Genomic DNA, 57671 nt, shown 5'->3' with positions numbered 1-57671 from the left:
CCTCGAAGACGATGCGGCCGCCGTCGTGGCCGGCCCCCGGACCGAGGTCGATGATCCAGTCCGCGTGCGCCATGACCGCCTGGTGGTGCTCGATGACGATGACCGACTTGCCGGAGTCCACGAGCCGGTCGAGCAGGCCCAGCAGCTGCTCGACGTCGGCGAGATGCAGGCCGGTGGTCGGCTCGTCGAGGACGTAGACGCCGCCCTTCTCACCCATGTGCGTGGCCAGCTTCAGCCGCTGCCGCTCGCCACCGGACAGCGTGGTGAGCGGCTGGCCGAGGGTGAGATAGCCGAGACCGACGTCGGCGAGCCGGTCGAGGATCCTGTGCGCGGCCGGCGTACGCGCCTCGCCCGCGCCGAAGAACTCCTCGGCCTCGGTCACCGACATCGCCAGCACCTCGCTGATGTCACGGCCGCCGAGGTGGTGGTCGAGGACCGACGCCTGGAACCGCTTCCCCTCGCAGGCCTCGCAGGTGGTGGCGACGCCGGCCATCATCGCCAGGTCGGTGTAGACGACACCGGCACCGTTGCAGGCCGGGCAGGCACCCTCGGAGTTGGCGCTGAACAACGCCGGCTTGACGCCGTTGGCCTTGGCGAACGCCTTGCGGATCGGGTCGAGCAGTCCGGTGTACGTCGCCGGGTTGCTCCGTCTGGAGCCACGGATCGCGGTCTGGTCGACCGAGACCACTCCGTCCCGCCCGGACACCGAGCCGTGGATCAGCGAACTCTTGCCGGAGCCCGCGACCCCGGTGACGACGACCAGCGTGCCGAGCGGGATGTCGACGGCGACGTCCCGCAGGTTGTTCGTGGCGGCGCCGCGCACCTCGAGCACGCCCGACGGCTTGCGCACCGAGGGCTTCAGCACGGCCCGGTCGTCCAGATGCCGCCCGGTGAGCGTGCCACTGCCCCGCAGCCCCTCGACCGTGCCCTCGAACACCACCTCGCCCCCCTCCGCGCCGGCGCGCGGGCCGAGGTCGACGACGTGGTCGGCGATCGTGATCGCCTCCGGCTTGTGCTCCACGACCAGCACGGTGTTGCCCTTGTCGCGCAACTGGAGCAACAGACGGTTCATCCGCTGGATGTCATGGGGGTGCAGCCCGATCGTCGGCTCGTCGAAGACGTAGGTGACATCGGTGAGGGAGGAGCCGAGGTGGCGGATCATCTTGGTGCGCTGCGCCTCGCCGCCCGAGAGGGTGCCCGAGGGACGGTCGAGGCTGAGGTAGCCGAGGCCGATCTCGACGAACGAGTCGAGCGTGTGCGCCAGCGCGGTCAGCAGCGGCGCCACGGACGGATCGTCGAGCCCGCGGACCCAGTCGGCCAGGTCACTGATCTGCATCGCGCAGACGTCGGCGATGTTCTTCCCGTCGATCTTCGACGCCCGCGCCTCGGCGCTGAGCCGGGTGCCGTCGCACTCGGGACAGGTCGAGAACGTCACCGCCCGCTCCACGAAGGCGCGGATGTGCGGCTGCAGCGCGTCGACGTCCTTGGACAGGAACGACTTCTGGACCTTCGGGATCAGCCCCTCGTACGTCAGGTTGATCCCCTCGACCTTGATCTTGGTCGGTTCCTTGTGGAGCAGGTCGTGCAGCTCCTTCTTGGTGAACCGGCGGATCGGCTTGTCCGGGTCGAAGAATCCGCAGCCCCGGTAGATCCGCCCGTACCAGCCCTCCATGCTGTAGCCGGGGATCGTGAGCGCGCCCTCGTTGAGCGACAGGCTGTCGTCGTACAGCGCCGACAGGTCGAAGTCGGTGACCGCGCCCATGCCCTCACAGCGCGGACACATCCCGCCCAGCCGATTGAACGTGGCCTTCTCGGCCTTCGTCCTGCCACCGCGCTCGACGGTGATCGCACCGCTCGCCTTCACCGAGGGAACGTTGAACGAATACGCGTTGGGCGGCCCGATGTGGGGCTTCCCCATCCGACTGAACAGGATGCGCAGCATCGCGTTGGTATCCGTCACGGTTCCGACGGTCGAGCGGGCGTTGGCGCCCATCCGCTCCTGGTCCACGATGATCGCGGTCGTCAGCCCGTCCAGCACGTCGACCTCGGGCCGCGCCAACGTCGGCATGAACCCCTGCACGAACGCGCTGTACGTCTCATTGATCAGCCGCTGCGACTCCGCGGCGACCGTGTCGAAGACCAGCGAACTCTTGCCCGACCCGGACACACCGGTGAACACCGTCAGCCGACGCTTGGGAATCTCGACACTGACGTCCTTGAGATTGTTCACCCGCGCCCCGTGCACGCGAATCACATCATGGCTGTCGGCAGCATGCGGCACGTTCGACTCCCTCTCGGTCCTCATGGACCTCACCGTAGACGCGGCGCGGGGTCCGGCGCTTCTCGATTCCTGACCGCACGACAAGAGCCCCCTCCGCAGGCGAAGGGGGCTCCATGACCGGCCCGGGTCTCAGTGAGTGTGTCCACCGGCCGCAGGTCCCGCGTCCTTGACCGTCAGGGGCAGCAGCTTCTTGCCCGTCGGGCCGATCTGGATCGAGGTGTCCATCTGCGGGCACACTCCGCAGTCGAAGCAGGGCGTCCAGCGGCAGTCCTCGACCTCCGTCTCGTCGAGGGCGTCCTGCCAGTCCTCCCAGAGCCAGTCCTTGTCGAGGCCGGAGTCGAGGTGGTCCCAGGGGAGGACCTCCTCGTAGGAGCGCTCGCGGGTGGTGTACCAGTCGACGTCGACGCCGAAGGGAACCAGGGCCTTGTCGGCGCAACTCATCCAGCGGTCGTAGGAGAAGTGCTCGCGCCAGCCGTCGAAGCGGCCGCCGTCGTCGTAGACCGCGCGGATGACCGCGCCGATGCGGCGGTCGCCCCGGGAGAGCAGGCCCTCGACGATGCCGGGCTTGCCGTCGTGGTAACGGAAGCCGATCGAGCGGCCGTACTTCTTGTCGCCGCGGATCTTGTCGCGGAGCTTCTCCAGGCGGGCGTCCGTCTCCTCGGCCGACAGCTGCGGCGCCCACTGGAAGGGGGTGTGGGGCTTGGGGACGAAACCGCCGATCGAGACCGTGCAGCGGATGTCGTTCGAGCGGGAGACCTCGCGGCCCTTGGCGATCACCTTCGTCGCCATGTCGGCGATCTGGAGCACGTCCTCGTCGGTCTCCGTCGGCAGGCCGCACATGAAGTACAGCTTCACCTGGCGCCAGCCGTTGCCGTAGGCCGTGGAGACGGTCCTGATCAGGTCGTCCTCCGAGACCATCTTGTTGATGACCTTGCGGATGCGCTCCGAACCGCCCTCGGGGGCGAAGGTGAGGCCCGAACGGCGGCCGTTGCGGGTGAGCTCGTTCGCCAGGTCGATGTTGAAGGCGTCGACGCGGGTGGAGGGGAGGGACAGGCCGATCTTGTCCTCCTCGTAGCGGTCGGCCAGGCCCTTGGCGATGTCGCCGATCTCCGAGTGGTCCGCGGAGGACAGGGAGAGCAGGCCCACCTCCTCGAAGCCCGTCGCCTTCAGGCCCTTGTCGACCATGTCGCCGATGCCCGTGATCGAGCGTTCCCGGACCGGGCGGGTGATCATGCCGGCCTGGCAGAAGCGGCAGCCGCGGGTGCAGCCGCGGAAGATCTCCACCGACATCCGCTCGTGGACCGTCTCGGCCAGCGGCACCAGGGGCTGCTTCGGGTACGGCCACTCGTCCAGGTCCATCACCGTGTGCTTCGACACGCGCCACGGGACACCCGAGCGGTTGGGGACCACACGGGCGATACGGCCGTCCTGGAGGTACTCCACGTCGTAGAACGCCGGGATGTACACCCCGCCCGTCTTCGCCAGGCGGAAGAGGACCTCCTCGCGGCCGCCCGGCCGGCCCTCCGCCTTCCACTCCCGGATGATCCGGGTCATGTCGAGGACGGCCTGCTCGCCGTCGCCGATGACCGCCGCGTCGATGAAGTCGGCGATCGGCTCCGGGTTGAAGGCCGCGTGGCCGCCGGCCAGGACGATCGGGTCGTCCAGGCCGCGGTCCTTCGACTCCAGCGGGATGCCCGCCAGGTCCAGCGCCGTCAGCATGTTCGTGTAGCCCAGCTCCGTGGAGAAGGACAGACCGAACACGTCGAAGGCCTTCAGCGGCCGGTGGCTGTCCACCGTGAACTGCGGGACGCCGTGCTCCCGCATCAACGCCTCCAGGTCCGGCCACACGCTGTACGTGCGCTCGGCGAGGACGCCCTCCTGCTCGTTCAGCACCTCGTAGAGGATCATGACGCCCTGGTTGGGCAGACCGACCTCGTAGGCGTCCGGATACATGAGCGCCCAGCGGACGTCACAGGACTCCCACGGCTTGACCGTGGAGTTGAGCTCTCCGCCGACGTACTGGATCGGCTTCTGCACATGCGGGAGCAGAGCTTCGAGCTGCGGGAACACAGACTCAGCGGCCTCCGCGGATTCGGCAGGCATCTCGCGAACCTTCGTGAGCTGACAGGGGTGACCATCTAGCCTAACGCGGCTGAAGCCCTCCCCCGTACGCACGGAGGCGCTCAGAGATCCAGACTGCCGCGCATCGACGCCCACACCCCGGGCAGCTCCCCCTCCGTACTCGCCGCCCGGCGCTCCTCACGCCCGTACAGCACCCCGTACGTGAAGGAGCTCTCTCCCGCCGCGTGCGCCACCGCGGACAGCTCGCGCAGGGTCGTGCGGGTCATCACGCTGTCCTGGTGCTCGCCGAGCAGGGTCTGGAGCGCCTTCATGGACTTGCCCAGGTCCTTCGCCGGGGCGCCGAGCGCGGGGACGGCCGCCTCCGCCGCGTAGCGGGTCCGCTTGGCCTTCTTGCGGGCCTCGTGCAGGCCGAGGTCACGGTCCTGGCCGGGCGGCTGCTCCATGGCTTCCTCCACCAGTACGGCGACCTTTCCGAAGTCCTTGCGTACGGCCTTGGCGAGCACCTTGCGCGGTTTGCGGCCGGACGCCTTGCGCAGGGGCGGGTCGGCGACCAGGGCGTCCAGAGTGTCGAGCAGGGTCAGATAGCGCGGGGAGTCCAGTACGCCCAGCACGCGGCGGCGCGAGCCGCCGCGCCCGGCACCGGCCCAGGCGCCCAGCCGCTCCCGCACCGGACCCGACAGCAGGGTGGGGGGCAGATCGTCGAGGGACGCGGTCAGGCGCTCGGCGAGGACCTCCTGGTCGCGGCCCAGGCCCAGCTCTCCGGCCAGCCACTTCAGCTCCCCGCCGACGTCGTCGGTGACGGTCCGGTCGAGGACCTTGCCGAACGAGCGGAAGGTGCTGCGCAGCCGGCGGGTGGCGACCCGCATGTCGTGCACGGAGTCCTCGACGTCCCGGCGCACGGCCGGGTCGAGCTCGACGATGGCGTCCCGCTGGGCCCGGACGTACGCCATGACGTGGTCGCCCGCGGTGACGGGCTCACCGGGCCGTGTCGCGCCCTTGCGGCGCTTGCGGCGCGGAGCCGTCTCCGCGAGCGCGCGGGCCAGCTTGGACGGGGACGCCGACGGCCGTACGCCCGCCTTGCGCAATCGCTTCTCCACCTTGTCCAGGAAGGCCGGGTCACCGCCGTCGGCGAGCTCCACCTCGATCTCGGTCCACTGGGCGGTGCCCTCGCCGCCGAAGAGCCGATCCGCCCGTACGGCGTCCACGCTCACCTCGGCGAGGAGGCGCCCGGCGTTGTCGAGGAGTTCGCGTACGTCCCGGTCGGAGCGCAGCCGGATCACGGCCACCAGTTGGCCCCCGCGGACGTGTGAGCGGACCAGCGCCGCCAGTTCCTCGGGGACGGTGTCGGAGAGGGGGGCCCGGACCTCGTCCCGGACGCCGGGGCCGACCGGCAGCTTCAGATGCCAGCCGGCGTCGGAGCCGCCGGTGCGGCGGCGCAGGGTGATCGACGCCGCGGCGAGGCGCAGGTCCGACGTGTCGTAGTAGGTGGCGTCCAGTTCCGCCACGCCCTTGTCGAGGACGTCCGCGACTCCGGCGACGCCGGTCAGGTCGGGAAGCCCGCTCTCGTCGGATTCGTACTTGCGCTCGATCTCGCGTTTCGTCTCCGCCATGGAATGAATCTAGTGGCTGACCGGCCGGGACGGCAGTGGTGGGCGCCCTCGATCAGGTCGTCAGCAGCGCCCGCATCCGCTCCCCGTCCGGGAACGGCGCGTCCTTCGCCGTCCGGGAGACGAGGTACACATGGGCGTCCTCGAACTGGTGGTACGACAGCGGCTCCGGGCCCTGTCCGACGATCAGCGCGTTGTGCTCCAGGCGCCAGCTGACGTACCGGGTGTCGTACCTGGGCTGCCGGATGTCGTGGTTCGGCAGGCCGAGCCGGTCGGTGAAGCGCTGGACGACGGCGGCGAAGTGGGCGTCGAACTCCGGCCGCCAGGCGCCCTCCTCACTGGTCCAACCGGGCAGCGTGCCCCAGCAGTCCTCGTCGAGCAGACCGCCGTCGACCGAGTAGAGGTAGGCGAACGGCAGGTGCAGCGAGCCGTCACCGTCGCAGGTGACGAAGTGGCCCTGCGGGGTGACGTGGGTGGCGTCGGGGACATCGGGCGTCTCCTCGTACGCCGGCCCGCGCACCGCCTGCGACCAGTCGGGCCAGCCGGCCTCGCGCATCCGCGCCTCGATGGCGTCGTCGTCGGTCAGGTCCAGCTCCGCCAGCGCGAGAAGCTGGCTCACCAGCTCCTCGGTCACCGGACACAGGGCCACGAACTCCTCGGCCATTCCGCTCCCCCCTTCAGGTGCCGCTAGGCCGACATCGGCCGCTGCACCCGGATCGACTGCAACAGCCCCACCGCCACCCACACCGCGAACATCGAGGAACCGCCGTAGGACACGAACGGCAGGGGCAGGCCGGTCACCGGCATGATGCCGAGGGTCATTCCGATGTTCTCGAAGGCCTGGAAGGCGAACCAGGCGACGATCCCCGCGGCGACGATCGTGCCGTACAGCTCGGTCGTCTCGCGGGCGATGCGGCAGGCCCGCCACAGGACGACGCCGAGCAGCACGATGATGAGTCCCGCGCCGACGAAGCCCAGCTCCTCACCGGCGACGGTGAAGACGAAGTCGGTCTGCTGCTCGGGCACGAACTGGCCGGTGGTCTGGGAGCCGTGGAAGAGTCCCGCCCCGGTCAGTCCGCCCGAACCGATCGCGATGCGGGCCTGGTTGGTGTTGTAGCCGACGCCCGCCGGGTCGAGCTCGGGGTTGGCGAAGGCCGCGAAACGGGCGATCTGGTACTCGTCAAGGATGTGCAGCTGCCAGACAGAGATCGCGCCGGCCGCGCCCGCGCCGATCAGGCCGAACACCCAACGGTTGGAGGCGCCGGAGGCGAGCAGCACGCCCAGCACGATGATCACCATGACCATGACCGAGCCGAGGTCGGGCATGAGCATCACGATCAGCATCGGCACGGCGGCCAGGCCCAGGGCCTGCAGGACGGTCCGGTGATCGGGGTACTCCCGGTCGCCCGCGTCGACACGAGTGGCCAGCAGCATCGCCATGCCCAGGATGATCGTGATCTTCACGAACTCCGAGGGCTGCAGCGAGAAGCCGCCGCCGAGCACGATCCAGGAGTGCGCGCCGTTGACCGTGGAGCCGAGCGGGGTGAGCACAAGGAGGAGCAGGAAGACCGAGAGGCCGTAGAGGATCGGCACCACGTTGCGCAGGGTGCGGTGGCCGAGCCAGACCGTGCCGATCATCAGGGCGAACCCGATGCCGGTGTTCATGAGGTGCCGGACCAGGAAGTAGTACGGGTCGCCCTGGTTGATCTCGGTGCGGTTGCGGGTCGCCGAGTAGACCAGGAGCGAGCCGATCAGTGACAGGGCGAGGCCCGACAGCAGTATCGGCCAGTCGAGTCGGCGGGCCAGCGAATCACGGGCGAAGATCCGTGTCCAGCCGGCCCGTTCGGGCCCGTACCCGGAGACCTGGAAGCTGTTGGCCCCGGTCATGTGAGCATCCTCCGGCATCCCCTCTTACGGCTCCTGCGGCCGCGCCTGCGGGTGTCGCGGTTGGTGGCCGCCGGTGAGGCGACGGTGCCCGCCGGCTGGCCCTCGTCCGGGGCCTTCTCGCCCTCCTGGCTGACCCGCTGGTCCTTGGCCGGGTCCTTGGCGACCTTCGGCGCGGTGATCGAACCGTCCGTCTTGATCTTCGGCAGGCTCTTCTGCGGGGTGGGCAGCAGGGCGTTCTTCTTCTCGATCTTGCCGTCGGCGGAGACGCCGTACAGGGCGTTGTAGATGTGGCGCACCGCTTCACCGGAGGCACCGGAGCCCGTACCGGCCTGGGCGATCGTCATGACGACCGTGTAGTCCTTGCTGTACGTGGCGAGCCAGGACGTCGTCTGCTTGCCGTAGACCTCGGCGGTACCGGTCTTGGCGTGCAGCGGGATCTTGTCCTGCGGCCAGCCGCCGAACTTCCACGCGGCGGTACCGCGGGTGACCACGCCTTCAAGGGCTGAGTCCATGCCCTTGAGGGTCGCCTGGTCTATCGGCAGCCTGCCCTTGGCCTTCGGCTTGATCTCCTGGACTGTCCTGCCGTCGGCGCTGACGATCGCCTTGCCGATGGTCGGCTGGTACATGGTGCCGCCGTTGGCGAGGGCTCCGTAGATCGCGGCCTCCTGGATCGGCGTGACGAGGGTGTCGCCCTGGCCGATGGAGTAGTTGATCGAGTCGCCCTCGCGCATCTTGTTGCCTTCGAGGCAGTTCTCGTAGGCGATCTTCTCGACGTAACTGCCGTTCTTCTTGCCGGACTTGCACCAGGCGTCCTTGTTGGCCTTCCAGTACGCCTCCTTCCACGCCCGGTCGGGGACGCGGCCGGTGACCTCGTTGGGCAGGTCGATGCCGGTCTCCTTGCCGAGGCCGAACTGGTGGGCGGCCTTGTAGAAGTAGTCCTTGGGCTCGCCCTTCTTGGGGTTGATCCCGCCGTCCCTCTTCCACTCCCGGTCGGCGAGGCCGTAGAAGACGGTGTCGCAGGAGACCTCGAGCGCCCGGCCGAGGGAGATGGGGCCGAAGTTCTCGCCCTCGAAGTTCTTGAAGACCTGGCCACCGACCGAGTAGGAGCTGGTGCAGGGGTAGCCGCCGTCCCACTCGTAGCCGGCTTCGACCGCGGCGGCCGTGGAGACCACCTTGAACGTCGAACCGGGCGCGGACTGACCCTGGATGGCCCTGTTGAGCAGCGGGTAGTCGGAGTTCTTGCCGGTGAGCTTCTTGTAGTCCTTGGCGGAGATGCCGCCGACCCAGACGTTCGGGTCGTAGGTCGGGGCGGACGACATGGCGACGATCCGGCCGGTCTTGGCCTCCATCACGACGACGGCGCCCGAGTCGGCCTTGTAGTTCTCACCGGTGATCTTGTCGAACTGGGTCCTGGCGATCTTCATCGCGTTGTCCAGCTCGTACTCCGCGACCCGTTGGACGCGGGCGTCGACGCTGGTGACGAGGGTGGAGCCGGACTCGGCGGGGGTGGCCTCCGCCTTGCCGATGACGCGGCCGAGGTTGTCGACCTCGTAGCGGGTCACACCGGCCTTGCCGCGCAGCTGCTTGTCGTACTGGCGCTCGAGGCCGGAGCGGCCGACCTGGTCGGAGCGCAGATACGGCGAGTCGGTGTCCTGGGCCTTGGTGATCTCCTCGTCGGTGACCGGCGAGAGGTAGCCGAGGACCTGGGCGGTGTTGGCCTTGCCGGGGGCGGCGTAGCGGCGGACGGCCTCGGGCTCGGCGGTGATCCCGGGGAAGTCCTCGGCGCGTTCACGGATCTGCAGGGCCTGCTTCGCCGTGGCCTCGTCGGTGATGGGGATGGGCTGGTACGGCGAGCCGTTCCAGCAGGGCTGGGGCGTCTTGGCGTCGCACAGCCGGACCTTCATCATGACGTCGGCCGGGGTCATGCCGAGGACGCCCGCGAGCTTGCTGAGGACGGCCTTGCCGTCGTCCTTCATCTTCAGCAGGTCGGTGCGGGAGGCGGAGACGACCAGCCGGGTCTCGTTGTCGGCGAGGGGAACTCCGCGTGCGTCCAGGATCGAGCCGCGCACCGCGGGCTCGACGACCTGCTGGACGTGGTTGCCGGAGGCCTCCTTGGCGTAGGCGGCGCCCTCGCGGATCTGGAGGTACCACAGGCGCCCGCCGAGGGTGCCGAGGAGGGAGAGGACGAGGATCTGGATCACGACGAGCCGGATCTGGACGCGTGGGGTCCGCCCGGTCTCGGGAATGTTGGTCACTGCGGCTGCCTCCCCCTCTCAGTACGCGAACGTGTGTGCACGCACGGACGCGTGTGCCCGTACGCATGATGAACGACCGGCCTGTGAGGCTCCGTTCCGCCGGAGCTTCCCCGTTCGGGTGAACTCATCCACTGGCGCGCTCCACGCGCGAGCACCCGCGCTCACAGCCGCTTGACCCCCTTGATGCGGCCCGCGCGGGCGACCCTCGACCGGGCGGCCTTCACCCGCAGTCCGGTGCGCTGCCCGCCGATCTTCAGGCCGGTGCCGCCGGAGAGCCAGCCCGAGGAGATGTCGGTGGCCTTGGCGGCGGAGCCGGTCTCGGCGAGCGGGTCGTTGTCGGCGCGCCGGGCCAGCGCCATGATGCCGGGGACGACGAAGGGGGCGAGCAGCAGGTCGTAGACGGCGGCCGTGAACAGCAGGCTGCCCAGGCCCACATGGCGGGCGGCGGTGTCGCCGACGAGGGCGCCGACCCCGGCGTAGAGCAGGGTGGAGCCGATGGCGGCGCCGACCACCACGACCATCGGGCCGGTGGCCGACTTGATCTGGCCGGTCTCGGGCTTGATGAGACCGGCGAGGTAGCCGATGACGCACAGCACCAGGGCGTAGCGGCCTGCGGCGTGGTCGGCGGGCGGGGCGAGGTCGGCGAGGAGACCCGCGCCGAAGCCGATGAGGGCGCCGCCGACATGGCCGTAGACCATGGCCAGGCCCAGGACGGTGAGCAGCAGTATGTCGGGGACGGCGCCGGGTAGATGGAGGCGGGCGAGGACGCACACCTGGAGCACCAGGGCCACGACGACCAGCGAGGTGGACAGCAGGATCCGGTTGACGCGCACGGGAAATCAGCTCCTACTGCTCTTGCTCGAACTGGCCGTCGGCGGGCGCGCTCGCGGACGGGGTGACCGTGACGGTGACCGTCGGCGTGGGGGTCGGCTTGGGCTTGGCCGGCAGCACGGTGTCGCGCGGATCCTTCTTCGGGGCCTGGACGACGACCCCGACGATGTCGAGTTTGGTGAAGGCGGCGTACGGGGTGACGTAGAGGGTGCGGGTCAGGCCGCCGCCGGAGGGGTCGACGCGGGAGACGACGCCGACGGGGACGCCCGGCACGAACGGCTTGTCGGCCTGCGAGCCGAAGGTGACGAGCCGGTCGCCCTTCTTGACGTCCGCCTTGCCGTTGAGGAGTTCGACGCGCAGCGGCTGGTCGCCCTGTCCGGAGGCGAAGCCGAGTTCGTCGGTGGATTCCATGCGGGTGCCGACGGTGAAGTCCGGGTCGCTGGCGAGGAGGACGGTGGCGGTGTTCGGTCCCACGGTGGTCACGCGGCCCACCAGTCCGTCTCCGTTGAGGACGGTCATGTCGCGCTTGATGCCGTCGTTCGCGCCGACGTCGATGGTGATGGTCCAGGAGAAGCCCTGCGCCGCTCCTATCGCGATGACCTCGGCGCCCTTGATGCCGTACTGGCCGGCGCCGGCGGTCTTCAGCAACTTGTCGAGCTGCGTGAGCCGGCTGCGGTTGCGGTCGTCGCTGCCGAGTCTCGCCTTGAGGGCCGCGTTTTCCTTCTCCAGGACGGCGAGCCGGTCGTGGCGCTCACCCGAGTCGCGTACGGCGGAGACCGCGTTGCCGACGGGATCGACCGCCGACGACACCCCGTTCTCGATCGGACCGAAGACCGCGGCCGCGGCCTGGCGGGCACCGTCGACCGGGGAGTCTTCCCCGCCGCGGATGTCCACCGTGATCAGTGCGAACGCGATGGCGATCAGCAGCACCAGGAGCAGCCGGCTCTCTCGTGTGTCCCTCACGTGCGGCGGCCGTGCCCTTCCCTCTAGGAATGTGCGGGGTGTTTGGAACGTACAGGCGTTTGTGGGTGAGCTTATGCCTCGATATCAACGATCCGCCGCACGAGAGGAGATCATCTCGTACGGCGGAATCGAGGAGTCGCGTCATCGGCGCGGCGCGGCGTCCAGGACCTGCTGGAGCGCCTCGAATTCCTCGACACACTTGCCCGAACCGAGCGCCACGCTGTCCAGCGGGTCCTCGGCGATGTGGATGGGCATGCCGGTCTCGCGGCGCAGCCGTTCGTCGAGCCCGCGCAGCAGGGCCCCACCGCCCGTCAGAACGATTCCGCGGTCCATGATGTCGCCGGACAGCTCCGGCGGGCACTTGTCGAGGGTCGTCTTGACCGCGTCCACGATGGCGTTGACGGGTTCCTCGATCGCCTTGCGTACTTCGGCGGCCGAGATGACAACGGTCTTGGGCAGCCCGGAGACGAGGTCCCGGCCGCGGATTTCGGTGTGCTCGTCGGAGTCGAGGTCGTACGCCGAACCAATGGTGATCTTGATCTGCTCGGCCGTCCGCTCGCCCAGAAGAAGGCTGTACTCCTTCTTGATGTGCTGGATGATCGAGCTGTCCAACTCGTCGCCCGCCACGCGGATGGACTGGGCGGTGACGATGCCGCCGAGGGAGATGACCGCGACCTCCGTGGTGCCGCCGCCGATGTCCACCACCATGTTGCCCGTGGCCTCGTGGACCGGCAGGCCGGAGCCGATGGCCGCGGCCATGGGCTCCTCGATGATGTGCACCTGGCGGGCGCCGGCCTGGGTCGACGCCTCGATGACGGCACGGCGCTCGACGCCGGTGATGCCGGACGGCACACAGACGACGACCCGGGGCCGGGCGAGGTACCTCCGCTTGTGGATCTTCAGGATGAAGTAGCGGAGCATCCGCTCGGTGATTTCGAAGTCGGCGATGACACCGTCCTTGAGCGGACGCACGGCGACGATGTTGCCAGGGGTCCGCCCGATCATCTTCTTGGCTTCGGCGCCGACCGCGAGGATGCCACCGGTGTTGGTGTTGATCGCGACGACGGACGGCTCGTTGAGTACGATCCCGCGACCCCTGACGTACACCAGCGTGTTGGCGGTCCCGAGGTCGACAGCCATGTCACGGCCGATGAACGACATTGAGTTCCCCATCAGGATTCGTCTGGCCTTCCCACGAGCTTTTGAGGGCTTTTCAGGTCGGCGAAGGTGGGTGCTGTGACGTGAAGGCTTCCATCGTAAACGCGCCTGCACGAACACTGCGCGAGGGTCTTCGCCATTGTCAGCAGATGCGGAGCCGCCTCGCTTGTGGAGACAGTCCATAGGGGGCACACGTTCCCCCGATCGCCACGGCATATGCCGAGGGACGGCCGAAAACGTACGGCCGTCCCAGGTCGGTGAGTGGGGCGAGCTGACGGTCTATCAGAAAAATCCTCGGAATTTTCGCCGCGGGCCGCTGCCGCGGGGTGGCTTGGCCAGGAGGTGGGCCGGAGGCAAGTCGTGGGCCGGGGCAAGGGACGGACCGGGGACCGCGCGACACGCGGACGGACCCGAACGGACCACCGCCGGGCGCGCCGTCTCACGCGAGGCTCACTCGTCACGCCGACCGACGCGCCCCGAACGACACTGCCTGAGCCGGGCCGACCGCCGGACCACGTCCACCCGGCCGGGCCGGCCCGACTGCACCCACCCGATTCCGTCGGACCCCCGGAGGGGCTACGCGTGGCCGGGGAAGAAGAGCTTGACCTCGCGGTCGGCGGACTCCTCCGAGTCGGAGGCGTGGATGAGGTTCTCGCGGACGATGACGCCGAAGTCGCCGCGGATGGAGCCGGGCGCGGCGGCGATCGGGTCGGTCGGGCCGGCCAGGGCGCGGACGCCCTCGATGACCCGCTCGCCCTCGACGATCAGGGCGACGACGGGGCCGGACGACATGAACTCGACCAGCGGCTCGTAGAACGGCTTGCCCTGGTGCTCGCCGTAGTGCTGCTCCAGGGTCTCCTGGTCCAGCGTGCGCAGCTCCAACGCGGTGATCTGCCAGCCGGCCTTGCGCTCGATACGGCTGATGATCTCGCCGGTCAGGCCGCGACGGACGGCGTCGGGCTTGAGCAGGACGAGGGTGCGCTGGGTCACGAGGGCTCCTTCGGAGTCAAAGCTGGTGCGGGTGATGAGATTACCCGGTTGTTACGCAGCGTCAGCCCCGGAGGATCCCGCCTGGGCCGCGAATCTCGCCTTCGCCTCGTCGACCTTGCGCCCGAAGTGCACCGACGCCCACCACAGCGCCGCGAACACCACCCCGAGGAAGAACATCGCCGGCACCACGAACCCGGACGCGATCAGCGCGATCTGAAGGGCCCAACCGAGGACGACACCGCCCGGCCGGGTCACCAGACCGCACAGCACCAGGCTCAGGAACATCGCGATCCCGCACACCGTCCACACCGTGGAGGTGGACAGGTCGGGGTCCTTCATCGCGACCAGCCCGGCGAACCCGATGACGAAGAACTCACCGATGAGGGTCGAGGAACAGAGCGTACGCATGGTGAGGACTCAGCCCTTCCCGAGCAGCAGTCGGGCCTCGCCGACGGTGATGACGGACCCGGTGACCAGAACGCCGCCGCCGGCGAACTCGCCCTCCTCCTCGGCCAGCGTGATCGCCGCCTCCAGGGCGTCCGGCAGCCGCGGCTCCACCTGCACGCGCTCCTCGCCGAACACCTCCACGGCGATCGCGGCCAGCTCGTCCGCGTTCATCGCGCGGTGACTGGAGTTCTGGGTGACGACGACCTCCGCGAAGATCGGCTCGAAGGCCTCGAGGAGCCCCCGTACGTTCTTGTCACCGCTCGCGCCGACGACCCCGATCAGCCGGCTGAAGTCGAACGCCTCGCCGACCGCCTCCGCCGTCGCGGCCGCGCCCGCCGGATTGTGGGCCGCGTCCAGGACCACGGTCGGGGACCGGCGTACGACTTCCATCCGCCCCGGCGACGACACCGCCGCGAAGGCCTTGCGGACCGTGTCGATGTCGAGCGGCTCGGGCCGCTGGGAGCCCACGCCGAAGAACGCCTCCACCGCGGCGAGCGCCACGGCCGCGTTGTGCGCCTGGTACGCGCCGTGCAGCGGCAGGTACACCTCGGTGTACTCGCCGCCCAGACCGCGCAGGGTCAGCAGCTGCCCGCCCACGGCGACCTGCCGCGCGACGACCCCGAACTCCAGACCCTCGCGGGCCACGGTGGCGTCGACCTCCACGGCCTTCTTCAGCATCACCTGAGCCGCGTCCACCGGCTGCTGCGCCAGGATCACGGTCGCGTCCTGCTTGACGATGCCGGCCTTCTCAAGGGCGATCTCGGCGTGCGTCTCACCGAGCCGGTCCGTGTGGTCGAGGTCGATCGGCGTCACCACGGCGACGTCCCCGTCGATCACGTTGGTGGCGTCCCAGCTGCCGCCCATGCCGACCTCGACGACGGCCACGTCGACCGGCGCGTCGGCGAAGGCGGCGTAGGCCATACCGGTCAGCACCTCGAAGAAGGACAGCCGGTACTCCTGCTGCCCGTCCACCATCTCCACGTACGGCTTGATGTCCTCGTACGTCTCGACGAAGCGCTCGGCGGAGATCGGCGCCCCGTCGAGGCTGATCCGCTCGGTGATGGACTGCACGTGCGGGGAGGTGTACCGCCCGGTGCGCAGCTCGAAGGCGCCGAGCAGGGCCTCGATCATGCGGGCGGTGGAGGTCTTGCCGTTGGTGCCGGTGATGTGGATCGAGGGGTACGACCGCTGCGGCTCGCCCAGGACGTCCATCAACGCGGCGATGCGGCTGACGGACGGTTCCAGCTTGGTCTCGCCCCAGCGCGTGGCCAGGTCCGCCTCGACCTCGCGCAGGGCCTTGTCGACCTCGGGGTCGGCCGGACGCGCCGGCACGTCGGCCTGCGGCGGGCCGCCCTGGGTGCGCAGGGTGCGGCTGCCGGCCTCGATCACCGCGAGATCGGGGTCGCGGTCGGTTTCGGCCGCGATGATCTCTTCGAAGGAGTCGAGGGCGTCGGGCTGGTCGTCGGGGTTGCCGTTCGGGGGGAGCTCGCTCACGGGGCCAGTCTACGGAGCCCCCGCCATCGGCGTGGCTGCGGGCACACCCCCCCTCAGCGCGCAAAGGCCCCGGAACCTCACACAGCTCCGGGACCTTCACCGATGTACGGACGCTTACGCCTCAGGCAACCGCTCCAGCTGTGCCAGGATCCGGGTGATGTCCTCGTCCGCCTTGGCGAGCCGTCCGCGGATCTTGTCCACCACGTTCTCCGGAGCCTTCGCCAGGAACGCCTCGTTGCCCAGCTTCGCCGTGGCCTGCGCCTTCTCCTTCTCCGCGGCCGCGAGGTCCTTCGCCAGCCGCTTGCGCTCCGCGGCGACGTCGATCGTGCCGGAGAGGTCCAGCGCGACCGTGGCCCCGGCGACCGGCAGGGTCGCCGTCGCGGAGAAGCCCTCGCCCTCGGGCTGGAGGCGCAGCAGCTGCCGGATGGCCGCCTCGTGCGGGGCGAGCGCCGTGCCGTCCAGCTCCAGACGGGCCGGAACCCGCTGGCCGGGCTGGAGGCCCTGATCGGCGCGGAAGCGGCGGACCTCGGTGATGACGGACTGGAGCGTCTCGATCTCCCGCTCGGCGGCAGCGTCCCGGAAGCCACTGTCGGCGGGCCACTCGGCGATGACGACCGACTCGCCGCCGGTCAGCGTCGTCCACAGCGTCTCCGTGACGAACGGGACCACCGGGTGCAGCAGCTTCAGCGTGACGTCGAGGACCTCGCCCAGGACCCGCTTGGAGACCTCGGCCGCCTCGCCGCCCGCCTGGAACGTGGTCTTGGACAGCTCGACGTACCAGTCGAAGACCTCGTCCCACGCGAAGTGGAACAGCGCGTCGGACAGCTTGGCGAACTGGTAGTCCTCGTAGAACGCGTCGACTTCGGCCACGACGGAGTTGAGGCGGGAGAGGATCCAGCGGTCCGTGGCGGACATCGCCGACGCGTCCGGCAGCGGGCCCTCGATCGTCGCGCCGTTCATCAGCGCGAAGCGGGTCGCGTTCCAGATCTTGTTGGCGAAGTTGCGGGAGCCCTGGACCCAGTCCTCGCCGATCGGGACGTCGACGCCGGGGTTGGCGCCGCGCGCGAGGGTGAAGCGCAGCGCGTCGGAGCCGTACTTGTCCATCCAGTCCAGCGGGTTGACCGCGTTGCCGAAGGACTTCGACATCTTCTTGCCGAACTGGTCGCGGACCATGCCGTGCAGGGCGATGGTGTGGAACGGCGGGGTGCCGTCCATCGCGTACAGGCCGAACATCATCATCCGGGCGACCCAGAAGAAGAGGATGTCGTAGCCGGTGACCAGGACGGAGTTCGGGTAGAACTTCGCGAGCGACGCGGTCTGTTCGGGCCAGCCGAGCGTGGAGAAGGGCCACAGGCCGGAGGAGAACCAGGTGTCGAGGACGTCGGTGTCCTGACGCCAGCCCTCGCCGGTGGGCGGCTCCTCGTCGGGTCCGACGCAGACGACCTCACCGTTCGGGCCGTACCAGACGGGGATGCGGTGGCCCCACCACAACTGCCGCGAGATGCACCAGTCGTGGAGGTTGTCGACCCAGTCGAAGTACCGCTTCTCCATCTCCTGCGGGTGGATCTTGACGCGTCCGTCGCGGACGGCATCACCGGCCGCCTTCGCCAGTGGGCCGACCTTGACCCACCACTGCATGGACAGGCGCGGCTCGATGGTGGTCTTGCAGCGCGAGCAGTGGCCGACGCTGTGGACGTACGGCCGCTTCTCGGCCACGATCCGGCCCTCGGCGCGCAGCGCCGCGACGATGGCGGAACGGGCTTCGAGCCGGTCCAGGCCCTGGAAGGGGCCGTGGGCGGTGATGACCGCGTGCTCGTCCATGACGGTGAGGGACGGCAGGTCGTGGCGCTGGCCGATCTCGAAGTCGTTCGGGTCGTGGGCCGGGGTGACCTTGACGGCGCCGGTGCCGAACTCGGGGTCGACGTGCTCGTCGGCGACGACCGGGATGGAACGGTCGGTCAGCGGCAGCTTGATGAGCTTGCCGACCAGGTGCCTGTACCGCTCGTCCTCGGGATGAACGGCGACGGCCGTGTCACCGAGCATGGTCTCGGCGCGGGTGGTGGCGACGACGAGCGTCTCGTCGCCCTCGCCGTACTTGATGGAGACGAGCTCGCCGTCGTCGTCCTGGTACTCCACCTCGATGTCCGAGATGGCGGTCAGGCAGCGCGGACACCAGTTGATGATGCGCTCGGCGCGGTAGATCAGCTCGTCGTCGTAGAGCCGCTTGAAGATGGTCTGGACGGCCTGGGAGAGGCCCTCGTCCATGGTGAAGCGCTCGCGCGACCAGGCGACGCCGTCGCCGAGGCGGCGCATCTGGCCGGAGATCTGCCCGCCGGACTCGCCCTTCCACTGCCAGACCCGCTCGACGAACGTCTCACGGCCCAGGTCGTGGCGGGACTTGCCCTCCTTGCCGAGCTCGCGCTCGACGACGTTCTGGGTGGCGATGCCGGCGTGGTCCATGCCGGGCTGCCACAGCGTCTCGTAGCCCTGCATCCGCTTGCGGCGGGTCAGGGCGTCGATGAGTGTGTGCTCGAAGGCGTGGCCGAGGTGCAGGCTGCCGGTGACGTTCGGCGGCGGGATGACGATGGTGTAGGGCGGCTTGTCGCTCTTCTCGTCCGCCTCGAAGTAACCCCGCTCCACCCAGCGCTCGTACAGCGGCCCCTCTACGTCGGCCGGCGCGTACTGGGTCGGCAGTTCGGTGTCGGGCGCTGGTGGCTGCTGCTGAGCGTTCTCGGTCACGGGCTCAGTTTAGAGGTGTCACGGCACAGTCCCGAAACGCGTTTGTTCTGTAACGGGCCGACCCCCGATGGCATGCGCACGATGGCTCTGCGCCAGGATGTCTGAAACACATAAACATCTGGAGGGGAACCCAGAAATGAGCGACAACCAGCCGGGCCCGTACGGCGGGCAGCCCCAGCAGCCCGGACCGTACGGCCAGCCGGGCCCCTACGGCCAGCCGCCGCAGGCCCCCCAGCCCGGCTACGGCTACCCCCAGCAGGTCCCGCCCGCCCAGCCGGGCTACGGCTACCCGCAGGGCGCCCCTCCGCAGCAGCCGAACCCCTACGGCCAGCAGCAGCCGTACGGTCAGCAGCCCCCGTACGGCCAGCAGCCCACCCCGCCGTACGGCCAGGCCCCGTACGGCGTGCCCCAGCCGCCGGCGGCCGGGGGCGGGAAGAAGAAGACCGGCCTCATCATCGGCGCGGTCGCCGTCGTGGCCGCGATCGGTGTGGGCGCCTACTTCGTGATCGGCGGAGGCGGCGGCGCGGGCGGCCTGTCGGACGACGGCGCGCACAAGCTGGAGACTCCGGCGACGGTGCTCGACTACAAGCGGGTCGGCAAGGGCGGCGAGAGCACGGACGCGGACACCGTGAAGTACCTGGAGACGAGCGGCGTCAAGAACGGCAAGGCCGTCATCGGGCAGTACTCCACGGCCGACTTCGGCAACTACGACCCGCAGAACCCCGACCCCAAGGACCTGCCCGGCAAGAGCGAGCTGCTCGTGGCCAGGGGCGTGACCATGGTGGGCGGTTACGGCGAGATCGCCGACCCCAAGGCGGCCCTCGACAAGTACTTCGCCGCCATCCAGAAGCAGATCGAGGCCAGCAACTCCAGCTCGTCGAGCTCTTCTTCCGGCAGCGGGTCCCAGACCAAGCTGGTCGGCCAGCCCGAAGAGGCCGACATCGACGGCGCGGTCATGAAGTGCCAGGCGGCCGAGGGCACCAACAACCTCACCCAGAAGCCGTCGACCGACTGGTTCTGCGTGTGGTCCGACTACAGCACGATCGCCATGGTCTCCCCCGGTGACAACACCAAGAGCGTCACCAAGGAGTCCGCGATCGACATCACCACGAAGATGCGCGACGAAGTCCGTGTGAAGGCCTGACGCCTCCACCGCACGACGAAGGGGCTCCGGTCGGTCGACCGGAGCCCCTTCGTCGCTGTGTGTGCGGCGGTTACGCCGTCTTCTGCTCGCCCGGACCCCGGCCGTTGCGGGCGTCGCGGGGGATCAGGGTCGGGTTGACGTTGGAGTGGACCACGTCCGCGGTGATGACGACGCGGGCCACGTCCTTGCGGGAGGGGACCTCGTACATCACGGACATGAGGACTTCCTCCATGATGGCGCGCAGACCGCGGGCGCCGGTCTGGCGGAGGATGGCCTGGTCGGCGATGGCCTCGAGGGCCTCACGCTCGAAGTCCAGCTCCACGCCGTCGAGTTCGAAGAGGCGCTGGTACTGCTTCACGAGCGCGTTACGGGGCTCGACGAGGATCTGCAGGAGCGCCTCGCGGTCCAGGTTGTGCACCGAGGTGATGACGGGCAGGCGGCCGATGAACTCGGGGATCATGCCGAACTTGACCAGATCCTCGGGCATGACGTCCTCGAACTGGTCCTTGGCCTCCAGCTCGCGCTTGGAGCGGATCGTCGCGCCGAAGCCGATGCCCTTGGCACCGGCCCTGGACTCGATGATCTTCTCCAGACCCGAGAAGGCACCGCCCACGATGAACAGGACGTTCGTCGTGTCGATCTGGATGAACTCCTGGTGCGGGTGCTTGCGGCCGCCCTGGGGCGGGACCGAGGCGGTGGTGCCCTCCAGGATCTTCAGCAGGGCCTGCTGTACGCCCTCGCCGCTGACGTCACGCGTGATCGACGGGTTTTCACTCTTCCGAGCGACCTTGTCGATCTCGTCGATGTAGATGATCCCGGTCTCGGCCTTCTTGACGTCGTAGTCGGCCGCCTGGATCAGCTTGAGCAGGATGTTCTCGACGTCCTCGCCGACGTATCCCGCCTCCGTGAGCGCCGTCGCGTCGGCGATGGCGAACGGGACGTTCAGCATGCGCGCGAGCGTCTGTGCGAGAAGCGTCTTGCCGGAGCCCGTCGGGCCCAGCAGGAGGATGTTGGACTTCGCCAACTCGATGGCGTCCTCGCGGCTTTGGCCGCCGCCGTTCTCACCGGCCTGGACCCGCTTGTAGTGGTTGTACACCGCGACGGAGAGGGCCTTCTTGGCCGCCTCCTGGCCGACCACGTAGCCCTCGAGGAACTCGTAGATCTCGCGGGGCTTCGGGAGTTCCTCCCAGCGGACCTCGCTCGTCTCCGCGAGTTCTTCCTCGATGATCTCGTTGCAGAGGTCGATGCACTCGTCGCAGATGTACACACCGGGCCCTGCGATGAGCTTCTTGACCTGCTTCTGGCTCTTGCCGCAGAACGAGCACTTGAGCAGATCGCCGCCGTCACCGATGCGTGCCACGGTGTGCTTCCCCTTCGCCTGGGAGACGCCTAGGTCCAGCGGCTCCTGGTGCTGCCTTATGTCCGACGGTACCTTGCCGGGCCCCTCGTTCGGGCCCCCCTTGGCACGGTTCACTTTGACGTGCACCTTGTCGGGCACGTGCCGACCCGTGCCAAGGGCGGCAGACGCTTCGTGCGCCCGCGTCAGCGAACGTCGGCGTTGTTCATCTTCCGGGTGGAGATGATCTGGTCGATCAGGCCGTACGACAGGGCGTCCTCGGCCGTGAGGATCTTGTCGCGCTCGATGTCCTCGCGGATCTTCTCGATCGGCGTGGTGGAGTGCTTGGCCAGCATCTCCTCCAGCTGCGAGCGCATCCGCAGGATCTCGTTCGCGGCGATCTCCAGGTCGGAGACCTGGCCACGGCCCGTCTCACTGTAGGGCTGGTGGATCAGCACGCGCGCGTTGGGCAGCGCCATCCGCTTGCCGGGCGAACCGGCGGCCAGCAGGATGGCCGCGGCGGAGGCCGCCTGGCCCATGCAGACCGTCTGGATGTCCGGCTTCACGAACTGCATCGTGTCGTAGATCGCGGTCAGCGCGGTGAAGGAGCCGCCGGGGCTGTTGATGTAGACCGAGATGTCCCGGTCGGGGTCCATCGACTCCAGGCACAGCAGCTGCGCCATCACGTCGTTGGCGGACGCGTCGTCGATCTGCACACCGAGGAAGATCACGCGCTCCTCGAAGAGCTTCGCGTACGGGTCGTACTCGCGGATGCCCTGCGAGGTGCGCTCGACGAAGCGCGGGATGACGTAGCGGGACTCGGCCGCCGGTCCCGTGTATTCGGCGCGCGTACGGTCGTACAGGCCGCTGCCGGGGAAGTCGTTCACTGTCTGTCTCCTAGGGGCTGTGGCGGTCGGCTGGGGGCTGTCCTGGGGCCTCAGGCCCCGGTGCCGCCGCCGCCCGGGATACCGGCAGCCGTGGTGATGACGTCGTCGATGAGGCCGTACTCCTTGGCCTCCTCGGGGTCGAACCAGCGGTCGCGGTCCGAGTCACGGGTGACCTGCTCGACGGTCTGGCCGGTGTGCTGGGCCGTGAGTTCGGCCATGCGCTTCTTGGTGTGCAGCAGCCGCTCTGCGTGGATCTTGATGTCGGAGGCCGAACCGGCCAGACCGGCGGAGGGCTGGTGGATCAAAATCTCGGCGTTGGGGAGGGCGAACCGCTTGCCCGGGGTGCCCGCGCTGAGCAGGAACTGGCCCATGGACGCGGCGAGGCCCATGGCGATCGTCATCACATCGTTCTTGATGAACTGCATCGTGTCGTAGATCGCCATGCCGGCCGTGATCGAGCCGCCCGGGCTGTTGATGTAGAGGTTGATGTCCTTGTCGGGATCGGCCGCGGCAAGGAGCAGCAACTGTGCGGTGATCTTGTTGGCAATGTCGTCGTCGACCGGCTGGCCGAGGAAGATGATCCGCTCGTTGAGCAGCCGGTTGTAGACCTGGTCGCCGAGGCCACCACCGATGGAAGGCTCGCCGGCGGCGGAGGGCATCAGATTCGTCACGTATCCACCTGCTCGTCTTACGACGGCGCCGGGCCGTCTCACGTTTCCCTGCGGGGCTGGAGCCGTTCGGGGACTCCACTGCCCTCGTATTCATGGACCCTAACGCGCGGGTCCCTTCGGGGAATCCCGGAGAGGGGGCTGTTCGCCGGGGGCGTAGCGGAGGGGTGTCTGTGCGTCGCGGGCTGCTGCGGGGCCGGGCGGCTTGTCGCGCCCACGCGGCGAGCCGCACATCGCTACGGCCCCGCGCCTCTGGGGAGGCCGACGGGCCCCGGGGACAGGAAGTCCCCGGGGCCCGTCGTACGTACGTCAGCGGTGACGTGAGGATCAGGCCTCGGGCTTCTCGTCGCCCTCGCCCTTGGTCTCCGTCTCGCCCTCGGCCTGCGCCTCGGCGGCGGTGGCCTCCTCGGCGGAGCCCTCCTCCTCCTCGTCGTCCAGGTCGATGACCTCGCCGTTGGTGTCCTTCACCGTGGCGGACTCGACGACCAGGGCCAGGGCCTTGCCGCGGGCGACCTCGCCGACGAGGAGGGGCACCTGGCCGCCCTCGACGACGGCCTGGGCGAACTGGTCGGGGGACATGCCGGAGGAAGCGGCACGGCGCATGAGGTGCTCGGTGAGCTCCTCCTGGTTGACGTTGAGCTTCTCCCGCTTGACCAGCTCGTCGAGGACGAACTGGGTCTTGATGCCCTTGACCGCGGCCTCGCGGGTCTCGGTCTCGAACTCCTCGGCGGTCTTGCCCTGGATCTCCAGGTACTTCTCCAGGTCGAGGCCCATCTGGCCGAGCTGGTGGTGCTCGAGGTTGTGCTTGCGGGTGTTGACCTCGTCCTCGAGCAGCTTCTCGGGGACCGGGACCTCGACCAGCTCGAGCAGCTTCTCCAGGACGCGCTCCTGGGCCTGCGTGGCCTGGTCGTACTGCTTCATGTTCTCCAGGCGCTTGCGGCTGTCGGCCTTGAGCTCCTCGAGGGTGTCGAACTCGGACGCGAGCTGAGCGAACTCGTCGTCGAGCTCGGGGAGCTCACGGGCGGCGACCTGGGTGACCTTGACGGTGACCTCGGCCTCCCGGCCGGCCGCGGAGCCGCCCTTGAGCTCGGAGGCGAAGGTGACCTCGCCACCGGCCTCCAGGCCCTTCACGGCGTCGTCGATGCCGTCCAGCAGCTCGCCGGAGCCGATGGTGTAGGAGACACCCTCGGCCACGCCGTCCTCGAGGACCTCGCCGTCGACCTTGGCCTGCAGGTCGATGGTGACGACGTCGCCGTCCTCGGCGGCGCGCTCGACGGGGGAGGTCGAGGCGAAGCGCTCACGGAGCTGCTCGACCGACTTCTCGATGTCCTCGTCGGTGACCTCGACGGCGTCGACCTCGACCTCGATGCCGGAGAAGTCCGGGATCTCGAGGGACGGGCGGATGTCGACCTCGGCGGTGAAGTTCAGCGTCTCGCCGTCCTTCAGCTCGGTGATGTCGACCTCGGGCTGACCCAGGACGTCGATCTCGGCCTCGTTGACCGCTTCCGTGTAGAACTTCGGCAGCGCGTCGTTGACGGCCTCCTCCAGCACGGCGCCACGGCCGAACCGCTGGTCGATGACCCGGGCGGGGATCTTGCCCTTGCGGAAACCCTTCACCGTGACCTGCTGGTTGATCTTCTTGTACGCCGCGTCGAGGCTGTCCTTGAGCTCCTCGAAGGGCACCTCGACAGTGAGCCGAACCCGAGTCGGGTTCAGGGTCTCCACGGCGCTCTTCACGGTTCGGTCTCCTTGTGGCTGACTTCTTGGTTTCTGCCGGGGCCAGACTGGTCCGGCGGATTTAGCCGCCCGAAGAACTTCCAGTGGACTACTTCCAGTGGACGAGACACACGGGCACGCAGCTTGCATAGTAACCGCAGCCACTGAACGTCCCAAAGGCGATCAAGCGAGGTGATCGCACAGGCGGCCGGTGACGGCCGTGGATGGCCGGTCGATGGTCGGGGTGGCGGGATTTGAACCCACGGCCTTCCGCTCCCAAAGCGGACGCGCTACCAAGCTGCGCCACACCCCGTCTGGTGCGACACGTAGGGTACATGCCCGCAGGCAGTGGGGTCGCAGCATTTCGCGAGCCCGCGGGCGCACGCCGGCGCGGGCGGGAATGCGGTGTGCGACGAGCGGGGCGGACCCGCTACGATGCCTTCAGTGCCGCGGTCACCCGATCTGCGGCGCGCTCTGTGCGGGCGTAGCTCAATGGTAGAGCCCTAGTCTTCCAAACTAGCTACGCGGGTTCGATTCCCGTCGCCCGCTCTGTACGGCGAAGGCCCAGGCGAGAGGTCGGATTCCTCTCCCTGGGCCTTCGGTCGTTCCCGGGGCCCGTGCAGGCCCCTCGTGCCCCGGGGGCATCACGAGCAACAAAGAAGATCGATGGTGGACGCGGGGCGTCGGGCTCGTGGCCGGAGCGGTCTGGGCCGGCGCCCGCGCCCTGGGCAGTGGCCTGCCACCGTTGCCGCGGTGGGGGCTCGGCGTGGGAGCGCTCTGCCTCCTTGCCGCACTCGCGGGACTCGTCATCGACCCAATCCGGGCGAACGAGGCGAATCCGGGCACCGAGGCGAGGCCGCGGCGCCCCCTGAGCCCGAGTCGTTCACAGCGTGGCCGGGTCGTCCTCCTCGGTGTCGGGGAACAGCAGCCGGACGCCGAGATGGGCGGCTCCGAGCGCCCCCAGGGCCAGGGCGTGGCGCAGCCACCTCATGGCGCCCTCCCATTCCTGAGGGCGGCCGAAGACCAGCCAGGCCGCGTCGGCGATCGCGATCAGGATGGTTGCGGCGCCCGCCGTGCGGCTTAATCGAGGATTCATGTGCTCATGATCGTCCAGCCCACCGCGCCGGTCATGACAACCCACTGGCGGTGATCGGGCTCACAGCACGCCGCGTACCTGGTCGGGCGGAGCGGTCGATCGCGTACGACGGGGTCAGAAGCTGATGGAGTTGATCGTGTCCGCTATCGAGTTGAGGAAGCGGTTGATCGACGGGGCCATGCCCGTCGAGGCGAGGAAGAAGCCGAAGAGGATGGCGACGATGGCGGGGCCCGCCTTGATCGAACCACCTCTGATCAGCACTACCAGGATGATCGCCAACAGCAGCACCACTGACAGTGAAATGGCCACAACTGATCACACACCCTAGGTCGGTCCGCTCTCCCGGCCCGGGGATGCCCAGCCGCGCACCCCCGCCAGAACCATCGTGCCACCAACCCGGCTCGCATATGCGACCCGTGACGCATCGTTGGTCACAGCTGCACGGGATCCGGCCGCGCCGGCCTGTGATCGGGGACCGTGCGCGGACTCAACTGCGGCGCTCCGCACATTAATTCGAAAGTGCACCCGCACAGGAAATCAACAGAGATCCTTTCCATGTCCACACATCGCGTCCGCAGGTAATTCGAATTGCGGACATGACCACATCGGAGACACATCGCCCGCTGGCCTTATGCACCAATTAGTGGGGATGAATCGCGACATCAAGGACGCCTGCGGGGGCCCGGATCGGCGGCAGGCAGTGTGCGGACCGTCACCTCGACAAGGGGATCGAGTTTGTTGATCCGGGGTACCCGAGACCGATAACCATGAATTGCGCAGGGCGTTTTACGGAAAGCCACGGACAACGCTAGGGTGCCTCAGATGTTCCACGCCGCCTCGCCCCCCACACATGCAACGAGGTCTCGGATCTTCTCCCCGGAGACGGGGTGGGAGGACCTGTGACGAGCTCGCTCCAGCCCAACGGCCGCAACAGAGCGCCACTCCCCCCGCAGCACTCCTCGACATCCGGAGTGCCCACCCCCCGCTCGCCCCAAAACCAGCAGAAGCAGAACAAGTCGCCCAAACAACGCGACTCGTTTTTCGACAACGCCAAGTACCTGGCGATCGTGCTGGTGGCCATCGGTCACTCCTGGGAGCCCCTGAAGGGCGACAGCCGGGTCCTGCAGGCCACGTACATGTTCGTGTACGCCTTCCACATGCCGGCGTTCATCATCATCTCGGGCTTCTTCTCCCGGAGTTTCGACGCCAGCCCCAGCCGGCTGAAGCGGCTCATCACCGGTGTCGCCGTGCCGTACATCGTCTTCGAGACGGCGTACCCGCTCTTCAAGCGTTTCGTCTTCGACGCGCCCGACCAGGAGATCAGCCTCCTCGACCCCTGGTACCTGACCTGGTTCCTGTGCGCGCTGTTCGTGTGGCGGCTGACCACGCCCATCTGGAAGACGGTCCGTTGGCCGCTTCCGCTCGCGCTCGGCATCGCCATGCTGGCCTCGGCCACTCCGAACATCGGCGACGACCTCGACCTCCAGCGCGTCCTGCAGTTCCTGCCGTTCTTCGTGCTGGGCCTGATCATGAAGCCCGAGCACTTCCGGCTCGTGCGCCGTCGTTCCGTGCGGATCGCGGCCGTGCCGGTGTTCGCGGGCGCGCTGGCCTTCGCCTGGTGGGCGGTGCCGCGGATGAACGCGGGCTGGTTCTACCACCGCGACGCCGCGCAGGAGTTGAACTCGCCCTGGTGGGTCGGGCCGGTCATGGTCCTCGCCATGTTCGGCTGCTCGCTGGTCCTGACCGCCTGCTTCTTCGCCTGGGTGCCGGGCCGCCGCATGTGGTTCACGGCGCTGGGCGCGGGCACCCTGTACGGCTACCTGCTGCACGGGTTCCTGGTGAAGGCCGGCGACTACTCGGGCTGGTTCGACCAGGACTGGCTGCACCGGCCGCTCGGTGAGATCTTGGTGACCGTACTGGCGGGTGTGGTCGTCACGTTGCTGTGCACCAAGCCGGTCCAGCGGGTGTTCCGGTTCGCGATGGAGCCGAAGATGGAGTGGGCCTTCAAGCGGGACGCGGCGGAGCTCGCTCGCGAGCGTGAGAAGGCCGGAGCGGCCGCTGAGCGCCGCGAGAAGGTCAACGCCTAGAGACCGGGCGCGGTGTCCGTCGCCGTGAGGCCGAGGAGTGCGCGCATGCGGGCGTACTTCTCGGTCAGGCGGTGGCGGGTCGATTCGTCCAGGACCGCCAGGCGGGCCGGGTCCGCGTTGTGCGCGAGGTCCGACTCCTTCACGAGCCGGGCGCCAGGAGTGTCGAGGATGCGGGCCGCGTAGGCCTCAGGAGCCTCGCCCGTTCCCTTGGTCAGGGCGAGGACGATGTCCTTGGTACGGCGGCTGAGGGCCGCCTCCTCCAACCACCGCTCGGTCAGCGCGTCGTCCTCGATGGAGTCGTGCAGCCAGGCCGCCGCGATCTGCTCGTCGTCGCCGCCGCGGACACGGACGCCCTCGGCGACGGCGTGCAGATGCTCGGCATAGGGGCGGCCCGCCTTGTCGGTCTGGCCGTGGTGGGCGGAGCGGGCGAGCGCCTCGACTTCGGGCAGGGTCAGCGCGGCGCGGTGCGGATCGGTCACCCGGCCAGTATCCGCCGCGCGCGAGCACCGTGGTGCGGCTCAGCGCAGCGCCGCGTGGGCCGTGGGTCCTTCCCGGCAGATCAGCAGCAGGGCCCGGTCGTCGTTGACGTCCTTCGCGACCGCCTCGATGAGGTGCCAGGCGGCGCCGTGGAAGCCGCCTGCCACATAGCGGTCGGCCTCGCCGGTGAGGCGGTCGATGCCTTCGACGATGTCGCGGTCGGACGTCTCCACCAGACCGTCCGTGAACAGCATCAACACATCGCCGGGGCGCAGGGATCCCTTCACGGGGTCGAACTGGGCGCCGTCGTACACACCGAGCAGGGGGCCCTCGGCGGCCTTCTCCTCCCAACGGCCGCTGCCGGCGCTGAGTTGCAGCCCCGGGGGGTGTCCGGCGGAGTAGAGCTCGTAGTCGCCGGAGTCCAGGTCCAGGACCAGGTGGATGGAGGTCGCGAAGCCCTCCTCCCAGTCCTGGCGCAGGAGATAGCCGTTGGCGGCCGGGAGGAAGGCGTGCGGCGGGAGCGAGCCGAGCAGGCCCCCGAACGCGCCGGACAGCAGCAGCGCCCGCGAGCCGGCGTCCATGCCCTTGCCCGAGACGTCCGTGAGGACGACCTCCAGGGTGCGCCCGCCGTTGGTACGGGCCGCGACGACGAAGTCACCGGAGAACGACTGACCGCCGGCCGGCCGCAGCGCCATCTCGCGGTGCCAGCCCTGCGGCAGACTCGGCAGCTTGCTCTGGACGCGGATGCGTTCGCGCAGGTCGAAGAGCATCGTGCCGCCGCGCCGCCAGGGCACGCCGACCCGGCTGCGGAACTGTGCGATCAGCAGGCCGAAGAAGCCGCAGGCCGCGACCACCAGCACCACACCCGGGGTGACTCGTGACGGACCCTGCGTGTACGGGCCCAGCTGCACCGACTCCACGATCAGCGCGGTGGCTGCCGCCGCGTACAGGCCGAGCAGGCTGGCCGGGCGCAGCAGCAGACCGCCCGCGACGATCGGCAGGACCAGCGCGGCCGGTGAGCACCACACCGAGTTGGCGAGCGTGGTGGCCGCGATGATCGGGATGGTGATCAGCAGACCGGCCAGCGCGATCCAGTCCGAGCCGTCCCCGCGGAAGTAGTCGACGGCGCTTCGGCGCACGCCGGTGCGGACCCGGTGCAGCTGGTGCTTCAACCGGGCCGTGAACGTCTCGGCCTCCGCGCGCCGCTCTCGTCCTGCTGTCATTAGTTCGGGACCCTATCCATCGGACCAGCTGCTTGGCACGGGAGGTCCCACTTGTCCCCCGTCCGAGGTTCAACTTCACAGTGAACTATCCGAAGTGCCAACGCGGGTGAGACCCGGCGAAATTGCCTCGCTCGTCCCGACAAAGTCCTGGTAGGCATGGTGCATGGGCACTGACGCTAGCGATTCCGCCGTCGACCTGCGAGTCCTGCGGCGGGACGAATGGGACCAGTGGTACGACAGCCTGCTCCTCGCCTTCGGCGGGGTCGCGGAGTCGTCGGAGGAGCGCGCACTGTGGCGCGCGCTCACCGAGTTCGACCGTTCACTCGGGGCGTGGGACGGCGACATGTGCGTGGGAACGGCCGGGGCGTTCAGCTTCCGGCTGACCGTGCCGGGCGGAGCGTCGGTGCCCGCGGCGGGCGTGACGATGGTCAGCGTTGCCGCGACGCACCGCAGGCGCGGGCTGCTGACGTCGATGATGCGCCGCCAGTTGGACGACGTCAGTGCGTGGGGCTGGCCCCTCGCGGTACTGACGGCGTCCGAGCCCGCCATCTACGGGCGGTTCGGGTACGGCATCGCCACCCACAATCTCTACGCCGAGGTCGACACCAGCCGGGTACGGCTGTCGGTGCCGCCCGGCACGGACGACGTACGCCTGCGGTACGCGGCGCCGGCCGATGTGCTCGACGAGTGCGAGGCGTTGTACGCCCGGAAGGTGCCCGAGCGTCCCGGGATGGTGCAGCGGCTGCCCGGCTGGGAGCGGCTGTTCCTGCTCGACCCGGAGCGCGACCGGGACGGGGCGTCACCGCTTCAGTGCGTGGTCGCGGAGCGGGACGGCGAGGTCGTGGGCTTCGTACGGTTCCGGGTGAAGCCGGACTGGAACTCCCGCGGTCCCGAAGGCAAGGTCGTCGTGCACTCCACGGAGGCGCTCGACCCCGCGGCGCACGCGGCGCTGTACCGGTTCCTGTTCGACATCGACCTGACGTCGACGCTCGTCGCGCGGGGGCGGCCGACGGACGAGGGGTGGCTGCACATGGTGTCGGACATCCGGCGGTGCGGCGTGCGCGTGCGGGACTCGCTGCACGTACGGCTGGTGGACGTGGGCGCCGCGCTGGAGGCACGGACGTATCAGGCGCCGCTGGACGTGGTGTTCGAGGTGGAGGACGCGTTCTGCCCGTGGAACGCGGGCCGGTGGCGGCTGAGCGGCGACACCAAGGGCGCGTCCTGCTCCCGTACGACCGAGAAGGCCGATCTCACCCTGACCGTACGGGAGTTGGGGGCTGCCTACCTCGGCGGTGTGAGCCTGGGTTCGCTGGCGGCGGCCGGGCGGGTGCGTGAGGAACGGCGGGGGGCGCTGGCGGAGGCCTCGGTGGGGTTCGGATCGTCGGTGGCGCCCTGGCTGCCGCACGGGTTCTGAGCGGCCCGGCTGCGGCGGTGCCGCCGGCGCGTCAGTTCTTCTGACAGGTGGGGCACCAGAAGAGGTTGCGGGCGGCGAGGTCGGCGGTGCGGATCCCGCCGCCGCACAGGTGGCAGGGCAGGTTGGCCCTGCGGTAGACGTACACCTCACCGCCGTGGTCGTCGACCCGGGGCGGGCGGCCCATCGCCTCCGGGGTGTGTTCCGGGCGGACGGTGTCGATGCGGTTGTTCCGCACGCCCTCGCGCATCAGGGCGACGAGGTCGGCCCACACGGCGTTCCACTCGGCCGGGGTGATGTCCTTGCCGGCGCGGTAGGGGTCGATGCGGTGCCGGAAGAGGACCTCGGCGCGGTAGACGTTGCCGACGCCGGCGATGACCTTCTGGTCCATCAGCAGGGCGGCGATCGTCGTACGGCTGCGGGAGATCCTGCGGTACGCGGTGCGCGGGTCGGCGTCCGTGCGGAGCGGGTCCGGGCCGAGGCGCTCGTGTATCGCCTGCTTCTCGGCGTCCGTGATCAGGGAGCAGGTGGTGGGACCGCGCAGGTCGACGTACGCGGTGTCGTCGGCGAGGCGCAGGCGGACGGTGTCCGTGGGCGGTGGTGCGGGGGCGTCGCCGAAGGTGACCTTGCCGAAGAGGCCGAGGTGGATGTGGATCCAGGACTCGGCGAAGCCCAGGAAGAGGTGTTTGCCGTGGGCGTCGGTGGTGTGCAGGCGGGCGCCGTCGAGGAGGGCGGCGGAGTCGGAGAACTTGCCCTGCGGGCTGCTGACACGGGTGACGCCGGTGAAGCGGGTCGCGTAGTCCTGCGCGAGCCGGTGGATCGTGTGCCCCTCTGGCACGGGGAGTTTCCTTTCCCACCCACCCGCCCGTGACCTTCGGCCACGGGCGGGCCTCGTTCTTGACGACTACTGCTGCGGGTGGTGTGCCGGAATGGGCGGGAGGTCGCCCGTCGTCTCGTAGTCCGCCAGCATGTCGATGCGGCGGATGTGACGCTCGTCACCCGAGAACGGGGTGTTGAGGAAGGTCTCGACGAACTTCGTCGCCTCCTCCTGGGTGTGCATGCGCGCACCGACCGCGACGACGTTGGCGTTGTTGTGCTGCCGGCCCAGGGACGCGGTCTCCTCGCTCCAGGCGAGGGCCGCCCGCACACCCTTCACCTTGTTCGCGGCGATCTGCTCGCCATTGCCGGAACCGCCGATGACGATGCCGAGGGCGTCGGAGTCCGCGGCCGTCCGCTCCGCGGCGCGGAGGCAGAAGGGCGGGTAGTCGTCCAGGGCGTCGTAGATGTGGGGCCCGCAGTCGACGGGCTCGTGGCCGGCCTCCTTGAGCCACTCGACGAGGTGGTTCTTGAGTTCGAGGCCGGCATGGTCGGAACCGAGGTACACGCGCATGGTCCGAGTGTGACACGAGAGTTTCTGGGCAGCAGCCCAGGGTTGCATCTCTCGAAAATCTTGAGCCTTGGCATGAAAGCTCAGGAAAACCTCAAGTAACGATCCGGAATCAGAGGTTCAAGAATTCAGTGACCTCCGTTTCACTGGACCGACTCGTACACCGCTCGTACGGGAGACAGCTCACACGGCGCAAAGGAAAACCGTCCCATGACTTCGCAGCCGACCCTGACGAAGGCCGGAAACGGCCCTGAAGGCTCCGGAGGATCCGGCGAACCCGGTTCCGGCCTCCAGGCAGGACTCAAGAACCGACATCTGTCGATGATCGCCATCGGCGGTGTCATCGGCGCCGGCCTCTTCGTCGGTTCCAGCTCCGGCATCGCCACGGCCGGCCCGGGCATCCTGCTGTCGTACGCGCTCGTCGGCACCCTGGTGGTGCTGGTGATGCGGATGCTCGGCGAGATGTCCGCCGCGAACCCCACGTCGGGTTCCTTCTCGGCGCACGCCGATCGCGCGCTGGGCCGCTGGGCCGGTTTCTCCATCGGCTGGCTGTACTGGTTCTTCTGGGTCGTCGTGCTCGCGGTCGAGGCGACCGCCGGGGCCAAGATCCTCGAGGGATGGATCCCCGCCGTACCGCAGTGGGGCTGGGCGCTCATCGTGATGATGGTCCTGACCGCCACCAACCTCGTCTCCGTGGGGTCCTACGGCGAGTTCGAGTTCTGGTTCGCCGGGATCAAGGTCGTGGCGATCGGTGCGTTCATCGTCATCGGCGCTCTCGCCGTGTTCGGCGTGCTGCCCGGTGTCGACAGCGACAAGGCGGGGCTGTCCAACCTCACGGGCCACGGCGGCTTCCTGCCGAACGGGCCCGGCGCCATCCTCACCGGTGTGCTGCTGGTCGTCTTCTCCTTCATGGGCAGCGAGATCGCGACCCTGGCGGCCGGTGAGTCGGAGGATCCGCAGCGGGCCGTGACCAAGTCGACCAACAGCATCATCTGGCGTATCGGTGTCTTCTACCTCGGCTCGATCTTCGTCGTGGTCACCCTGCTGCCGTGGGACGACAAGTCGATCGCGGACAAGGGCTCGTACGTGGCCGCGCTGGACTCCCTGGGGATCGCGCACGCCGGCCAGATCATGAACTTCATCGTGCTGACGTCGGTGCTGTCCTGTCTGAACTCCGGTCTGTACACGGCCTCGCGCATGGCCTTCTCGCTCGGGCAGCGCGGAGACGCGCCGAAGGCGTTCGCGAAGACCACGTCCCGGGGTGTGCCGATGGCGGCGATCGTGTCGTCGGTCGTGTTCGGCTTCGTGGCGGTCTTCTTCAACTACAAGTTCCCGGACTCGGTCTTCCTGTTCCTGGTGAACTCCAGTGGTGCGGTGGCCCTGTTCGTGTGGCTGGTCATCTGCTTCTCGCAGCTGCGGATGCGGAGGATCATCCAGGCCGAGGCGCCGGAGAAGCTGGTCGTGAAGATGTGGCTGTACCCGTACCTGACCTGGGCGACGGCCGCGCTGATCGTCTTCGTCCTCGGCTACATGCTGACGGACACGGAGCACGACGGGCGCGAGACGGTGCTGTTGTCGCTGCTCGTGGCAGGGGTCGTGCTCGCCATCGCCTTCGCCAAGGAGAAGCTCGGCAAGGGCGAGGCCGTGTCGGCCGACCCGGCGCAGGCGGCGGCCGCGGGCGAGGCACGCGACTGACGCCCAGCGACTCGGCGGGGCCCTGCGGTGGACGACACCGTGGGGCCCTTCGTCGTGCGGTGTCGGTGGGCGTCGGTGGGTGTCGGTGGGTGTTCAGAGGAGGGTGAAGCTGTCCTTGACCTCGTCGTAGGTCTCGAGGGCCTCGGGTTCGGCGTCGGGCCGGTACCAGATGTTGACCTGGTACGACTTCCCGTGCGCGTTGAAGCCGAGGAGGCGGGCGTGCCAGGGGGTGCCCTGGAGGGTGAAGGTGTACTCCCAGACGACGGCCGGGTGGTCCCTGAACGTGGTCTCCGCCAGGCGGATCTTGCGGTACGCCCGGCCCTGGTGGGCACTCTCCTCCGAGCTCTCCCAGGTCTCCATCAGGTCGCCGCGGGCGAGGGAGGACTTGCCGACGAGTTCCTGCCTGCCGTCGGGTGACGTGTAGTGCACCTCGGCGCCCGTCTTCATGTCCCGCCGCCACCCCTTCGGCGTGACCCACGCGAACCCACCGGCCTCCTCGTGCGCGCCTGGCGGCAGGCTCGGGGGCTTGGAGGTGCCCTCGACGGTGGCGGAGGGGGTGCGGCCGGCCACGGTGGCGGGTGTCGTGGTCCGGGTGGGGCCCGCCCTGGTCCCGTCCGGCGATCCCGACGGCGACGCGAGCACGACACCGGTGACGACGGCACCGGCCGTGAGGACGCCCGCGGCGGCGAGGAGGGCGGTACGGCGGCGACCTCGGGTGCGGGAGGAGGAGGGCGTGGCGGGCCTCGCGGGCAGGGCGGGGCCGGGAAGTTCGCCTCCGGATGCTCCTGCCGTGCCGTGCGCCGCGGCCGCCTCGGGGCGAGGGGCCGGCCGCGGTGTGGAAGCGCGGCGAAACTCCAGCGTGGAACGCGGCTCCGGCCGCTCCTCGGTCACCGCTTCCTCCCGGGAGAGGGAGACACCGGGCGCGCGACGGGGAGGGGCCGGTATGGCGCGGGCGGTGGGAGTGGAGGGGGTGGCGGTGACGGTCGGGGTGGAGGGGGTGGCGGTGACCGTCGGGGTGGAGGGGGTGGCGGTGACGGTCGGCATGTCCGGCTGGACCGCCGAGCGGGGGTCCGGGACGGCCGCCGGAGAGTCGCCTCCCTCCGGGGGCTCCGCGTTGTCATCGGGCGCCGCTGAGGGAGAGCCGGCGGCCGGGGAGTCCGAGTCGACCTCCGAAGGACCCGCGTCCTCCCCCACCGGCTCACCATCGGCGGCGGGCACCGCGTCTTCCGGGCGCTCGGGCTCATCGACAGAGCCGGGAGGTTCCGCAGCGGCCGCACCCAGGTCCCCGCTCACCGCCTCCCCGGCCAACGTCGGTGTGGGCGCCGGGTACGCCACCTCACGCAGGGCCGACTCCAAGGTGTCCAGGGTCGGGCGGGCCGTAGGGTCCTTGTGCAGGAGGTGCGCGAGGGGAGCCGTCAACGGCCCTGCTGTGGGCGGGAGTTCTGGTTCCTCGTAGAGGACCGCGTGCAGCGTGGCCAGGGTCGTGTCCCGGGAGAAGGGGGAGTGGCCGGCCAGGGACGCGCAGAGGGTCGCACCGAGGGACCATAGGTCGGAAGGAGGGCCCTGAGGGCGGCCGGAGACCCGTTCGGGGGCCATGTAGTCGGGGGAGCCGACGAGCATGCCGACCATGGTGAGCGCGGTCGTGTCCTCGATCGCGGCGATGCCGAAGTCCGTCAGGACGACCCGTCGGCGTCCGGTGCCCTCGACGAGGACGTTGCCCGGTTTGATGTCCCGGTGCAGCACTCCCCCGGCGTGCACCTCGCGCAGTGCCGCGATCAGTTCCAGTCCGGTCCGCGCCGCTTCCAGCGGCCCCAGGGGGCCGTCCTCCGCCATGATGCGTTCCAGGGAACGTCCGTGGATGAGCTCCATGACGATCCACAGGCGTTCGCCCTCGTCCACGACGTCGTAGACCCGTACGACGTTGGGGTGGTCGATGCGCGCCGTCGCGCGTGCCTCGCGCAGGGCGCGTTCGCGGCGGGTGCGGGTGTCCTCCGCGTCCAGGCCGTCGATCCGCATTTCCTTGACGGCGACCAGCCGGTCGAGCATTTCGTCGACCGCCCGCCACACCCGTCCCATTCCCCCCTGGCCGATACTTTCGACCAGTCGGTAGCGGCCGGTCACCAGTAGCCCCGGAACCCCGCCGCCCCTCGTATTCCCCGTGTCTCCCGGCAATCCGCTGCACCCCCTCCACGGCGCTCCGAACAGACCCCAACGGCACACAATGGTCACACTTCCCGGCGTATCAGCATAGTGCCGAGAAATCTTGTGGTAACTCTTCAAGTACTGCGAATTCAGGCGCAGTCAGGGGGAAGCAAGGGGGAAGTGAACATGAGTTCTCGTCGCACCACGGCCATCGCGGGTTCGCTGGTCGCAGCATCGTTCTCGGCGGTGCTGATTCTTTCCGGCACAGCCGGGGCCGACGACCCGGGACCCGCGAGCGGCAAGGGGGGAAAGCCTGTTGACGCGGTGCCCGCGGGCGTGAAGCTGACCACGCTGTTGCCCGAGAGGATCTCGGTCGACAACAAGTCCCAGGTTACGGCGATTACCGCCACGGTGAAGAATGAAGGGACCAAGGACAGCGGCAAGATCAGGCTTTTGGTCGTTGGTTTCGACGGCCTGACGGTCAAAAATGTTCAGGGCTGTTCACCAATCGAAAAAAAGAATCTCCCCAAGGGCTCGAACAGCGGTTTCTCCTGCCCCATCGACAACCTGGCGGCCGGCCGGTCCAAGTCGTACGCCGTCGACGCGACGTTCGACCTGGGCAGGACCGGCAAGGTCTGTGTGCCCGTGCAGACGGCCGACGGGAAGAAGACGTTCTGGCAGCAGGGCCCGGTGCCGTTCGGTACGACGAACCCGTCACCCAACGCCCCGGCCACCCCGCTGCTCCTCGGCACCGACAACAAGCCCGTGGCGCCCGGCGGTGACGAACTCGCCGAGACCGGCGCCCGGGAGGACCTCATGACGCTCGGCGGGGCCGGTGCCGCCCTGATCGCGGCGGGCGCGGCCGGAGTGTGGTGGTCGCGGCAGCGGCCGCGGGGACTGGAGGGCTGACCGGCAACCACGGAAACACCCGCGACCGGGTTCACCCAGCGGCCCGCCCTCGTCGTGGCCGCCTCCCGCGCAGCCGACATGACCGCTGCCATGCGGTACGCGGCCGAACGGGACCTCCCGGTCGGCGTCCACCACCGGGCACGGGCTGCCCGGCGCCTCGGCGGGCGGTGTCCTCGTCAGCACCCGGCGCATGGACGGCGTGCGCGTCGATCCCGACGCACGCACCGTCCACGTCCAGGCGGGCGTGCGCTGCGGCGCGGTCGTCGCGGCCGCCGAGCCCCACGGGCTGGCGTCACTCAACGGATCGGCCCCGTCGGTCGACGCCGTGTCGTACACGCTGGGCGGCGGACTCGGCATCCTGGCCCGCGAGTTCGGCTACGCGGACGACCACACCACTCGGTGGAGATCGGTCTCGTACCGGTGCGACGGCTCTACGGCGGTTCGCTCGCGTTCGACAGAGGTCAGGTCGATCCGGCGATGCGTCGTCCAGGTCAACCATCTGGGCGGGGCGCTGGCGCGCAGCGCGCCGAACGCGGTGGCGTACCGCGACGGGCGTTTCCTGGTACGGGTGTTGACCGTCGGGGACCGGGAGGCCGCCCGCTCGATCCTCGATCCGGCCTTCGTCCTGCTCGCGCCGGACGCGCTCGGGCGGTTGCTCAACTTCGCCTTCGGGGCCGGTGACCGGGGCGATGGACTGTACGACGCGGAGACGGCGAAGAGGCTCGCCGGGGTCAAGTCGCAGTGCGACCCGGCGAACCTCTTCATCCGGAACTACGGGATCAGCGCTTGACGAGCCTCCAGGCGGTGGGCAGCAGGCCCATCGCCAGGGCGGCCTTCAGGGCGTCGCCGATCAGGAACGGGGTGAGGCCGGCCGCGATCGCCGCGGAGGCGGAGATGCCGGCGGCGTAGGCCAGGTACGGGACGCCGATCGCGTAGATGATCGCCTCGCCCACCAGCATCGTGCCCGCCACGCGCCATACGTCGCGGTCGGCGCCACGGCGGGCCAGGGCGCCGACGACGGTGGACGCGAGGATCATGCCCAGGACGTAGCCGAAGGAGACGGCGCCCGCGCCGGAGGTACCGCTCGCGAACCACGGCACGCCCACGACGCCCGCCAACGCGTACAGGGCGAGGGACAGGAAGCCGCGGCCCGCGCCGAGCGTCGTGCCGACCAGCAGCGCGGCGAACGTCTGCCCGGTCACCGGCACCGGGGAGCCCGGGACGGGCACGGAGATCTGGGCCGCGAGGCCGGTGAGCGCGGCGCCGCCGACGACCAGGGCGATGTCCCGGACCCGGGAGGCCGGGAGCAGGTCGGCGAGGACCGTCCCGGGGCGAATGGACGTGACGGCGGCGGTGCTCATGGGGACTCCGCGGAGGTGAGGGCAGTTGGGGACCCGGTGACGTTATCCCGGCGCCCGCGCGCCGATCACCGTCAGCGCTCGACAAAGGGTGCAACGGGACGTTGGTGGGCTCCGGACAAAGAGTGCTGGTTACACGCGGTACGGCGTGATACCGGTCACCGAGTTGAAGACGCCCGCGTCACACGGGAGGTGACGATCTCGACTGTGGAGTTTCACCCATCCCCTCCGGACCTCCGTCTCGCCCGTCGGACGCCGTCTGGGCAGCGGCGGGCCCCTTTCGCTACCTTCGTGCACATGGTTGCCCAGGCCCGGAACTTCTCGTCGCGTCGATACGTCGACCTGCGACGCGTCGGCGCCACCGCCTGTCGCCGTCCGCGAGCCCTCAAGGAGGGGTGAGGCGGGCGGAGTCGATCCGCCGCGCCTCATCTCCGAACGGCGCAGTGTCGGACCGGCCCCGAGGAAGATTCCCATGCCCCGTACCGCGGCAACCACCCTGATGTCCCCCGTCCCCCGCGTCGCCGATCCCGACCGGCGGCGCACCAGCGCCAGTGTCGTCCTGCGCTCCGTACTGGAGCACGGGCCGGTCGCGCGCAGCACCATCGCCCGGGTGACCGGGCTGTCCCCGGCTTCGGTGACCGACCACTGCGCCCGGCTCGCCGAGCTCGGCCTCCTCCGGGAGTCCGCCGCGCCCCGCCGTTCGGGCGGAGTGGGCCGGCCGCACGTGCCGGTCGAGTTGGACGACTCGCGGTTCGTGGTGGGCGGGCTGCACATCGCGGTGCCGTACACCACGGTCGCGCTGCTCGATCTGCGCGGCCGGGTGGTGGCCGAGCGGCGGCTGAAGCACGGGCGTACCGATCCGCGCGAGGTGCTGGCGCGAGCCGCCGACGGCCTGGGCGCGCTGCTCGCCGAGGTCCCCGGCAGCCGGCCGCTGGGCGTGGGCGTGGCCGCGGGCGGCTGGGTGGACCGGGACTCCGGGACCATCGTCGAACACCCGCTGCTCGGCTGGCGGGACGTGGCGGTGCGGGAGACGGTCCGCGCCCGCACCGGGCTGCCGGTCCATGTGGACGGGCACGCGCGCGCCCTGGTCAACGCCGAGCGGCTGTTCGGGCGGGCGCGGGGCAGCCGCAGTGTCCTGCACCTGTTCGTCGGCAACATGGTCGACGCGGCGTTCGCCACTCACGACGAGGTGCACCACGGGCCGCGCTCGCAGGCGGGCTCCATCGCCCATCTCCCGCTCGCCGGTGGCACGGAGCCGTGCGCGTGCGGGCGGGTCGGCTGCCTCCAGGTCGAGCTGAGCGAGCGGACGCTGTGCCGGCGGGCCCGGGAGGCGGGCGTCATCGACGGCGTGAACCCGATGCATGTGCTGACCGCCGCGGCGGCCGGCGACCCGGTGGCCGTACGGCTGCTCGTGGAGCGGGCCCGGATGGTGGGGCAGGCGGCCGAGTTGCTGCTCGACGTGCTCAATCCGGAGCGTGTCGTCGTCACGGAGATCGGGGTCATCCATCGGGAGGACTGCCTGGCCGCGCTGCGGGAGGCGGTCGGCGCCGAGCGGGCGTCCGCGGTCGTGCCGACGAGTTTTCCCGATTCCGTGCCGGCGACGGCGGGCGGTTCCGTGGTTCTGGACGTCCTCTACCGGGATCCGTTGGGTGCCTCACCCACAGTGAGTTAATTCAGAAACTCCGAATATTGACAGGCGTTCCCCGAGAACAGGAGCATGTTGCTCATGAGCTGTCGCACCCTTTGTTGCTGACGCATTGACGCGCCCCCCGAGCGCTCACCCCTCCCTGCGCGAATTCCCTTCTCCGGCCTTCTGCTGCCCGGAATTCGGCATGCCTTTCTTCCCCGTGAACTCCCGGAGTCCTCCCATGTCTTCTTCGCTCACGTCCGGCTTCGACCGGCGCCTCTTCCTCACCTCGCTGCTCGGCGCGGGTGCCGCCGCCGTCGGGCTGAGCGGCTGCGCCGAGAGCAGCGCCGCCACCGGCAGCGAAGGGGTTTCGACCGCTCCGCTGTCCGACAAGGTTCCCGCCGGCACGAAGCTCAAGATCGCCTCGTATCAGGGGGTGCAGCAACTTCAGTTCAGGCTGGCGAAGTTGCCCAAGCCACCGTTCACGGTGTCGAGTTGGCTGAACATCGGCGCCGGCCCCGATGTCATCAACGCATTCCGCGCCAAGTCCCTCGACGTCGCCAACAACGCGGGAATTCCGCCGATACAGGCGTACTACCAGGGATTCGACGCGAAGATCGTGGCGATCAACATCACCCGCAAGCCGAACTACCTCTTCGCCACGAAGCCGGGCAGCGACATCCGCACGGTCGCGGACTTCAAGGGAAAGAAACTCGCCTTCTCGCAGGGCCAGGCACAGGGCGTCGTCCTGCTGCGGGCACTGAAGCAGGCCGGGCTGAAGTACGACGACGTGAACCTCGTCCCGCTGACCAGCAACCAGTTCCTCACCGCGCTCCAGTCGGGCCAGGTCGACATCGCCCCGCTCGCCAACAGCCAGGCGCCGGCCTACCTGAAGCAGTACGGCTCGAAGGGCGCTCACACCATCACCACCGACGTCGTCGACCTGCTCAACCTGCTGTGGGCGCCGGTGTCCGTGCTGAACGATCCCGCGAAGGCCGCCGCGATCGCCGCCTACGTCCCGCAGTGGGCCCAGGGCCAGGTGTGGCAGTACGAGCACCCCGACGTCTGGAACGAGGAGTTCTACGTCAAGACGCAGAACCTGTCCCTCGCCCAGGCCAAGGACATCACGGCCCTCGCCAACAAGCCCTTGTTCCCGCCGAGTTGGTCCGAGGCCATCAAGTGGGAGCAGGAGACCGCCGATCTGCTCGCGGAAGGCGGCTTCGTGAAGAAGTTCAAGGTCGACTCGCTCTTCGACCACCGGTTCGAGTCCATCGCCGCCAAGGCCGTACCCGAGGAGTACCAGAGGTGACCGCCGTGACCACGACCGCAGCCGTACCCGTGACCGTCGCCGAGGAGCGCCCCCAGGTGCGACGACGGCGTCGGCTCTCCCCCGGCAGGCGTCTGCCCGCCACCCGGCTCGCCGGGCCGCTCCTCCTCCTCGCCCTGTGGGCCGCCGCCTCGGCGGCCGGCCGGCTCGACACCGGAGCGATCCCGGCGCCCTGGACGGTGCTGGAGTCCGGCGTCCACCTGTGGACCGACGGCACGCTGTCCAACGACATCCTGACCTCGCTCCAGCGGGCGGGCTCCGGGTTCGCGATCGGCCTCACCGCGGGGGTCGTACTGGCCCTCGCTTCCGGGCTCAGCCGGACCGGTGAGGCGCTGATCGACGGGACGGTGCAGCTGAACCGGGCGATCCCGACGCTGGGTCTGATCCCGCTGTTCATCCTCTGGCTGGGCATCGGCGAGACCTTCAAGATCGCGATCATCGCCATCGTCGTCTACATCCCGATCTACCTCAACACGCACGCCGCGCTGTCCGGCATCGACCACCGCTTCGTCGAGCTCGCCGAGGTGCAGGGGCTGTCGAAGTTCCAGTTCATCCGGCAGATCGTCATCCCCGGCGCGCTGCCCGGCTTCTTCGTCGGGCTGCGGCTCGGCGTCACCGGATCCTGGCTCGGCCTGGTCGTCCTGGAGCAGATCAACGCCACCAGCGGCCTCGGCTACATGATGTTCCAGGCCCAGAACTACGGCCAGTCGGACGTCATCCTCGTCGGCCTCCTCATCTACGGCGTCTTCGGTCTGATCTCCGACAGCGCGGTCCGTCTCGTCGAACGGAGGGTGCTGTCGTGGCGCCGCACACTCAGCAGCTGACCCGTCCCGCCGTGCGGCTGCGGGAGCTGACCCGCTCCTTCGACACGCGCACGGTCCTCGACGGCATCGACCTCGACATCCCGGCCGGCCAGTTCGTCGCCCTCCTCGGGCACAGCGGCTCCGGCAAGAGCACCCTGCTGCGCGCCGTCGCGGGCCTCGACCACGAGGTCGCCGGCAGCGGACAGCTCACGGCGCCCGAGCGGGTGTCGGTGGTCTTCCAGGACTCCCGGCTGCTGCCCTGGCGGCGGGTGCTGGACAACGTCCTGCTCGGGCTGGACGGCAAGGAGGCGGCCCGGAAGGGGCGGGCCGCCCTCGCCGAGGTGGGCCTGGAGGGCCGCGAACGGGCCTGGCCGAGCGAGCTGTCCGGCGGCGAGGCACAGCGCGCCGCACTGGCCCGCTCCCTGGTCCGCGAGCCCGAACTCCTCCTGGCCGACGAGCCGTTCGGCGCCCTGGACGCGCTCACCCGCATCAAGATGCACTCCCTGCTGCGCGAGCTGTGGGAGCACCACCGGCCGTCCGTGCTGCTGGTCACCCACGACGTGGACGAGGCGATCGTGCTCGCCGACCGGGTCCTCGTCCTCGAACGGGGCCGCATCGGCCTCGACCTGACCATCGACCGCCCGCACCCGCGCTCGTACCGGGATCCGCTGCTGGGCGAGTACCGCGAACGACTGCTCGCCGCCCTCGGCGTGACGGAGGACCACCAGTGACTTCGAGACAGCTCCACCTCAACGCGTTCCTGATGAACACCGGCCACCACGAGGCGTCGTGGCGGCTCCCGGAGAGCGACCCGTACGCCCACGTCGAGCTCGACCATTACGTACGGCTGGCGAGGATCGCCGAGCGCGGCACCTTCGACTCGCTCTTCCTCGCCGACGGACCGCAGCTGTGGGGGACCATCGGCCAGCGCCCGGCCGGCGCCCTGGAACCCCTCACCCTGCTCACCGCGCTGGCCACCGCGACCGAGCACATCGGCCTGATCGCCACCGCCTCCACCTCCTACAACTCCCCCTACAACCTGGCGCGCAAGTTCGCCTCCCTGGACATCATCAGCGGCGGCCGGGCGGGCTGGAACATCGTCACCACGGCCGGTGCCGAGGCCGCCCGCAACTTCGGTCTGGACGCCGAGCCCGCGCACGCCGAGCGGTACGCCCGGGCCGCCGAGTTCCTCGACGTGGCGCTGAAGCTGTGGGACAGCTGGGAGGACGACGCGATCGTCGCCGACAAGGCGGCCGGTGTCTGGGGCGACGACGCGAAGGTGCACCCGCCCCGGCACAAGGGGGCGTACTTCAGCGTCGAGGGTGCCCTCAACGTCCCCCGCTCCCCGCAGGGTTACCCGCTGCTGGTGCAGGCGGGCTCCTCGGAGGACGGCAAGGTGTTCGCGGCCCGGTACGCGGAGGCGGTGTTCACCGCCCAGCAGACCCTGAAGGACGCGCAGGACTTCTACGCCGACCTGAAGGCCCGCACCGCCGCGGCCGGCCGCGACCCCGACCACATCAAGGTGCTGCCGGGCATCGTCCCCGTCATCGGCTCCACGGAGGCGGAGGCACGGGCGAACGAGCAGGTCCTCGAGGACCACATCGTGTACACGCACGGCGTGGACCGCCTGGAGAGGCTCCTGCAACTGGAGCCGGGGACACTGGAGTTGGATGCCCAGCTTCCGGCCGACCTGCCCCCGGAGAGCGCCGTCGAGGGCGCCAAGAGCCGCTACACGCTCATCGTCGAGCTGGCCCGGCGCGAGCACCTCACCGTGCGGCAGCTGGTCGGGCGGCTCGGCGGCGGGCGCGGTCACCTCACCTTCGCCGGGACGCCCGAGCAGGTCGCCGACGCGATCGAGGAGTGGTTCACGCACGGCGCCGCCGACGGCTTCAACATCATGCCGGCCGTCCTGCCCTCGGGCCTCGACCTCTTCGTCGACCACGTCGTCCCGATCCTGCGCGCCCGGGGGCTGCTGCGCACCGAGTACGGCCCCCGCGGCACCCTCCGGGAGCGCTACGGCCTCCCCCGTCCCGCGAACCAGCACGTCACCCCGGCACTCGCCACCGTCTGAGCCCCTGCCCGAGCCACTGCCCGAGAGGACCACCTCATGTCCATCGAGATCAGCAAGGTCACCGCGAACATCGGCGCCAAGGTCTCCGGCGTCGACATCTCCAAGCCCCTCCACGAGGAGACCTACACCGCCCTGCGCGAGGCGCTCAACGCGCACAAGGCCCTCGTCTTCGACGACGTGAACCTCGACGACGAGGGCCAGCAGGCCTTCGTCCGCCACTTCGGCGACATCACCACCGCCCACCCGACGGTGTCCTCCGTCGACGGCGTCCCGAACGTCCTGCCCGTCGACAGCGAACGCGGCCGCGCCGCCAACCACTGGCACACCGACGTCACGTTCGTCCTCAGCCCGCCCCAGGCCACCAGCCTGCGCAGCATCACGGTCCCGCCGTACGGCGGCGAGACGCTGATCGCCAGCTCGGCGGCCGCCTACCGCAACCTGCCCGAGCCGCTCCGGCAGCTGGCCGACACGCTGTGGGCGGAGCACACCAACGACTACGACTACGCCGTCGCGGACGAGGAGGTCGACGAGCGACAGGCCGCCCAACGCTCCCAGTTCACGTCGATCAAGTACCGCACGGTCCACCCCGTGGTCCGCGTCCACCCGCTGACCGGCGAGCGTGGCCTGTTCATCGGCGGGTTCGCGCAGCGCATCCTGGGCCTGTCACCGGGCGAGTCCCGCAAGATCCTCGATCTGCTCCAGGCGTACGTGACCCGGCCGGAGAACGTCCTGCGCCACCGCTGGTCGGAGAACCAGCTGGTCCTGTTCGACAACCGCATCACCCAGCACTACGCCATCGACAACTACGACGGCCTGCCGCGCCGCCTGCACCGGGTGACCGTCGCCGGCGACATCCCGGTCGGCATCGAGGGGAAGGAGTCCTACTCGATCGAGGGTGATGCCTCGCACTACACGCCGGTCGCCGCGCGCCACACGGTCGCCGCGTAACTCGCCGGGCGCCGGGTAAACGGAAGATCACCGACCGTGCCGTCGGCGTCCGCATGGTGGGCGGCCTTCTCCTGTGCCGGGGGAGGCTGCCCAGACTGTGGGCGTTTTTGCCCACCTACGCATTGGACGAGCCGCGCCCATGCCGCACAGCACCACCACGCAGACGCCCCCGCGGGACGCCTCCCTCTCCCACGGTCTCAAACAGCGCCACCTGTCGATGATCGCCCTCGGCGGGGTCATCGGCGCCGGTCTGTTCGTCGGCTCCGGAGCGGGCATCGCCGCCGCCGGACCCTCGATCGTCCTCGCCTACGCCCTCTCCGGCCTCCTCGTGATGCTGGTGATGCGGATGCTGGGCGAGATGTCGGCCGCGTATCCGTCGTCGGGTTCGTTCTCGGCGCACGCCGAGCGCGCCATCGGCCCCTGGGCGGGCTTCACGGCCGGCTGGTCCTTCTGGGTCCTCCTGTGCACGGCCGTCGGCCTGGAGGGCATCGGCGCGGCGAAGATCGTCACCGGCTGGCTGCCGGGCACCCCGGAGTGGGCCTGGGTGGCGCTGTTCATGCTGGTGTTCTGCGGTGCGAACCTCGCCGCCGTGAAGAACTTCGGCGAGTTCGAGTTCTGGTTCGCCGCCCTCAAGGTGGGCGCGATCACCTTGTTCCTGGTTCTGGGCGTGCTGGCCATCGCCGGTGTTCTGCCCAGTACCGACTCCCCCGGGACGTCGAACCTCACGGACTTCCTCCCCAACGGCGGCGAGGGCCTGGTCATCGGTCTGCTCGCCTCCGTCTTCGCGTACGGCGGCCTGGAGACGGTCACCATCGCGGCGGCCGAGTCGGAGGACCCGGTCAGGGGCGTGGCGATGGCGGTCCGTACGGCGATGTGGCGGATCGCCCTGTTCTACGTCGGCTCGATGGCGGTCATCGTGACGCTGGTCCCGTGGGACTCCAAGGAGGTCGTGGAGAAGGGCCCGTACGTCGCCGCCCTGGACCACCTCGGCATTCCCGGTGCCGGACAGCTGATGAACGTCGTCGTCCTGGTCGCGCTGCTGTCGGCCATGAACGCCAACATCTACGGCTCCTCGCGGATCGCGTACTCGCTGGTGGAGCGGGGGCAGGGGCCGAAGGTGCTGGGCCGGGTGTCCGGCGGGGTCCCGCGGATCGCCGTACTCGTCTCCTGCGTGTTCGGCTTCGTCTGCGTGGTGCTGAGCTACTGGCGGCCCGACGACGTCTTCCCCTGGCTGCTCAACATGATCGGCGCGGTCATCCTCGTGGTCTGGATCCTCATCGCGGCCTCGCAGTTGCGGCTGCGCGGTCGGCTGGAACGGGAGGCACCGGAGCGGCTGGCCTTGCGGATGTGGGCGTTCCCGGTGCTGACGTGGGTCGCGCTGGCGGGCATGGCGGCGATCCTCGTCCTGATGGCCCGCGAGCCGGACACGCGCGTGCAGCTGTACTCGACGGGCGGGATGACCCTGTTCCTGGCGGCCGTCGGGTATGCCTGGCAGCGCACCCGTCCCCGGAGTTGACGCGTTCCCATCCCCCGAAGGGCCCTCACGTTCCCACGCGAGGGCCCTTTTTCTTGCTAGCGTGCAGTTGCAACCTCTTTGCAATAAGGTTCGGAGGGGAACCCCGTCATGCCCGTCTACACGCTGCCCGAACTGCCCTACGACTACTCCGCCCTGGCCCCCGTCATCAGCCCCGAGATCATCGAGCTGCACCACGACAAGCACCACGCGGCCTATGTGAAGGGCGCCAACGACACCCTGGAGCAGCTCGCCGAGGCGCGCGACAAGGAGCAGTGGGGCTCGATCAACGGCCTGGAGAAGAACCTGGCCTTCCACCTCTCCGGGCACATCCTGCACTCGATCTACTGGCAGAACATGACCGGCTACGGTGGCGGCGAGCCGCTCGCGGTGGACGGCGTGGGTGAGCTCGCGGACGCGATCACCGAGTCGTTCGGCTCGTTCGCGAACTTCAAGGCACAGCTGTCCAAGGCGGCCGCCACCACCCAGGGCTCGGGCTGGGGTGTCCTCGCCCATGAGCCGCTCAGCGGACGCCTCATCGTCGAGCAGGTCTACGACCACCAGGGCAACGTCGGCCAGGGCGCCACCCCGATCCTGGTCTTCGACGCCTGGGAGCACGCCTTCTACCTCCAGTACCGCAACCAGAAGGTCGACTTCATCGAGGCGATGTGGGCCGTCGTCAACTGGCAGGACGTCGCCCGTCGCCACGAGGCCGCCAAGTCCCGTGCGGACGTGCTGCTCCTGGCCCCCTGAGGGCACCGTGGACGTCCTACCTCGTGATCGTCTTCTCACCCTTCACGAAGGCAGGCGGAATGCCGGAAGCCCCCGCGAGGACGTGACTCGCGGGGGCTTCCCGGCTCCGGGGTTCTGGCGGACGCCCCAGATGTACGGTATGACCGATTCCTTGCCGGTTCACGAGGAGGCGTTCATGGCGTACGTGCGGTGTCCGAGTCCCACCTGCAACGACAGGCTGACGGACTTCCGGGATCTGCAGAGCGAGGCCGAGATCGAGGGAGCCCGGCAGGTGCTGCTGCCGATGCTGGACGGCGGCCACTTCGTGGCCAAGGCCTTCCACCGCTGCGGAACCGACGGCTGCCGCCGCGTCCAGCGCAAGGACAACTGGCGCGTCGGCACGTTCCTGCCCGCGGGGTTGTGACCCCGCCGGCGAGTACCGCCTACAGGTTGCTGAAGTCCGGGCCCTTGGTGCGGGTCCGCTTGAGTTCGTAGAAACCGGGGACCGAGGCGACCGCGAGGGTGCCGTCCCAGAGGCGGGCGGCCTCCTCGCCCTTCGGGGCGGGGGTGACGACCGGACCGAAGAAGGCGATCTGCTCGCCGTCGGGGCCGGGGACCGCGATGACCGGGGTGCCGACGTCCTGGCCGACCTTCTCGATGCCCTCCTTGTGGGAGGCGCGCAGCTCCGCGTCGAACTCGAAGTCCTCCTGCTCGGCGTAGTCGATCAGATCGGCGGGCAGACCCACGTCGGCGAGCGCCGCCGAGATCGCCTCGAGGGTGGGGCCCTCGCCGTTGTTGTGGAAGCGGGTACCGAGCGCGGTGTAGAGCGGGCCGAGCACGTCGGCGCCGTGCTTCTGCCAGGCCGCGGTCACCACCCGGACCGGCTTCCACGCCTTGGTCTCCAGCAGCTCGCGGTACTGCTCCGGCAGCTCGTCCAGCTTGTCCTCGTTCAGCACCCCGAGGCTCATGATGTGCCAGCGGATCTCGATGTCACGGACCTTCTCCACCTCCAGCACCCACCGCGAGGTCATCCAGGCCCACGGGCACAGCGGGTCGAACCAGAAGTCGACGGGGGTCTTGCCGGATGCGGTCGCGGACTCGGACATGGCTCTCCCTACGGAAACGGTCGTTTGAACGGGCAACATCGACCGTCCCCCGCCGCATTCCCGACTGCCTCCGATCAGGGGCACATGGCAGGATCGGGCCTGTCCGCATGCTGATCACAGCCGAGGGAGTACCACCCGTGCCCGGTGAGAACCTGACCCGTGACGAGGCCCGGGAGCGGGCCGCCCTGCTGTCCGTCGACGGGTACGACGTGTCCCTCGACGTGCGCTCCGCCGTCACCGGCGAGGGGGACACCGAGGAAGGGGCGCCGCGCACCTTCCGCTCGGTCACCACGATCCGCTTCCGCTGCAACGAGCCGGGCGCCTCGACCTTCGCGGACCTCATCGCACCGAGCGTGACCGCCATCACTCTCAACGGCCGTGATCTGGACCCCGGCGAGGTCTTCGACGGCACCCGGATCGTCCTGGAGGACCTCGCCGCCGACAACGAGCTGGTCGTCGACGCCCAGTGCGCCTACTCGCGCACCGGCGAGGGCCTGCACCGCTTCGTCGACCCCGAGGACGGCGAGGTGTACCTCTACACGCAGTACGAGCCGGCCGACTCCCGCCGCGTCTTCGCGGGCTTCGAGCAGCCGGACCTCAAGGCCCCCTTCCGCTTCGAGGTGCGGGCGCCCGAGGAGTGGACGGTGTGGAGCAACGGCGCCGGTGAGCGGCACGACGGGGTGTGGCGGTTCGCGGAGACGAAGCCGATCTCGACGTACATCACCTGTGTGGTGGCGGGCCCGTACCACTACGTGACGGACTCCTACACGCGTGACCTGGGTGACGGTGCGACCCTGGAGATCCCGCTCGGCGCCCTGTGCCGCAAGGGCCTGGCGCCGCACTTCGACGCCGACGACGTGTTCCTGGTGACCAAGCAGGGCCTGGACTTCTTCCACGACCACTTCGACTACCCGTACCCCTTCGGCAAGTACGACCAGGCGTTCGTGCCCGAGTACAACCTCGGCGCGATGGAGAACCCGGGTCTGGTGACCTTCCGGGAGGAGTTCATCTTCCGGGGCAAGGTGACGCGGGCGTCGTACGAGGGCCGCGCGAACGTGATCCTGCACGAGATGGCACACATGTGGTTCGGCGACCTCGTCACCATGGAGTGGTGGGACGACCTGTGGCTCAAGGAGTCCTTCGCGGACTTCATGGGCGCCTTCTCCCTGGTCGGCGCGACCCGCTTCGAGGACGGCTGGATCACCTTCGCCAACCGCCGCAAGGCCTGGGCCTACCGCGCGGACCAGCTGCCCTCCACCCACCCGATCACGGCCGACATCCGCGACCTCCAGGACGCCAAGCTCAACTTCGACGGCATCACCTACGCCAAGGGCGCGTCGGTGCTGAAGCAGCTGGTCGCCTACGTCGGCCAGGACGCGTTCCTCGAGGGCGCCCGCCGCTACTTCAAGCGGCACGCGTACGGCAACACCCGCCTCGGCGACCTGCTGGCGGTCCTGGAGGAGACCAGCGGCCGGGACATGGGGACGTGGGCGCGGTCCTGGCTGCAGACGGCCGGGGTGAACTCGCTGACCCCGCAGGTCCTGCTGGGCGCCGACGGCCGGGTCGAGGAACTCACGGTGCTCCAGGACGCCCCGGAGTCGCACCCCGAGCTGCGGCCGCACCGGGTGGCGATCGGGCTCTACCGGCTCACGGCGAACGGCACGCTGGAGCGGTACGCCCGCGCCGAGGCGGACGTGGACGGCGCGCGTACGGTCGTACCGGAACTGACCGGCGCCGAGGCACCGGAGCTGGTCCTGGTCAACGACGACGACCTCACCTACTGCAAGACCCGCTTCGACACGACCTCGCTGGAGACGCTGCGCGGGCACCTGGGCGACCTCACCGACCCGCTGGCGCGCGCCCTGTGCTGGTCGGCGCTGTGGAACATGACCCGGGACGCGCTGCTGCCGGCGCGGGACTTCGTGGGGCTGGTGCTGCGGTTCGCGGGGCGCGAGTCCGACATCGGCGTGCTGCAGATGCTGCACGCGTGGGCGAACTCGTCCCTGGTCCACTACGCAGCCGTCGACTGGCGTGAGACGGGCGGCCGGCTGCTGGCGGAGGGCGCGCTGCGGGAACTGCGGCAGGCGGCGCCGGGCAGCGAGCACCAGCTGGCATGGGCGCGCTTCTTCGCGACGGTGGCATCCGGGGAGGCCGGCCTGGGGCTGCTGCGGGAACTCCTGGACGGCACGTCCGCCATCGAGGGGCTCGACGTCGACCAGGAGCTGCGATGGGCCTTCCTGGAGCAGCTGACCGTGCACGGCGCCGCCGACGAGAAGGACCTGGCCGCCGAACTCGCGCGCGACGACACCGCCTCCGGCAAGCGCCACCAGGTCCGCTGCCTCGCCTCCCGCCCGTCGGAGGCGGTCAAGGCGCAGGCGTGGGCGCAGGTGGTGGAATCGGAGGCGCTGTCGAACGCGCTGGTCGAGGCGACGATCGGCGGCTGGGTGCAGCCCTCGCAGCGGGAGCTGCTCGCGCCGTACGCGCAGAGGTACTTCGCGGCGATCGAGCGGGTGTGGGAGCAGCGGTCGATCCAGATCGGGATGGATGTGGTGCGTGGCCTGTTCCCGTCGCTGGCGGACTCCCAGGAGACGCTGCGGGCGACGGACGCGTGGCTGACGGCGCACGAGACGGCGGCTCCGGCCCTGCGCAGGCTGGTGCTCGAGGCGCGGGACGATCTCGCGCGGGCGCTGCGGGGGCAGGCGCGGGACGCGGAGGCGGCGGGGGCCGGGGCCGGCGCGGCTGCCGAGTGAGTCAATCAGGGTTGACCTTTGGCCTTGGATTCGGCGGGTTGTGACCGTTACAAGATGCGTGCTCTGCGGCCGTAACCCCTGGTCCATCCCCGGAGGGACCAGGGGCTTTCGGCATCCGAACACCCGTCCTTTAGGGCAGCCTTGTCCGCATTTGTCGACGACCGTGTAACACGGGTTCAGGACGGCTCCAGGTCCGGGAACCTCCCGGTCATGAACCACAACACGCCGCTCCCCCCGGCCTCCCCCCGCCCCCTGCGCCACCTCTCCGACGGCCGGCACCGGGTGATGACCACGGCACAGCTGAAGGCCCGCGGCATCTCGCCCGCGGAGACGAACGAACAGTGCCGCCCCGGCGGCCCCTGGCAGCAGTTCCTCCCCGGCGTGGTCCTCCTCCACCCCGGCCCGCCGACGAGCGAGGAGCGGCTGCACGCGGTGCTGATGTACGCGGCACGGGAAGCTCCGACGCCGGGGACGAGGGAGGGGGTGCCCGGGGTGCCGACGCAGCCGGGGGCGGACGCGCCGTACGGCCCGACGACGTACACGGGGTACGCCGAGAGCACCGAGAGCGCGGAGTACGGCGAGGCGATGATCACGGGCCTGGCGGCGCTGACGCTGTACGGGTTCTCCTCCGCGCCTCCCCTCCTTTCCCTGGAGGAGATCGACGTCCTGGTCCCGCGTCCGCGCCGACTGCGTTCGACGGGCTGCGCGCACATCGTCCGTACGCCGGCCCTGCCCAGCCCGCAGCAGGTCACGGGCCTCCCGGTCGCCCCCGTGGCGCGCGCCCTGGCCGACGCGGTGGCGCGGCTGACGGACGCGGGCGTGGTACGGCGGCTGATGACGGAGGCGGTACGGGCGGGCCACTGTGAACCTGCCTCTGTTGTACGGGAGTTGAACGAGGCGAAGCTGCTGAGCCGACCGCATGTGGTGGACGCGGTGGACTCGTTGCTCGCGGAGGGGCGGGCCATCGCGGAGAACCGGCTGTACCGCATGGTGCGGGAGTACGGGTTGCCGGACCCGGTGTGGAACGTGGACCTGCGCCTGCCGGGCGGACCCTACCTGGGCGGCCTCGACGCGTACTGGCCCGAGCAGGCGGTCGCGGTCGAGCTCGACGCCCGCGCCCCCCGTCAGGAGGACGACGCCCTGTGGTCGGAGTACGCCCGCAAGCGCGAGCACCTGGAGCGGCTCGGCATCACCGTCGTCCACCTCACCCCGAGGAAGCTCCGCGAGTCCATGGAACAGCAGGCGACGGTCGTCCGTACGGCCCTGATGGCGTCCGGCGACCGCGACCCCGCCGCGTATGTCGTGGTCCTGCCCCGGTAGTGAGGGCCGGGCGGGCACCAGGAGGGGAGAGGAGGGGCCACCGGGGCGCATCGACCCGGGTGGCCCCTCCTCATGCGGACGCGGACTCAGCCCTTCCTCAGCACCAGCTCCGTGTTGCGGTCGTCCGCGTCTCCGGCCAGCGTCGTCGTGTCGGCGCCCGGCGCGTTGAAGGAGAACTCGCGGTACAGGGCGGCGAGGCCGGTCTGGGAGAGGTCGGTGAAGTCGGTGCGGTGGGGGGCCGCGGACTCGATGAGGGTGGTGAAGAGGGAGAGGGTGCCGTCCTTGTTGTCGACCAGCTCGATGACGCGGGCGAGTTGGGGGAAGTCGACGTGGGAGGCGGTGGAGATCTCCCAGAAGGAGCCGCCGTCGGCGGTGGAGTGCGCGGTGACGCGGTTCTGGTGGATGTGGCCGTTGACCCAGGCGAGGACGTTGCGGTGGCGGCCGAGGAGGGAGAGGAGGTCGGCGCCCGTGTGACGGCGCTCGTTCGGGCGGGCCGGGTCGGGGCGGGGGTTGGACATCGTCGTGCTCGTGTGGTGGCTGAAGACGATGACGTACGCGTCCTCGTTCTCGCGCAGGGTCCGCTCCAGCCACTTCAGCTGGGCCGCGCCGATGGAGCCGTTGTAGTGGCCGCCGGGGTCGGTGGTGTCGAGGCTGACGCCGAGGACGTCGTCGGCGATGCGGAAGGTGTAGTACTGCGTGCCCGCGTCGACGTTGGCCGAGGAGTAGCCGTGGCCGACCGGTCCGACGCCCGCGTACGCCGGGTCCAGGTGGGCCTTGAGGTAGTCGGCCGGGGTGTAGGGGGCGCGCCGCTCGTCCGGGGTGACCGGGCGCATGGCGCGGGTGTGGGCCTTGAGGAGGTCGCGGAAGACGACGCCCATGGGGTCCTTGGCGTTCTTGATGGTGTCCTGGAGCTTCCTGGCCTCGGCGGCGGGCAGGCTCATCAGCTTGCGGCCGCCGATCGCGTACTCGGCGAGGTAGGGGTCGCCGTGGCCGTAGCAGCCGAGGGGCAGGCTGTCGTGGTTGCCGACGGTGGAGTACCAGGGCAGGTTGAGGCCGGGGCTGCGCAGCTCGCGGGTGGCGGCGGCGAGGAAGCCCTCCAGGTGCGGGAAGCCGAGCTGCTTGTCGGCGTCACGTACGGCGGTGTCGGGCTGCCAGTACTGCTTCAGGCCGCTGTTCTGGACGCCCTCGTAGTGGCGCGGGTCACCGGAGTTGGGGGTGATGCGGCCGCCGCTCATCACCTTCAGGAACCACTCCAGTTCGGTGTGGGCGTTGTTGTCGGTGTTGTCGCCCGTCGCCATCGCGAAGTGCAGCGGGGAACCGGTGACGGGGGCTCCGCGCAGCGCGTTGATCCGCTCCACCAGTGAGACCGCGCCCTGCACGGTCAGTGCCTCGTGCGGCCGCCAGGCCTTGACGTCCGAGGAGCGGAGGTACTCCAGGCGCATCGGGTGCTGGCTGTCGATCAGGTGCAGGTCGGTGAGCTGGACGAACGCGGCGAGCGTGGTGCGGCGGCCGGCGCGGCCCGACTTCGGTGCGGCGAGTTCGGAGCGCACGACGCGCTTCCAGCCGGGGCCGTCGCCGAGGCGGCGGTATCCGGAGCCGCCGCGGGGGGCGGCGACGGTGGCGAGGGTGGTGCCCCGGGTGTACGGGGCGAGCGGGGCGGTGGGCGCCCGCCGGGAGGAGGCGGCCTGCTCCTCGTGGACCGGCACGGCCTCGTGGGCGGGCGCGGCCTCGCTCTCGGTGGGCCGCAGTCCGTAGCCGACGCCCGCGGAGACGGACACGGCCGCGGTGGCGGCGAGGACGGTACGGCGGTTGACCCCCAGCGTGGAGCTGGCGACAGAGCGTATGCGCGACATGGCGCGGTCTCCCCGGGTGCGAACGCGTCGGCAGTGGTCGCGGGTGGTCGCGGCTGCGAACAACCCGCTCGTACTGGATGCTTGGCACCGGGGATGACCTGTGTGTGAACGAGACGGCAACGGGCAACGCCGATCACCGTACGTGGATCTTGGGCCACCCCATGCGTTCCCGGCCGCTCGGTGGACCGCCCGGAAGCGGTCACTCAGCGTTCATCTTCCGGGGAACGCGGAGGTACTACGTCGCGACACGTCCCGCCGCCGGGCGCTCCCTCCACAGCCGCAGTCCCGCGTCGACCAGCCGGATGCGCCGCAGCTCGGTCAGCGCCTCCAGGTCGTGCCAGGCGGCCATGTCGGTCGATCCGTCGACCTCGTTGCGCAGGTCGCCGCCGATGACGCGGGCCTCGTAGACGAGGCGGACGCCGTGGTGGTCGGTGGGGCGGCGCAGCAGGCGGCCGCCGGGGAAGGTGTGGTGGGAGGAGTCCACGCCGAGGAGTGCGGTGACCTCGATGCGGTAACCGGTCTCCTCCTCGACCTCGCGGACGACGGTGTCGTGGGGATGCTCGCCGTGTTCCATGCCGCCGCCCGGCAGGACCCACTCCGGGGTGCCGTCGGGGGCGGGTGAGCGGGCGAGCAGGATGTGACCGTCACGGACGCAGATGGCGTAGGCCGCGACCCTCAGGTTCTTGCGCACTCCGGGACGTTAGCGCGCCAACTCGGCGTTATGGAACGGACATCTCAGCCATTCCGCGCGCAACTGGCAAAGCCCATAAAGGGTTTTCCCCATACGTTCATATCGATTGGGTCAACACTCACCAAACACATGTTCCTTTGGTAAAGGTTTGCGGTCGTTCGACGCACGTTCCTTTACCTACAAGGGATGCCGATGAGCCTCACCCCCCAGCGCGATCCGAGAACGGGCGCGAGACATGTGGCCCGCATAGCCGTGGCCGCCGGTCTGGTCGCCGCGCTCTCCGCGGCCGGGCCGATACCCCTGGCCTTCTCCGCGGACGACCCACCGGCCACGGCCGACCCGGTCGTCAAGTCGGCCCATGAAAAGCTCGGTTCGGACGACGCCGACCTCCTCGCCGAGGCCAAGGCCGACGGCGACAAGACCGTCACGCTGATGGTCGCGACCGCCCCGGGGCAGACCGAGAAGGTCACCGAGGAGCTGGACGCGGTCGACGGCGGGCTGGTCGGCAAGAAGGACGACAGGCTCGGCTACGTCCGGGCCACCATCCCGACCTCGGCGGCGGACAAGACCCTCGCGGCGGCGCTGAAGCTCTCCTCCGTCCAGGCGATCGACCTCAAGCAGGAGATCAAGCTGGACGACCCGGCCCCGGACGCCACGGCCGCCAAGGCCGACCGGGGCTCGTCGGCGGCGGGTGCCGGATACCCGGCGCCGGACAAGAAGACGCCGGCCGTGAACCCGTACAACCCCTCCTTCGAGACCGGCGCGGTCTCCTTCGTCCAGGACCACCCGACGTACGACGGCCGCGGGGTGACCATCGGCATCCTGGACTCGGGTGTCGACATCGCCCACCCCGCGCTGCAGAAGACCACCACCGGCGAACGCAAGATCGTCGACTGGGTGACGGCCACCGACCCGGTGGCCGACGGGGACGGCACCTGGCTGCGGATGAACTCCGCGGTGGCCGGGCCGGTGTTCACCGCCGGCGGCAGCACCTGGCAGGCGCCCGCGGGCGGGTTCACGTTCCGTACCTTCGCGGAGTCGGCCACCCTCGGCGGCGACATGGCCGGCGACCTCAACCGGGACGGCGACACCACCGACGTGTGGGGCGTGCTGTACGACGCGGCCGCCGGCACGGTCCGCGTGGACCTCGACAATGACGCCGACTTCACCGACGAGAAGGCGCTGAAGCCGTACAAGGACGGCTTCCAGGTCGGCTACTTCGGTACGGACGACCCGGCCACGCCGATCGCCGAGCGGATCCCCTTCGTGGTGGAGACCCGCAAGGACGTCGTCTACAACGCGGCCGGCGACAAGTCGGACTACGTCAACATCGGTGTCATCGAGGGCCGGCACGGCACGCACGTCGCGGGCATCACCGCCGCCAACAGCCTGTTCGGCGGGAAGATGAACGGCGCGGCGCCCGGCGCCAAGCTGGTCTCCTCGCGTGCCTGCACCTGGACCGGCGGCTGCACCAACATCGCGCTCACCGAGGGCATGATCGACCTCGTCACCAAGCGCGGTGTCGACATCGTGAACATGTCGATCGGCGGTCTGCCGCCGCTGAACGACGGCAACAACGCCCGCGCCCAGCTCTACACGCGGCTCATCGACACCTACGGCGTGCAGCTGGTGATCTCCGCGGGCAACGAGGGCCCCGGCACCAACACCATCGGCGACCCCGGTCTCGCCGACAAGGTGCTCTCCGTCGGCGCCTCCGTCTCCAAGGAGACGTGGGCCGCCGACTACGGCTCGGTCGTGAAGACGAAGTACGCCATGTTCCCGTTCTCCTCGCGCGGCCCGCGTGAGGACGGCGGCTTCACCCCGACCATCACCGCCCCCGGCGCGGCGATCAACACCATCCAGACCTGGGCGCCCGGCGCTCCCGTCGCCGAGGCCGGTTACACGCTGCCGCCCGGCTACGCCATGCTCCAGGGCACCTCGATGTCCTCCCCGCAGGCCGCGGGCGCGAGCGCGCTGCTGCTGTCCGCCGCCAAGCAGCGGAAGATCCAGCTGTCGCCGCTCACCCTGCGCACCGCGCTGACCAGCACCGCGCGTCAGATCAAGGGCGTGCGGGCGCATGAGCAGGGCGCCGGTCTGATCCGTATCGTGCAGGCCTGGGACGCCATCAAGGACGGCGCCACGGCTCACGACTACACCGTCAAGGCCCCGGTCGACACCGCGATCGACCAGCTCCTGGCGACCCCCGGCTTCGGCACCGGCCTCTACGACCGCGAGGGCGGCCTGAAGGTCAAGCAGAAGAAGACGTACGACGTGACCATCACCCGTACGTCCGGGCCCGACCGTCCGGTCCGGCACGAGCTGGAGTGGAAGAACAACGACGGCACGTTCCGTCTCCTCGGCGACGACGACGTCGTGCTGCCGCTGAACAAGCCGGTCACCGTCAAGGTCCAGGCGCAGGCCAAGTCGGCGGGCGTGCACAGCGCGATCCTGGAGGCCGACGACGAGCGCACCGAGGGCGTGGACAAGCAGATCCTCGCCACGGTCGTCGTCTCGCAGCCGCTGGCGAAGCCGTCGTACGCCGTGTCCGCCTCCTCCTCCGTGCAGCGCAACAGCTCCACGTCGTACTTCGTGACCGTGCCGGAGGGTGCGAAGACCCTGGAGGTGGCGCTCGGCGGGCTGAAGGAGAAGAGCCAGACGCG

General features: G+C 69.7%; 45 protein-coding genes, 2 tRNA genes and 1 pseudogene (2 of these 48 cut by a window edge). 19 read left to right on the top strand and 29 right to left on the bottom strand.

Annotated features, from left to right (window positions below):
• From IG99_RS19220 to IG99_RS19160, 13 genes are all read right to left on the bottom strand, one after another.
• Positions 1-2305: the 5' portion of an ATP-binding cassette domain-containing protein gene (locus tag IG99_RS19220; protein ID WP_037675607.1), read on the bottom strand. The gene continues 74 nt to the left of window position 1, outside the view; the window shows 2305 of its 2379 coding nt (coding positions 1-2305); the start codon lies at positions 2303-2305; the stop codon falls past the left edge of the window.
• Positions 2306-2410: 105 nt separating this feature from the next.
• On the bottom strand, positions 2411-4384 hold the full coding sequence (locus IG99_RS19215; protein ID WP_037675605.1) for a TIGR03960 family B12-binding radical SAM protein: 1974 nt from the start codon (positions 4382-4384) through the stop codon (positions 2411-2413).
• A gap of 80 nt (positions 4385-4464) precedes the next feature.
• The gene (locus IG99_RS19210) at positions 4465-5973 is read right to left on the bottom strand and encodes a CYTH and CHAD domain-containing protein (RefSeq protein WP_037675604.1); all 1509 of its coding nucleotides are present in this window, start codon (positions 5971-5973) and stop codon (positions 4465-4467) included.
• A 52-nt stretch (positions 5974-6025) separates the two neighbouring features.
• Positions 6026-6634, bottom strand: coding sequence for a hypothetical protein (locus tag IG99_RS19205; protein WP_037675602.1), 609 nt, complete (start codon positions 6632-6634; stop codon positions 6026-6028).
• 23 nt (positions 6635-6657) lie between these two features.
• A complete protein-coding gene (rodA, locus tag IG99_RS19200; protein WP_037675599.1) occupies positions 6658-7857 on the bottom strand; it encodes a rod shape-determining protein RodA in 1200 nt (399 codons plus the stop codon).
• Positions 7854-10112, bottom strand: a complete 2259-nt coding sequence (mrdA, locus tag IG99_RS19195) for a penicillin-binding protein 2 (RefSeq protein ID WP_037675597.1) — start codon at positions 10110-10112, stop codon at positions 7854-7856. The genes rodA and mrdA overlap by 4 nt, the downstream gene beginning before the upstream one ends.
• Positions 10113-10273: 161 nt before the next feature.
• Positions 10274-10945, bottom strand: coding sequence for a rod shape-determining protein MreD (gene mreD / locus IG99_RS19190; RefSeq protein WP_037675595.1), 672 nt, complete (start codon positions 10943-10945; stop codon positions 10274-10276).
• A gap of 13 nt (positions 10946-10958) precedes the next feature.
• Positions 10959-11906 carry a rod shape-determining protein MreC gene (mreC, locus tag IG99_RS19185; protein ID WP_037675593.1) on the bottom strand — a complete coding sequence of 316 codons (948 nt, stop codon included), beginning with the start codon at positions 11904-11906 and terminating at the stop codon, positions 10959-10961.
• 141 nt (positions 11907-12047) lie between these two features.
• Positions 12048-13067, bottom strand: coding sequence for a rod shape-determining protein (locus IG99_RS19180; RefSeq protein WP_037675591.1), 1020 nt, complete (start codon positions 13065-13067; stop codon positions 12048-12050).
• A 573-nt stretch (positions 13068-13640) separates the two neighbouring features.
• Positions 13641-14054: a nucleoside-diphosphate kinase gene (ndk, locus tag IG99_RS19175; RefSeq protein ID WP_037675589.1), complete on the bottom strand. Its 414-nt coding sequence runs from the start codon at positions 14052-14054 to the stop codon at positions 13641-13643.
• 51 nt (positions 14055-14105) lie between these two features.
• Entirely contained in the window at positions 14106-14462 is a 357-nt protein-coding gene (locus IG99_RS19170; RefSeq protein WP_037675587.1) for a DUF4233 domain-containing protein, read from the bottom strand.
• Between the two features lie 9 nt (positions 14463-14471).
• The gene (gene folC / locus IG99_RS19165; RefSeq protein ID WP_037675586.1) at positions 14472-15995 is read right to left on the bottom strand and encodes a bifunctional tetrahydrofolate synthase/dihydrofolate synthase; all 1524 of its coding nucleotides are present in this window, start codon (positions 15993-15995) and stop codon (positions 14472-14474) included.
• A gap of 114 nt (positions 15996-16109) precedes the next feature.
• The gene (locus IG99_RS19160) at positions 16110-18734 is read right to left on the bottom strand and encodes a valine--tRNA ligase (protein ID WP_037675584.1); all 2625 of its coding nucleotides are present in this window, start codon (positions 18732-18734) and stop codon (positions 16110-16112) included.
• A 136-nt stretch (positions 18735-18870) separates the two neighbouring features.
• Between IG99_RS19160 and IG99_RS19155 the strand changes: the two genes are divergently transcribed.
• Positions 18871-19878 (top strand): membrane protein, encoded by a 1008-nt coding sequence (locus IG99_RS19155; protein WP_037675582.1) that lies wholly within the window; start codon positions 18871-18873, stop codon positions 19876-19878.
• A gap of 70 nt (positions 19879-19948) precedes the next feature.
• Here IG99_RS19155 and clpX read toward each other — a convergent pair whose 3' ends face one another.
• The 5 genes from clpX to IG99_RS19130 all read right to left on the bottom strand — a co-directional run bounded on the left by clpX (position 19949) and on the right by IG99_RS19130 (position 24798).
• Entirely contained in the window at positions 19949-21238 is a 1290-nt protein-coding gene (clpX, locus tag IG99_RS19150) for an ATP-dependent Clp protease ATP-binding subunit ClpX (RefSeq protein WP_037675920.1), read from the bottom strand.
• Positions 21239-21420: 182 nt separating this feature from the next.
• Positions 21421-22101, bottom strand: coding sequence for an ATP-dependent Clp protease proteolytic subunit (locus IG99_RS19145; RefSeq protein ID WP_037675581.1), 681 nt, complete (start codon positions 22099-22101; stop codon positions 21421-21423).
• A gap of 50 nt (positions 22102-22151) precedes the next feature.
• Positions 22152-22760: an ATP-dependent Clp protease proteolytic subunit gene (locus tag IG99_RS19140; protein ID WP_030052245.1), complete on the bottom strand. Its 609-nt coding sequence runs from the start codon at positions 22758-22760 to the stop codon at positions 22152-22154.
• Positions 22761-23096: 336 nt separating this feature from the next.
• The gene (gene tig, locus IG99_RS19135) at positions 23097-24506 is read right to left on the bottom strand and encodes a trigger factor (RefSeq protein WP_037675577.1); all 1410 of its coding nucleotides are present in this window, start codon (positions 24504-24506) and stop codon (positions 23097-23099) included.
• 215 nt (positions 24507-24721) lie between these two features.
• Positions 24722-24798 (bottom strand) — tRNA-Pro (locus IG99_RS19130).
• Positions 24799-24963: 165 nt separating this feature from the next.
• Between IG99_RS19130 and IG99_RS19125 the strand changes: the two genes are divergently transcribed.
• Positions 24964-25034 (top strand) — tRNA-Gly (locus tag IG99_RS19125).
• Between the two features lie 334 nt (positions 25035-25368).
• Here IG99_RS19125 and IG99_RS19120 read toward each other — a convergent pair.
• Positions 25369-25581 (bottom strand): hypothetical protein, encoded by a 213-nt coding sequence (locus tag IG99_RS19120; RefSeq protein ID WP_037675575.1) that lies wholly within the window; start codon positions 25579-25581, stop codon positions 25369-25371.
• A 114-nt stretch (positions 25582-25695) separates the two neighbouring features.
• Entirely contained in the window at positions 25696-25890 is a 195-nt protein-coding gene (locus tag IG99_RS19115; RefSeq protein WP_031130848.1) for a hypothetical protein, read from the bottom strand.
• Between the two features lie 590 nt (positions 25891-26480).
• On the opposite strand from IG99_RS19115, the gene IG99_RS19110 reads away from it, so the two are divergent.
• Complete coding sequence (locus IG99_RS19110; protein WP_037675574.1) at positions 26481-27668, top strand: acyltransferase family protein; 1188 nt, start codon at positions 26481-26483, stop codon at positions 27666-27668.
• On the opposite strand, the gene IG99_RS19105 is transcribed toward IG99_RS19110, so the two are convergent.
• Together IG99_RS19105 and IG99_RS19100 are read right to left on the bottom strand one after the other, a co-directional pair.
• Positions 27665-28147 (bottom strand): HD domain-containing protein, encoded by a 483-nt coding sequence (locus IG99_RS19105; protein ID WP_051865568.1) that lies wholly within the window; start codon positions 28145-28147, stop codon positions 27665-27667. The two genes, IG99_RS19110 and IG99_RS19105, sit on opposite strands and share 4 nt — an antisense overlap.
• A 39-nt stretch (positions 28148-28186) precedes the next feature.
• Positions 28187-29368: a PP2C family protein-serine/threonine phosphatase gene (locus IG99_RS19100; protein ID WP_037675572.1), complete on the bottom strand. Its 1182-nt coding sequence runs from the start codon at positions 29366-29368 to the stop codon at positions 28187-28189.
• A 163-nt stretch (positions 29369-29531) separates the two neighbouring features.
• On the opposite strand from IG99_RS19100, the gene IG99_RS19095 reads away from it, so the two are divergent.
• Positions 29532-30782, top strand: a complete 1251-nt coding sequence (locus IG99_RS19095) for a GNAT family N-acetyltransferase (RefSeq protein ID WP_051865565.1) — start codon at positions 29532-29534, stop codon at positions 30780-30782.
• 31 nt (positions 30783-30813) lie between these two features.
• On the opposite strand, the gene IG99_RS19090 is transcribed toward IG99_RS19095, so the two are convergent.
• A complete protein-coding gene (locus IG99_RS19090) occupies positions 30814-31617 on the bottom strand; it encodes an Fpg/Nei family DNA glycosylase (protein WP_037675570.1) in 804 nt (267 codons plus the stop codon).
• Between the two features lie 66 nt (positions 31618-31683).
• On the bottom strand, positions 31684-32169 hold the full coding sequence (locus IG99_RS19085; RefSeq protein ID WP_037675569.1) for a ribose-5-phosphate isomerase: 486 nt from the start codon (positions 32167-32169) through the stop codon (positions 31684-31686).
• A 207-nt stretch (positions 32170-32376) separates the two neighbouring features.
• On the opposite strand from IG99_RS19085, the gene IG99_RS19080 reads away from it, so the two are divergent.
• Entirely contained in the window at positions 32377-33861 is a 1485-nt protein-coding gene (locus IG99_RS19080; RefSeq protein WP_037675568.1) for an amino acid permease, read from the top strand.
• A gap of 93 nt (positions 33862-33954) precedes the next feature.
• Here the strand turns inward: IG99_RS19080 and IG99_RS19075 are convergent, their stop codons facing one another.
• Positions 33955-35937 (bottom strand): serine/threonine-protein kinase, encoded by a 1983-nt coding sequence (locus IG99_RS19075; protein WP_037675914.1) that lies wholly within the window; start codon positions 35935-35937, stop codon positions 33955-33957.
• A 252-nt stretch (positions 35938-36189) separates the two neighbouring features.
• Between IG99_RS19075 and IG99_RS19070 the strand changes: the two genes are divergently transcribed.
• Positions 36190-36912 (top strand): hypothetical protein, encoded by a 723-nt coding sequence (locus tag IG99_RS19070; RefSeq protein ID WP_037675566.1) that lies wholly within the window; start codon positions 36190-36192, stop codon positions 36910-36912.
• A gap of 54 nt (positions 36913-36966) precedes the next feature.
• Positions 36967-37702: pseudogene (locus IG99_RS19065) on the top strand (FAD-binding oxidoreductase).
• Here IG99_RS19065 and IG99_RS19060 read toward each other — a convergent pair.
• Entirely contained in the window at positions 37692-38273 is a 582-nt protein-coding gene (locus IG99_RS19060) for a biotin transporter BioY (RefSeq protein ID WP_037675565.1), read from the bottom strand. The pseudogene IG99_RS19065 and the gene IG99_RS19060 sit on opposite strands and share 11 nt — an antisense overlap.
• 469 nt (positions 38274-38742) lie before the next feature.
• Between IG99_RS19060 and IG99_RS19055 the strand changes: the two genes are divergently transcribed.
• The 9 genes from IG99_RS19055 to IG99_RS19015 all read left to right on the top strand — a co-directional run bounded on the left by IG99_RS19055 (position 38743) and on the right by IG99_RS19015 (position 47715).
• Complete coding sequence (locus tag IG99_RS19055) at positions 38743-39942, top strand: ROK family transcriptional regulator (RefSeq protein ID WP_037675564.1); 1200 nt, start codon at positions 38743-38745, stop codon at positions 39940-39942.
• Positions 39943-40138: 196 nt separating this feature from the next.
• A complete protein-coding gene (locus IG99_RS19050; RefSeq protein ID WP_037675563.1) occupies positions 40139-41206 on the top strand; it encodes an ABC transporter substrate-binding protein in 1068 nt (355 codons plus the stop codon).
• Positions 41203-42048 (top strand): ABC transporter permease, encoded by an 846-nt coding sequence (locus tag IG99_RS19045; protein WP_037675561.1) that lies wholly within the window; start codon positions 41203-41205, stop codon positions 42046-42048. The genes IG99_RS19050 and IG99_RS19045 overlap by 4 nt, the downstream gene beginning before the upstream one ends.
• The gene (locus IG99_RS19040; protein ID WP_037675559.1) at positions 42024-42758 is read left to right on the top strand and encodes an ABC transporter ATP-binding protein; all 735 of its coding nucleotides are present in this window, start codon (positions 42024-42026) and stop codon (positions 42756-42758) included. Before IG99_RS19045 ends, IG99_RS19040 begins: the two co-directional genes overlap by 25 nt.
• Complete coding sequence (locus IG99_RS19035) at positions 42755-44098, top strand: LLM class flavin-dependent oxidoreductase (RefSeq protein ID WP_037675558.1); 1344 nt, start codon at positions 42755-42757, stop codon at positions 44096-44098. The genes IG99_RS19040 and IG99_RS19035 overlap by 4 nt, the downstream gene beginning before the upstream one ends.
• A 36-nt stretch (positions 44099-44134) precedes the next feature.
• A complete protein-coding gene (locus tag IG99_RS19030; protein WP_037675557.1) occupies positions 44135-45046 on the top strand; it encodes a TauD/TfdA dioxygenase family protein in 912 nt (303 codons plus the stop codon).
• 139 nt (positions 45047-45185) lie between these two features.
• The gene (locus IG99_RS19025; protein WP_037675556.1) at positions 45186-46562 is read left to right on the top strand and encodes an amino acid permease; all 1377 of its coding nucleotides are present in this window, start codon (positions 45186-45188) and stop codon (positions 46560-46562) included.
• A 108-nt stretch (positions 46563-46670) separates the two neighbouring features.
• Complete coding sequence (locus IG99_RS19020; RefSeq protein WP_037675553.1) at positions 46671-47312, top strand: superoxide dismutase; 642 nt, start codon at positions 46671-46673, stop codon at positions 47310-47312.
• A gap of 139 nt (positions 47313-47451) precedes the next feature.
• Positions 47452-47715 (top strand): hypothetical protein, encoded by a 264-nt coding sequence (locus IG99_RS19015; RefSeq protein WP_158973202.1) that lies wholly within the window; start codon positions 47452-47454, stop codon positions 47713-47715.
• Positions 47716-47734: 19 nt separating this feature from the next.
• On the opposite strand, the gene IG99_RS19010 is transcribed toward IG99_RS19015, so the two are convergent.
• Positions 47735-48397 (bottom strand): mycothiol-dependent nitroreductase Rv2466c family protein, encoded by a 663-nt coding sequence (locus IG99_RS19010; RefSeq protein WP_037675550.1) that lies wholly within the window; start codon positions 48395-48397, stop codon positions 47735-47737.
• Between the two features lie 137 nt (positions 48398-48534).
• On the opposite strand from IG99_RS19010, the gene pepN reads away from it, so the two are divergent.
• Together pepN and IG99_RS19000 are read left to right on the top strand one after the other, a co-directional pair.
• Entirely contained in the window at positions 48535-51147 is a 2613-nt protein-coding gene (pepN, locus tag IG99_RS19005; RefSeq protein WP_037675912.1) for an aminopeptidase N, read from the top strand.
• A gap of 210 nt (positions 51148-51357) precedes the next feature.
• The gene (locus IG99_RS19000) at positions 51358-52467 is read left to right on the top strand and encodes a hypothetical protein (protein ID WP_037675548.1); all 1110 of its coding nucleotides are present in this window, start codon (positions 51358-51360) and stop codon (positions 52465-52467) included.
• An 86-nt stretch (positions 52468-52553) separates the two neighbouring features.
• On the opposite strand, the gene IG99_RS18995 is transcribed toward IG99_RS19000, so the two are convergent.
• Entirely contained in the window at positions 52554-54320 is a 1767-nt protein-coding gene (locus IG99_RS18995; RefSeq protein WP_037675546.1) for a TIGR03767 family metallophosphoesterase, read from the bottom strand.
• A 235-nt stretch (positions 54321-54555) separates the two neighbouring features.
• Complete coding sequence (locus IG99_RS18990; RefSeq protein ID WP_037675544.1) at positions 54556-55011, bottom strand: NUDIX hydrolase; 456 nt, start codon at positions 55009-55011, stop codon at positions 54556-54558.
• Positions 55012-55203: 192 nt separating this feature from the next.
• Here IG99_RS18990 and IG99_RS18985 point away from each other — a divergent pair, with 192 nt between their 5' ends.
• Positions 55204-57671, top strand: partial view of a S8 family serine peptidase gene (locus IG99_RS18985; RefSeq protein ID WP_037675541.1) — the 5' portion only. It continues 841 nt past the right edge of the window; the window shows 2468 of its 3309 coding nt (coding positions 1-2468); the start codon lies at positions 55204-55206; the stop codon falls past the right edge of the window.

The organism is Streptomyces griseus subsp. griseus (assembly GCF_000720255.1).
In the GTDB taxonomy this organism is placed as follows: Bacteria; Actinomycetota; Actinomycetes; order Streptomycetales; family Streptomycetaceae; genus Streptomyces; species Streptomyces griseus_I.
Note: the sequence above shows the minus strand (reverse complement) of the source record. Positions and strands in the feature narration are given on the sequence as shown.

What these genes read in the sequence shown, in the direction of transcription:
- IG99_RS19095 (WP_051865565.1), top strand. Translation starts at nt 29,532, where the DNA reads ATGGGCACTGACGCTAGCGATTCCGCCGTCGACCTGCGAGTCCTGCGG.
- IG99_RS19000 (WP_037675548.1), top strand. Translation starts at nt 51,358, where the DNA reads ATGAACCACAACACGCCGCTCCCCCCGGCCTCCCCCCGCCCCCTGCGC.
- IG99_RS19015 (WP_158973202.1), top strand. Translation starts at nt 47,452, where the DNA reads ATGACCGATTCCTTGCCGGTTCACGAGGAGGCGTTCATGGCGTACGTG.
- rodA (WP_037675599.1), bottom strand. Translation starts at nt 7,857, where the DNA reads ATGACCGGGGCCAACAGCTTCCAGGTCTCCGGGTACGGGCCCGAACGG.
- IG99_RS18995 (WP_037675546.1), bottom strand. Translation starts at nt 54,320, where the DNA reads ATGTCGCGCATACGCTCTGTCGCCAGCTCCACGCTGGGGGTCAACCGC.
- IG99_RS19080 (WP_037675568.1), top strand. Translation starts at nt 32,377, where the DNA reads ATGACTTCGCAGCCGACCCTGACGAAGGCCGGAAACGGCCCTGAAGGC.
- IG99_RS19050 (WP_037675563.1), top strand. Translation starts at nt 40,139, where the DNA reads ATGTCTTCTTCGCTCACGTCCGGCTTCGACCGGCGCCTCTTCCTCACC.
- IG99_RS19085 (WP_037675569.1), bottom strand. Translation starts at nt 32,169, where the DNA reads ATGCGCGTGTACCTCGGTTCCGACCATGCCGGCCTCGAACTCAAGAAC.
- IG99_RS19215 (WP_037675605.1), bottom strand. Translation starts at nt 4,384, where the DNA reads ATGCCTGCCGAATCCGCGGAGGCCGCTGAGTCTGTGTTCCCGCAGCTC.
- IG99_RS19100 (WP_037675572.1), bottom strand. Translation starts at nt 29,368, where the DNA reads ATGACAGCAGGACGAGAGCGGCGCGCGGAGGCCGAGACGTTCACGGCC.
- IG99_RS19060 (WP_037675565.1), bottom strand. Translation starts at nt 38,273, where the DNA reads ATGAGCACCGCCGCCGTCACGTCCATTCGCCCCGGGACGGTCCTCGCC.
- IG99_RS19180 (WP_037675591.1), bottom strand. Translation starts at nt 13,067, where the DNA reads ATGTCGTTCATCGGCCGTGACATGGCTGTCGACCTCGGGACCGCCAAC.
- IG99_RS19120 (WP_037675575.1), bottom strand. Translation starts at nt 25,581, where the DNA reads ATGAATCCTCGATTAAGCCGCACGGCGGGCGCCGCAACCATCCTGATC.
- IG99_RS19025 (WP_037675556.1), top strand. Translation starts at nt 45,186, where the DNA reads ATGCCGCACAGCACCACCACGCAGACGCCCCCGCGGGACGCCTCCCTC.
- IG99_RS19030 (WP_037675557.1), top strand. Translation starts at nt 44,135, where the DNA reads ATGTCCATCGAGATCAGCAAGGTCACCGCGAACATCGGCGCCAAGGTC.
- IG99_RS19170 (WP_037675587.1), bottom strand. Translation starts at nt 14,462, where the DNA reads ATGCGTACGCTCTGTTCCTCGACCCTCATCGGTGAGTTCTTCGTCATC.
- IG99_RS19210 (WP_037675604.1), bottom strand. Translation starts at nt 5,973, where the DNA reads ATGGCGGAGACGAAACGCGAGATCGAGCGCAAGTACGAATCCGACGAG.
- IG99_RS19075 (WP_037675914.1), bottom strand. Translation starts at nt 35,937, where the DNA reads ATGGGACGGGTGTGGCGGGCGGTCGACGAAATGCTCGACCGGCTGGTC.
- IG99_RS19055 (WP_037675564.1), top strand. Translation starts at nt 38,743, where the DNA reads ATGCCCCGTACCGCGGCAACCACCCTGATGTCCCCCGTCCCCCGCGTC.
- IG99_RS19155 (WP_037675582.1), top strand. Translation starts at nt 18,871, where the DNA reads ATGAGCGACAACCAGCCGGGCCCGTACGGCGGGCAGCCCCAGCAGCCC.
- IG99_RS19070 (WP_037675566.1), top strand. Translation starts at nt 36,190, where the DNA reads ATGAGTTCTCGTCGCACCACGGCCATCGCGGGTTCGCTGGTCGCAGCA.
- IG99_RS19140 (WP_030052245.1), bottom strand. Translation starts at nt 22,760, where the DNA reads ATGCCCTCCGCCGCCGGCGAGCCTTCCATCGGTGGTGGCCTCGGCGAC.
- IG99_RS19020 (WP_037675553.1), top strand. Translation starts at nt 46,671, where the DNA reads ATGCCCGTCTACACGCTGCCCGAACTGCCCTACGACTACTCCGCCCTG.
- IG99_RS19010 (WP_037675550.1), bottom strand. Translation starts at nt 48,397, where the DNA reads ATGTCCGAGTCCGCGACCGCATCCGGCAAGACCCCCGTCGACTTCTGG.
- IG99_RS19205 (WP_037675602.1), bottom strand. Translation starts at nt 6,634, where the DNA reads ATGGCCGAGGAGTTCGTGGCCCTGTGTCCGGTGACCGAGGAGCTGGTG.